Annotated in this window: 62 protein-coding genes and 1 tRNA gene (2 of these 63 only partly in view); 28 read left to right on the top strand and 35 right to left on the bottom strand. The window is 46.5% G+C overall.

Annotation, left to right across the window (positions count from 1 at the left end):
* On the top strand, positions 1-398 hold the 3' portion of the coding sequence (locus tag MTBPR1_RS03355; protein WP_240492851.1) for a GcrA family cell cycle regulator. 28 nt of this gene lie to the left of the window's left edge; only the last 398 of its 426 coding nucleotides appear in the window; the start codon falls outside the window, past its left edge; it ends in the stop codon at positions 396-398.
* A 54-nt stretch (positions 399-452) separates the two neighbouring features.
* On the opposite strand, the gene MTBPR1_RS03360 is transcribed toward MTBPR1_RS03355, so the two are convergent.
* Entirely contained in the window at positions 453-1,319 is an 867-nt protein-coding gene (locus MTBPR1_RS03360; protein WP_069186145.1) for a DMT family transporter, read from the bottom strand.
* Positions 1,320-1,359: 40 nt separating this feature from the next.
* Between MTBPR1_RS03360 and MTBPR1_RS03365 the strand changes: the two genes are divergently transcribed.
* Together MTBPR1_RS03365 and MTBPR1_RS03370 are read left to right on the top strand one after the other, a co-directional pair.
* Positions 1,360-2,199 carry an NUDIX hydrolase gene (locus tag MTBPR1_RS03365; protein WP_069186146.1) on the top strand — a complete coding sequence of 280 codons (840 nt, stop codon included), beginning with the start codon at positions 1,360-1,362 and terminating at the stop codon, positions 2,197-2,199.
* Positions 2,196-2,726 (top strand): hypothetical protein, encoded by a 531-nt coding sequence (locus MTBPR1_RS03370; RefSeq protein WP_069186147.1) that lies wholly within the window; start codon positions 2,196-2,198, stop codon positions 2,724-2,726. Before MTBPR1_RS03365 ends, MTBPR1_RS03370 begins: the two co-directional genes overlap by 4 nt.
* 12 nt (positions 2,727-2,738) lie before the next feature.
* On the opposite strand, the gene gluQRS is transcribed toward MTBPR1_RS03370, so the two are convergent.
* The gene (gluQRS, locus tag MTBPR1_RS03375) at positions 2,739-3,563 is read right to left on the bottom strand and encodes a tRNA glutamyl-Q(34) synthetase GluQRS (RefSeq protein WP_205631205.1); all 825 of its coding nucleotides are present in this window, start codon (positions 3,561-3,563) and stop codon (positions 2,739-2,741) included.
* Between the two features lie 82 nt (positions 3,564-3,645).
* Here gluQRS and MTBPR1_RS17720 point away from each other — a divergent pair, with 82 nt between their 5' ends.
* A complete protein-coding gene (locus MTBPR1_RS17720) occupies positions 3,646-4,209 on the top strand; it encodes an HNH endonuclease (RefSeq protein ID WP_083222875.1) in 564 nt (187 codons plus the stop codon).
* A 13-nt stretch (positions 4,210-4,222) separates the two neighbouring features.
* Here MTBPR1_RS17720 and MTBPR1_RS03385 read toward each other — a convergent pair whose 3' ends face one another.
* Both MTBPR1_RS03385 and MTBPR1_RS03390 read right to left on the bottom strand, forming a co-directional pair.
* Positions 4,223-4,735, bottom strand: a complete 513-nt coding sequence (locus tag MTBPR1_RS03385) for a response regulator (RefSeq protein ID WP_069186149.1) — start codon at positions 4,733-4,735, stop codon at positions 4,223-4,225.
* A gap of 71 nt (positions 4,736-4,806) precedes the next feature.
* The gene (locus MTBPR1_RS03390; protein ID WP_069186150.1) at positions 4,807-5,346 is read right to left on the bottom strand and encodes a hypothetical protein; all 540 of its coding nucleotides are present in this window, start codon (positions 5,344-5,346) and stop codon (positions 4,807-4,809) included.
* A 447-nt stretch (positions 5,347-5,793) separates the two neighbouring features.
* Between MTBPR1_RS03390 and MTBPR1_RS03400 the strand changes: the two genes are divergently transcribed.
* From MTBPR1_RS03400 to MTBPR1_RS03415, 4 genes are all read left to right on the top strand, one after another.
* On the top strand, positions 5,794-6,330 hold the full coding sequence (locus MTBPR1_RS03400) for a hypothetical protein (RefSeq protein WP_069186152.1): 537 nt from the start codon (positions 5,794-5,796) through the stop codon (positions 6,328-6,330).
* 152 nt (positions 6,331-6,482) lie between these two features.
* Positions 6,483-7,097: a 30S ribosomal protein S4 gene (rpsD, locus tag MTBPR1_RS03405; RefSeq protein WP_069186153.1), complete on the top strand. Its 615-nt coding sequence runs from the start codon at positions 6,483-6,485 to the stop codon at positions 7,095-7,097.
* A 622-nt stretch (positions 7,098-7,719) separates the two neighbouring features.
* Positions 7,720-8,511, top strand: a complete 792-nt coding sequence (locus MTBPR1_RS03410) for a substrate-binding periplasmic protein (protein WP_069186154.1) — start codon at positions 7,720-7,722, stop codon at positions 8,509-8,511.
* A gap of 99 nt (positions 8,512-8,610) precedes the next feature.
* Entirely contained in the window at positions 8,611-9,867 is a 1,257-nt protein-coding gene (locus MTBPR1_RS03415; protein ID WP_083222862.1) for an HD domain-containing phosphohydrolase, read from the top strand.
* A gap of 78 nt (positions 9,868-9,945) precedes the next feature.
* Here the strand turns inward: MTBPR1_RS03415 and grxD are convergent, their stop codons facing one another.
* From grxD to MTBPR1_RS03480, 13 genes are all read right to left on the bottom strand, one after another.
* Complete coding sequence (grxD, locus tag MTBPR1_RS03420) at positions 9,946-10,281, bottom strand: Grx4 family monothiol glutaredoxin (RefSeq protein WP_069186156.1); 336 nt, start codon at positions 10,279-10,281, stop codon at positions 9,946-9,948.
* A 60-nt stretch (positions 10,282-10,341) separates the two neighbouring features.
* Positions 10,342-11,250, bottom strand: coding sequence for an EamA family transporter RarD (gene rarD, locus MTBPR1_RS03425; RefSeq protein WP_069186157.1), 909 nt, complete (start codon positions 11,248-11,250; stop codon positions 10,342-10,344).
* Positions 11,251-11,262: 12 nt separating this feature from the next.
* On the bottom strand, positions 11,263-11,496 hold the full coding sequence (locus tag MTBPR1_RS03430) for a BolA family protein (protein WP_069186276.1): 234 nt from the start codon (positions 11,494-11,496) through the stop codon (positions 11,263-11,265).
* A gap of 62 nt (positions 11,497-11,558) precedes the next feature.
* Positions 11,559-12,344 (bottom strand): hypothetical protein, encoded by a 786-nt coding sequence (locus MTBPR1_RS03435; RefSeq protein ID WP_083222863.1) that lies wholly within the window; start codon positions 12,342-12,344, stop codon positions 11,559-11,561.
* 130 nt (positions 12,345-12,474) lie between these two features.
* The gene (gene ptsN, locus MTBPR1_RS03440) at positions 12,475-12,942 is read right to left on the bottom strand and encodes a PTS IIA-like nitrogen regulatory protein PtsN (RefSeq protein ID WP_069186158.1); all 468 of its coding nucleotides are present in this window, start codon (positions 12,940-12,942) and stop codon (positions 12,475-12,477) included.
* A 46-nt stretch (positions 12,943-12,988) separates the two neighbouring features.
* Positions 12,989-13,579, bottom strand: a complete 591-nt coding sequence (gene hpf / locus MTBPR1_RS03445) for a ribosome hibernation-promoting factor, HPF/YfiA family (RefSeq protein ID WP_240492852.1) — start codon at positions 13,577-13,579, stop codon at positions 12,989-12,991.
* A 198-nt stretch (positions 13,580-13,777) separates the two neighbouring features.
* Complete coding sequence (gene rpoN / locus MTBPR1_RS03450; RefSeq protein ID WP_069186160.1) at positions 13,778-15,301, bottom strand: RNA polymerase factor sigma-54; 1,524 nt, start codon at positions 15,299-15,301, stop codon at positions 13,778-13,780.
* Between the two features lie 15 nt (positions 15,302-15,316).
* Entirely contained in the window at positions 15,317-16,093 is a 777-nt protein-coding gene (gene lptB, locus MTBPR1_RS03455; protein WP_069186161.1) for an LPS export ABC transporter ATP-binding protein, read from the bottom strand.
* 48 nt (positions 16,094-16,141) lie between these two features.
* Positions 16,142-16,963: an LptA/OstA family protein gene (locus MTBPR1_RS03460; RefSeq protein ID WP_069186162.1), complete on the bottom strand. Its 822-nt coding sequence runs from the start codon at positions 16,961-16,963 to the stop codon at positions 16,142-16,144.
* Positions 16,963-17,658 carry an LPS export ABC transporter periplasmic protein LptC gene (lptC, locus tag MTBPR1_RS03465; RefSeq protein ID WP_083222864.1) on the bottom strand — a complete coding sequence of 232 codons (696 nt, stop codon included), beginning with the start codon at positions 17,656-17,658 and terminating at the stop codon, positions 16,963-16,965. The genes MTBPR1_RS03460 and lptC overlap by 1 nt, the downstream gene beginning before the upstream one ends.
* Positions 17,659-17,676: 18 nt before the next feature.
* Positions 17,677-18,669: a KpsF/GutQ family sugar-phosphate isomerase gene (locus MTBPR1_RS03470; protein ID WP_069186163.1), complete on the bottom strand. Its 993-nt coding sequence runs from the start codon at positions 18,667-18,669 to the stop codon at positions 17,677-17,679.
* A gap of 104 nt (positions 18,670-18,773) precedes the next feature.
* Positions 18,774-19,385: a ribonuclease D gene (locus MTBPR1_RS03475; RefSeq protein WP_069186164.1), complete on the bottom strand. Its 612-nt coding sequence runs from the start codon at positions 19,383-19,385 to the stop codon at positions 18,774-18,776.
* 147 nt (positions 19,386-19,532) lie between these two features.
* Positions 19,533-19,619: transfer RNA gene (locus MTBPR1_RS03480), tRNA-Leu, on the bottom strand.
* A 205-nt stretch (positions 19,620-19,824) separates the two neighbouring features.
* Between MTBPR1_RS03480 and MTBPR1_RS03485 the strand changes: the two genes are divergently transcribed.
* Entirely contained in the window at positions 19,825-20,838 is a 1,014-nt protein-coding gene (locus MTBPR1_RS03485) for a complex I NDUFA9 subunit family protein (RefSeq protein ID WP_069186165.1), read from the top strand.
* 84 nt (positions 20,839-20,922) lie between these two features.
* On the opposite strand, the gene MTBPR1_RS03490 is transcribed toward MTBPR1_RS03485, so the two are convergent.
* The 3 genes from MTBPR1_RS03490 to MTBPR1_RS03500 all read right to left on the bottom strand — a co-directional run bounded on the left by MTBPR1_RS03490 (position 20,923) and on the right by MTBPR1_RS03500 (position 23,306).
* Positions 20,923-21,393 (bottom strand): PaaI family thioesterase, encoded by a 471-nt coding sequence (locus MTBPR1_RS03490; protein WP_069186166.1) that lies wholly within the window; start codon positions 21,391-21,393, stop codon positions 20,923-20,925.
* A gap of 97 nt (positions 21,394-21,490) precedes the next feature.
* Entirely contained in the window at positions 21,491-21,847 is a 357-nt protein-coding gene (locus tag MTBPR1_RS03495) for a MarR family transcriptional regulator (RefSeq protein ID WP_069186167.1), read from the bottom strand.
* A 73-nt stretch (positions 21,848-21,920) separates the two neighbouring features.
* Positions 21,921-23,306 (bottom strand): leucyl aminopeptidase family protein, encoded by a 1,386-nt coding sequence (locus MTBPR1_RS03500; RefSeq protein WP_069186168.1) that lies wholly within the window; start codon positions 23,304-23,306, stop codon positions 21,921-21,923.
* A 153-nt stretch (positions 23,307-23,459) separates the two neighbouring features.
* On the opposite strand from MTBPR1_RS03500, the gene MTBPR1_RS03505 reads away from it, so the two are divergent.
* Both MTBPR1_RS03505 and MTBPR1_RS03510 read left to right on the top strand, forming a co-directional pair.
* Positions 23,460-24,863 (top strand): sensor domain-containing diguanylate cyclase, encoded by a 1,404-nt coding sequence (locus MTBPR1_RS03505; protein WP_069186169.1) that lies wholly within the window; start codon positions 23,460-23,462, stop codon positions 24,861-24,863.
* Positions 24,864-24,866: 3 nt separating this feature from the next.
* Positions 24,867-25,520, top strand: coding sequence for a glutathione S-transferase family protein (locus tag MTBPR1_RS03510; protein ID WP_069186170.1), 654 nt, complete (start codon positions 24,867-24,869; stop codon positions 25,518-25,520).
* Here the strand turns inward: MTBPR1_RS03510 and MTBPR1_RS03515 are convergent.
* Positions 25,517-26,494, bottom strand: coding sequence for an alpha/beta fold hydrolase (locus tag MTBPR1_RS03515; RefSeq protein WP_069186171.1), 978 nt, complete (start codon positions 26,492-26,494; stop codon positions 25,517-25,519). The two genes, MTBPR1_RS03510 and MTBPR1_RS03515, sit on opposite strands and share 4 nt — an antisense overlap.
* Positions 26,478-27,479: an ABC transporter ATP-binding protein gene (locus MTBPR1_RS03520; protein ID WP_240492853.1), complete on the bottom strand. Its 1,002-nt coding sequence runs from the start codon at positions 27,477-27,479 to the stop codon at positions 26,478-26,480. The genes MTBPR1_RS03515 and MTBPR1_RS03520 overlap by 17 nt, the downstream gene beginning before the upstream one ends.
* Before the next feature lie 80 nt (positions 27,480-27,559).
* Here MTBPR1_RS03520 and MTBPR1_RS03525 point away from each other — a divergent pair, with 80 nt between their 5' ends.
* From MTBPR1_RS03525 to MTBPR1_RS03545, 5 genes are all read left to right on the top strand, one after another.
* Positions 27,560-27,742, top strand: a complete 183-nt coding sequence (locus tag MTBPR1_RS03525; protein ID WP_069186172.1) for a zinc-finger domain-containing protein — start codon at positions 27,560-27,562, stop codon at positions 27,740-27,742.
* A 348-nt stretch (positions 27,743-28,090) separates the two neighbouring features.
* Positions 28,091-28,705 (top strand): substrate-binding periplasmic protein, encoded by a 615-nt coding sequence (locus MTBPR1_RS03530; RefSeq protein ID WP_069186173.1) that lies wholly within the window; start codon positions 28,091-28,093, stop codon positions 28,703-28,705.
* A gap of 322 nt (positions 28,706-29,027) precedes the next feature.
* The gene (gene polA, locus MTBPR1_RS03535) at positions 29,028-31,865 is read left to right on the top strand and encodes a DNA polymerase I (protein WP_069186174.1); all 2,838 of its coding nucleotides are present in this window, start codon (positions 29,028-29,030) and stop codon (positions 31,863-31,865) included.
* 18 nt (positions 31,866-31,883) lie between these two features.
* A complete protein-coding gene (locus MTBPR1_RS03540) occupies positions 31,884-32,183 on the top strand; it encodes a hypothetical protein (RefSeq protein WP_069186175.1) in 300 nt (99 codons plus the stop codon).
* A 107-nt stretch (positions 32,184-32,290) separates the two neighbouring features.
* Complete coding sequence (locus MTBPR1_RS03545) at positions 32,291-32,686, top strand: hypothetical protein (RefSeq protein ID WP_069186176.1); 396 nt, start codon at positions 32,291-32,293, stop codon at positions 32,684-32,686.
* Here the strand turns inward: MTBPR1_RS03545 and MTBPR1_RS03550 are convergent.
* From MTBPR1_RS03550 to MTBPR1_RS03560, 3 genes are read right to left on the bottom strand one after another with little or no spacing between them, the layout of a single operon-like run.
* Positions 32,670-33,029 carry a DUF423 domain-containing protein gene (locus MTBPR1_RS03550; protein WP_069186177.1) on the bottom strand — a complete coding sequence of 120 codons (360 nt, stop codon included), beginning with the start codon at positions 33,027-33,029 and terminating at the stop codon, positions 32,670-32,672. The two genes, MTBPR1_RS03545 and MTBPR1_RS03550, sit on opposite strands and share 17 nt — an antisense overlap.
* Before the next feature lies 1 nt (position 33,030).
* Positions 33,031-33,273, bottom strand: a complete 243-nt coding sequence (locus MTBPR1_RS03555) for a DUF1178 family protein (RefSeq protein WP_069186178.1) — start codon at positions 33,271-33,273, stop codon at positions 33,031-33,033.
* A gap of 11 nt (positions 33,274-33,284) precedes the next feature.
* A complete protein-coding gene (locus MTBPR1_RS03560; protein ID WP_069186179.1) occupies positions 33,285-33,488 on the bottom strand; it encodes a SlyX family protein in 204 nt (67 codons plus the stop codon).
* A gap of 96 nt (positions 33,489-33,584) precedes the next feature.
* Here MTBPR1_RS03560 and msrP point away from each other — a divergent pair, with 96 nt between their 5' ends.
* Entirely contained in the window at positions 33,585-34,532 is a 948-nt protein-coding gene (gene msrP / locus MTBPR1_RS03565; RefSeq protein WP_069186180.1) for a protein-methionine-sulfoxide reductase catalytic subunit MsrP, read from the top strand.
* A complete protein-coding gene (locus MTBPR1_RS03570) occupies positions 34,532-35,137 on the top strand; it encodes a protein-methionine-sulfoxide reductase heme-binding subunit MsrQ (protein WP_069186181.1) in 606 nt (201 codons plus the stop codon). The genes msrP and MTBPR1_RS03570 overlap by 1 nt, the downstream gene beginning before the upstream one ends.
* Here the strand turns inward: MTBPR1_RS03570 and MTBPR1_RS03575 are convergent.
* From MTBPR1_RS03575 to MTBPR1_RS03600, 6 genes are all read right to left on the bottom strand, one after another.
* Positions 35,124-35,867, bottom strand: a complete 744-nt coding sequence (locus tag MTBPR1_RS03575; RefSeq protein WP_069186182.1) for a substrate-binding periplasmic protein — start codon at positions 35,865-35,867, stop codon at positions 35,124-35,126. The two genes, MTBPR1_RS03570 and MTBPR1_RS03575, sit on opposite strands and share 14 nt — an antisense overlap.
* Before the next feature lie 162 nt (positions 35,868-36,029).
* Positions 36,030-37,871 (bottom strand): methyl-accepting chemotaxis protein, encoded by a 1,842-nt coding sequence (locus MTBPR1_RS03580; RefSeq protein WP_069186183.1) that lies wholly within the window; start codon positions 37,869-37,871, stop codon positions 36,030-36,032.
* Positions 37,872-37,883: 12 nt separating this feature from the next.
* Positions 37,884-38,753, bottom strand: coding sequence for a hypothetical protein (locus MTBPR1_RS03585; RefSeq protein WP_069186184.1), 870 nt, complete (start codon positions 38,751-38,753; stop codon positions 37,884-37,886).
* Between the two features lie 399 nt (positions 38,754-39,152).
* Positions 39,153-40,043: a prephenate/arogenate dehydrogenase family protein gene (locus MTBPR1_RS03590; protein ID WP_069186185.1), complete on the bottom strand. Its 891-nt coding sequence runs from the start codon at positions 40,041-40,043 to the stop codon at positions 39,153-39,155.
* A gap of 1 nt (position 40,044) precedes the next feature.
* Positions 40,045-41,136 carry a histidinol-phosphate transaminase gene (gene hisC, locus MTBPR1_RS03595; RefSeq protein ID WP_069186186.1) on the bottom strand — a complete coding sequence of 364 codons (1,092 nt, stop codon included), beginning with the start codon at positions 41,134-41,136 and terminating at the stop codon, positions 40,045-40,047.
* A 26-nt stretch (positions 41,137-41,162) separates the two neighbouring features.
* Positions 41,163-42,023 (bottom strand): chorismate mutase, encoded by an 861-nt coding sequence (locus tag MTBPR1_RS03600; RefSeq protein WP_069186187.1) that lies wholly within the window; start codon positions 42,021-42,023, stop codon positions 41,163-41,165.
* 197 nt (positions 42,024-42,220) lie between these two features.
* Between MTBPR1_RS03600 and metX the strand changes: the two genes are divergently transcribed.
* Together metX and metW are read left to right on the top strand one after the other, a co-directional pair.
* Positions 42,221-43,396, top strand: coding sequence for a homoserine O-acetyltransferase MetX (gene metX, locus MTBPR1_RS03605; RefSeq protein WP_069186188.1), 1,176 nt, complete (start codon positions 42,221-42,223; stop codon positions 43,394-43,396).
* Entirely contained in the window at positions 43,389-44,006 is a 618-nt protein-coding gene (gene metW / locus MTBPR1_RS03610; protein WP_069186189.1) for a methionine biosynthesis protein MetW, read from the top strand. Before metX ends, metW begins: the two co-directional genes overlap by 8 nt.
* On the opposite strand, the gene MTBPR1_RS03615 is transcribed toward metW, so the two are convergent.
* Together MTBPR1_RS03615 and MTBPR1_RS03620 are read right to left on the bottom strand one after the other, a co-directional pair.
* Positions 44,003-44,773: a type 2 periplasmic-binding domain-containing protein gene (locus MTBPR1_RS03615; RefSeq protein WP_069186190.1), complete on the bottom strand. Its 771-nt coding sequence runs from the start codon at positions 44,771-44,773 to the stop codon at positions 44,003-44,005. The genes metW and MTBPR1_RS03615 overlap by 4 nt on opposite strands.
* A gap of 51 nt (positions 44,774-44,824) precedes the next feature.
* The gene (locus MTBPR1_RS03620) at positions 44,825-45,583 is read right to left on the bottom strand and encodes a class I SAM-dependent methyltransferase (RefSeq protein WP_069186191.1); all 759 of its coding nucleotides are present in this window, start codon (positions 45,581-45,583) and stop codon (positions 44,825-44,827) included.
* 99 nt (positions 45,584-45,682) lie between these two features.
* On the opposite strand from MTBPR1_RS03620, the gene gloB reads away from it, so the two are divergent.
* From gloB to MTBPR1_RS03645, 5 genes are all read left to right on the top strand, one after another.
* The gene (gene gloB, locus MTBPR1_RS03625; RefSeq protein ID WP_069186192.1) at positions 45,683-46,453 is read left to right on the top strand and encodes a hydroxyacylglutathione hydrolase; all 771 of its coding nucleotides are present in this window, start codon (positions 45,683-45,685) and stop codon (positions 46,451-46,453) included.
* A gap of 15 nt (positions 46,454-46,468) precedes the next feature.
* Positions 46,469-47,074: a glutathione S-transferase C-terminal domain-containing protein gene (locus MTBPR1_RS03630; RefSeq protein WP_069186193.1), complete on the top strand. Its 606-nt coding sequence runs from the start codon at positions 46,469-46,471 to the stop codon at positions 47,072-47,074.
* Between the two features lie 32 nt (positions 47,075-47,106).
* Positions 47,107-47,487: a cupin domain-containing protein gene (locus MTBPR1_RS03635; RefSeq protein WP_240492854.1), complete on the top strand. Its 381-nt coding sequence runs from the start codon at positions 47,107-47,109 to the stop codon at positions 47,485-47,487.
* 111 nt (positions 47,488-47,598) lie between these two features.
* The gene (locus MTBPR1_RS18345; protein WP_276204530.1) at positions 47,599-47,733 is read left to right on the top strand and encodes a hypothetical protein; all 135 of its coding nucleotides are present in this window, start codon (positions 47,599-47,601) and stop codon (positions 47,731-47,733) included.
* A gap of 6 nt (positions 47,734-47,739) precedes the next feature.
* Entirely contained in the window at positions 47,740-50,460 is a 2,721-nt protein-coding gene (locus MTBPR1_RS03645; RefSeq protein ID WP_069186196.1) for a sensor histidine kinase, read from the top strand.
* A 57-nt stretch (positions 50,461-50,517) separates the two neighbouring features.
* Here the strand turns inward: MTBPR1_RS03645 and MTBPR1_RS03650 are convergent, their stop codons facing one another.
* Complete coding sequence (locus tag MTBPR1_RS03650; protein WP_069186197.1) at positions 50,518-51,789, bottom strand: FAD-dependent oxidoreductase; 1,272 nt, start codon at positions 51,787-51,789, stop codon at positions 50,518-50,520.
* Positions 51,786-52,757, bottom strand: a complete 972-nt coding sequence (gene paaX, locus MTBPR1_RS03655; protein ID WP_069186198.1) for a phenylacetic acid degradation operon negative regulatory protein PaaX — start codon at positions 52,755-52,757, stop codon at positions 51,786-51,788. Before paaX ends, MTBPR1_RS03650 begins: the two co-directional genes overlap by 4 nt.
* Positions 52,758-53,124: 367 nt before the next feature.
* Between paaX and MTBPR1_RS03660 the strand changes: the two genes are divergently transcribed.
* The 3 genes from MTBPR1_RS03660 to MTBPR1_RS03670 form a co-directional block, all read left to right on the top strand.
* The gene (locus tag MTBPR1_RS03660; protein WP_069186199.1) at positions 53,125-53,952 is read left to right on the top strand and encodes a Phenylacetic acid catabolic protein; all 828 of its coding nucleotides are present in this window, start codon (positions 53,125-53,127) and stop codon (positions 53,950-53,952) included.
* Positions 53,953-53,990: 38 nt separating this feature from the next.
* Positions 53,991-54,392: a hypothetical protein gene (locus MTBPR1_RS03665; protein WP_083222867.1), complete on the top strand. Its 402-nt coding sequence runs from the start codon at positions 53,991-53,993 to the stop codon at positions 54,390-54,392.
* A 306-nt stretch (positions 54,393-54,698) separates the two neighbouring features.
* Positions 54,699-55,607, top strand: partial view of an ABC transporter substrate-binding protein gene (locus MTBPR1_RS03670; RefSeq protein WP_069186200.1) — the 5' portion only. The gene runs 261 nt beyond the window's last position; the window shows 909 of its 1,170 coding nt (coding positions 1-909); the start codon lies at positions 54,699-54,701; the stop codon falls past the right edge of the window.

Here is a 55,607-nt window from a genome sequence, read left to right on the forward strand (position 1 = left end):
GAATTGAGATTTTAACTCAGCTCTGGAGTGAAGGTATTGCAACAAGTGAAATTGGTCGTCGCCTAGACGTCACGAAAAACGCTGTTGTGGGTAAAGTTCACCGTCTTGGTTTGCCAAAACGCCAATCTCCAATTCAGCGCAAACCCGCCAAGAAAAAGAAGGCTCCTGAGCCAGAAGTGATCACAATGGACAAATTGCGCCCGGGCATGTGTGCCTGGCCCATTGGTGATCCGGGCATGCCGGGTTTTCATTTCTGTGGGGGGAAATCTACAGAAGGTAAGCCTTATTGCGAACCCCATTGTGAACAGGCTTATGTGCGTAACGTTAAAGAAGACAAAAATGCCAAGAAAGCGGCCGCTGCGGCAGCCGCTGCAAAAGCAAAGGCAAAAGCAAAATAACGCCTTTTCGCATGTTGAATTTGAAAACGCTTTGGTTTTTTCCAAGGCGTTTTTTTATGCCTGTCTGTTGGCCTTTAAACTGGCAAAGGCATGTAAGGCCAGTGTGGTGATAACGATTGTGCCGCCAATGAGAGCGTTGATTGAGGGCACTTCTTGCAAGACCAGCCAGACCCAGATGGGGCCGATAATGGTTTCCAGTAACATAAGGAGGCTGACTTCGGGCGAAGGGATACGTTTGGCCCCAAGACCGAGTAACACAAAGGCAATGGCATTAAGCCCGCCCATGGTGATGAGGGTCACGGTGGCTTGCATGTTGATCATCAGGCTCGGCGCAAAATAAAGCGCAGGAATGGCGATGATCAAGCCGCCCCATGCAAAAATAGTGGGGACGCTGATTTGTTTTTCACTACGGATCACGGTCATATTTGCCGCTGTTACAAACGCGCAGGCCAAGGCAAAAAGTTTACCCGATAGACCTGCGCCATCAAGATCATCCATAAAGACAATGAGGATGCCGATGATGGCACAGCCCATGGCAACCCATGTGCGCAAGGCAATGCGCTCTTTTAAAAAGACCATACTGAGCAGGGCGGCAAAAAGTGACATGGTGCTTAAAATCACCAAGGTATTGGCAACCGTTGTATGGGTGATGGACAACACAAAGGTTAAGGTACCGATGGCGGATAAAATAATTGCCAGCCATTCTTTAAAGGTAGTTGGGGTTAAGATGCCAAGGGCCTTGGATTTATGCATCACGATTTGTGATGAGATCAGCCCGATTGCAATGAAAAGCCCACGCCAGAAAACGGTGGTCCAGTCATCTGTACCCACAAGGCGCACAAGCAAACCATCCGGTGTTAAGGCCAATGCCCCTAAAGAGGCAAAGATCAGCCCTTGAATATGGTCGGGTCGTTGTTGCATGGTAGTGGCCTTGAAACTGTTTTATTAAAGGGGCACTTCGATGGGCTTCATAGATCATATTCATGCCTGTAACAATCACGATCTGGAAAAGTTTGTGGGTTTTTATGGGCAAGATGACACGCAGATCGGCTGGGTGCGCAAAGACCATCTGGTCCATCTTGATGGTTTTAGCGATGTTTTGAAGCTGAAGGGCAGTGGGGCCTATCTAATAGAGCAGGGTGATTTGACCTCTGCTCTGGCCCGTGTGAGCCGAGCCCTTTATGACAAAGGTCTATTGGAACATTGGCGCGATGAACCTTATGAAGTGAAGCAAGGTTTTGCTGATGACCCGTTGTTTTTGATGGAACGCTGTGCTACGCCTTTTTTCGGTATTCGCGCTTTTGGAGTACATATCAACGGGTTTGTCAAAAGCAAAGACACGATCAAGATGTGGATCGCCAAACGCGCGGGTGATCGCGCTATATGCCCGGGCATGTGGGATAATATGGTTGCAGGTGGTCAGCCTGCAGGATTATCCCTTAAAGATAATATCATCAAAGAATGCGCAGAAGAGGCCAATATCCCTTTTGAGCTGGCAGACAAAGCCCAGCCTGTCGGCACCATCAGTTACATGATGGAAACCGATGGCGGGATCAAGCCGGATGTGATGTTCTGTTATGACCTTGAGGTGCCAGAAGATTTTGTACCTGAAAATACAGACGGTGAAGTGGAAAGCTTCACCTTAATGGATGTGCAAGAGGTGGCTGAGATTGTGAGAAATACATTTGATTTCAAATTCAATTGTAATCTCGTGATTATCGATTTCCTCATCCGCCACGGCATCCTTTGTCCTGATGATTGTGCTGATTATGAAGAACTAGTGAGAGGCTTGCGCCGATGAAATGGATATTGGTCTTGATGTGCAGCTTGTTCTCATTTTCCGCACAAGCAAGTTATGAAGTGATCCCGTTAAACTATGGTTTCAATGAAGTCGATCTGGATGGTGATGGGAAAAAGGAAACCGTTATTAAAACATGGCGAGAGAACTTTAATGCGCACAGATATAGCTCCTATCTGTTTATCGGGGAGGAGCTTGTTGAAACAGGGAAGGGTAAAACTCGTCAGCCTAATATCATAACCTATATATCACCAGAACAGCATCTTCATCGTGACATGATGAGGTCATCAAGAAATGCTGATTGCATCACCATGGATTATGTTCTCGTCAAAGGAAGGCGGGGTATTGAACTCGTTCGTGTATGGATACCGTTTGGCAGTAAGAAAGCACAGTTCCATTACTTTAAACTAAAACGCAATGAGGAAGGCATTCCCGGTGACCCGCATCGTTATTGGGCGGCCTATAAAAACAAAACGTCGTTATATGAACATTGCGATGTCCATAAAGCCTTAAAACATGAAGGCCTTTAGTTAAAACCAGTTTTACCTCAGCCGCTCTAAAACATCCTCAACGCAAGCACCGCTTTCACGCAGGGAGCGAAGGGTGAGGGATTTGTCTCGTTTGGCAAAACGTTTGCCATCTTCACCAACCATCAAACCATGATGGTGATACTCTGGGACATCAAGTTTGAGTAAGTCCTGTAAAAGGCGATGGATGTGGGTTGCATGAAACAGGTCTTGCCCGCGGGTGATGAGATTGATGCCTTGTATATGGTCATCCACGCACACAGAAATATGATAGCTGGTCGGGGTGTCTTTGCGTGCCAGCACAACATCACCAAAAACCTCAGGTGTGGCCTGTTGTTCGCCTTTGTCGTGATCAAACCATGTGAGCGGGCCTGCATGAGTGATGGCTTTGTCCATATCAAGGCGCAGGGCAAAGCTTTTGCCTTGGGCAATCAGATTACTGCGGTGTTGGACGGAGAGATTTTTACAAGTGCCGGGGTATAGCACGCCGTCTGGGCCATGGGGGGCATGACCGGCGCGTTCAATTTCAGCCTGAATTTCTTTTCGGGTACAAAAACAGGGATAAAGCAGTCCCATATCGTCCAGCTTGTTGAGGGCTTGGGCATAGTCTTTCATATGTTCAGACTGTACGCGCACGGGTGTTTCCCAGCTTAGGCCAAGCCAGGCGAGGTCTTCATAGATTGCCTCAATATAGTCCGGGCGACAGCGCCCCTGATCGATATCTTCGATGCGAAGTAAAAAACGCTCGCCTTTTTCAGCGCAGAAAAGGGCGCTAAAGGCATGACCAAGGTGGAGGTAACCTGTCGGGCTTGGGGCAAATCTGGTGATAATCAACGACATGAGAACTTTTTATCACAGATGTAACTTCTTTGTCATAGGGCTTTGCTAGTGTATGATAAATAAAGATATGAGGTTAAGCGCGATGCAAGTTGCACAGGCATATTATCCGGCTCTGGTCCTCAATGCTGACTTTCGTCCATTGAGCTACTTCCCTCTGTCCCTCTGGTCATGGCAAGAAGCGATTAGAAACGTCTTTATCGGGCGGGTTCGTGTTGTCTCGCAATATGATACGGTTGTGCATTCCCCATCTTGTGAGATGAGGTTACCCAGCGTTCTTGTGCTTAAAGAATATGCCAAACCTCCACCCGGTGTTGCCTTTACACGGTTTAACTTGTTTTTGCGCGATATGTTTTCCTGCCAATATTGCGGCATACAGCTGCCCGCCCATGATCTTACCTTTGATCATGTACGGCCAAGGTGTCGTGGCGGGCGAACCCATTGGGAAAATATCGTCACGGCGTGCCGTCCCTGTAACGCGCAAAAAGGACAACTCAGTATTGCTGAGGCGCAAATGGAGCTGATGACACGACCCTATCAACCCAGTGCTTATGAGCTTCGCGAGCATGGGCGTTTTTTTCCGCCAAACCATCTTCATGAAAGCTGGCGTGATTTCCTTTATTGGGACTCTGAGCTCGACGAGTTCTAGAGACGTTTCCCCCCTAGTGATGACGCATCTCATCTTCATGGTGGCGCCGTTCAGGCAGCATGATCTCTTTTTTACGCCTTCGTTCAGGCCCTTTAAAGGCACGGCAATCGGTAAAGGGGCGCGGGTGTGTAACCATGGAACAAATCCGACGATAAAGAGTATATCCGGTGTCGGGTTTTGCTAAAAATTCAGTAACACCTGCATCGCGCGCGGCCTTAACGGTTGGGATATCAGAAGCCCCTGTGCACATTAAGATGTTTGAATGTTGATAACGCTCAAAGGATGCATTGCGGATTGATTTCACCAAATCAAGGGTCTCGCAGTTTTTTAATTTATATTCGGTGATGATCAGATTGGGCTGTTTTAATTTTAAAAACTCCATGACCTCATCATCATTGAAGGCATAGTAAAATTCTCTCACACCAAAAGTACTAAGAATGGTCTGAATGAGGTTAGCTGCAAAGCGATCCCTTTCAACCACAAGAACAGAAAGGTTTTTCAGTCCCAAGCTTTCTAAAGTAGGCATTTTGAATATCCCTCCCCTGAGATTTAAATTATGTTCCCTTAAAAGACTGAGTGCGAACTGAAGTTTCAAAGCTAATGGTGTTTGTTATTTAAAAGTCCATTGAGTTTTTCTTGCGATACAATATTTGGGTCTTGTTTTGGAGTTGGTGGGACAAAGCTTTCTGCTTTACCTTGAATAACATCGGTGAGGTTTTTAAGAAGTCCTTTACCTTGAGGGCCACCTGAGCCCGTCACTTTATTTGTCGTTATAAAATCAAGCGCAGAGATAAAGGCATGGAGTGTTTTGACTTGAGACGTATTAACCGTCCCCTGTTTTTCACAGTTTTGAATAAATTTCTCACAATGATTACCGACCAAGCTGATCAAAGGATAGTTAAAGCTCGTTCCCAAAACCCGCATGTCATAGATGGGCTCAAGAAGTTGGGATAATTCCTCACAAGATGGGTCTTCTACTTGTTTTGTCAGTTTATCCAGCTTTTGCAGGAACTGCTCTATAGAATGGGTACATACTTTTAAAAAAACATCCGAATGGGCATGAACGTTTTTATCAGCTTGTTCAATTACGGTTGTATCAACACGATCAGGACCGGAATATTCCACAATATCGCGCAAGGGCGGGTCTTCAGTCGGGCTGAACGTTTTAATCGGCTCTAACTTGCCTTTACGCGCAGCTTTGATCCCACCTTCAAGGACCCCGCCTCGGTGGTGTAAAGCTGTAACTCCTTTAGAGGGTCTAAAGAACTTTTAGAAGTGTTTCTTGTGCAGACATCTGACCAGAAAGCCGATGCTTGTTGCTTGTTCCAAAACCCCTCAAAAGACGTAATACCAGAGCGTTTTATAGTTGCCACAATATACATGGTTTCCCCCATATTTTTTAATGGAGATATAGACTCGGCATAATTGGTATTACCAATATTTTAACAATCCATACGAGATGATGCAATGCGTAGAATTACATATGTCTAAATGTATGTATCTGTTTGTATTGGTTTGTTTGGAAAATTTTGATTTAACAACCGCCTCTTCGTTTGGAGAGGCTTTTTTTATGGAGTAAAGAGAATGGAGCCATTTACTATTTTTATGATGGTGGCAAATGCGGCAAGAACAATGATAGCTGCACGTCAACAACAAAAGGCCGCACAAAAAGCCGCTCAGCAGGCGGCGGACCAGCATTCAAAAGAACAATGGGAGGCCTATGAAAAGGCGGAAAAAGAGAGAAAAGACCGCTTGAAGAAGGGGCTTGCGAAAAAACGCGCACGCATGGGGGCTTCTGGCTTTTCTTCAGCGGATGGATCAGCCTGTGCAATTATTCAAGGTATGCGCACTGATGCTGCTGAGGATACATATGAAGATTTTTCCCAGAAAAAGGAATCGGTCGATAATAAAATCTCAAGTTTGCACAGTAATTTGCTGGAGCAATCCGATCAGACAAAACGGGCAATGTTTAGACAGGCGGCTTCAACAGCCGGGACTTTAGCTGGTGGATTTTTTGATAAAGAAGAAGTCGTTGATGAGAATGGTAATAAAGTAAAGAAAAAGGGAAATTACAGTGATGAGGGACGCCAAATTGGTGAACTGATTGGCGGGTTCGTTTAAGGCGTTTTGAGAGGTGTAGAATCCCTTTGACAAAGGCGCGTAAACCTATATATTGCGCGCCTTATCACTTCCCGGGAACGTTGATTGAAAGATCACGCCGCTTGCGGCCTACCGGGACAAGAAAAAATTGTTTTTAAACAAGGATTTAACCTATGTCTAAGCGTATTAGCGCAAAGTATAAAATCGACCGTCGCCTCGGTGTAAACCTCTGGGGCCGCGCCAAATCTCCAATCAACCGTCGCGATTCCCGTCCGGGTCAGCACGGTCAGCGTCGCCGCAAAGTTTCTGACTTCGGTTTGCAGCTCATGGGTAAGCAGAAGCTGAAAGGCTACTATGCGAACATCTCTGAGAAACAGTTCCGTCGTTACTACAAAGAAGCTGTTCGTCGCGTTGGTGATACAGGCGAAAACCTGATCGGTCTGTTGGAAACACGCCTTGATGCTGTTGTTTACCGCATGAAATTCGTTCCAACTATGTTTGCTGCACGTCAGTTCGTAAGCCACGGCCACGTACTGGTGAACGGTAAGAAAGTAACAATTGCTTCTTACCTTGTTAAAGAAGGCGACACAGTTGAAGTTCGCGCCAAGTCTCGCGAAATCCCAATGGTTTTGGAAGCTGTTTCTTCTGGCGAACGTGATGTTCCTGAATATCACGATGTAGACCACAAGAAAATGGTTGGTAAGTTTGTACGTGTACCAAAATTGGAAGACGTTCCTTACCCGGTTCAAATGGAACCAAACCTGGTAATCGAATATTACTCACGTTAACTAGTACAACCAATCCCCTGCGTTATGCAGGGCATTGGGCTAGATTTAAAAAAGTCGTCGCAATCAAGTTGCGGCGGCTTTTTTGTTGCCTGCGGCGCTGAGATGAAAATTTAGGAAACAGTGATTTATACGGTTTTGAAACTGTACTGAAAAAATGCAGAAAACTAGCTTGTGAATTTATGGCTTAATCTTAATTAGCGTGCGGCAGGCTTGTGAAGAGAGCCTGAGAAACGCTGAAACAGATTGAGCGCGGGCATGGTGCTTATAATGAGTTAGATATATTTATATAATACTAATGCACACTTAGATAATCATATTGATTACGATATAATTAATGGATAAAAGCACATATGGTGCTGATAGTGTTATGAACGTTCGAAAGTTGTTTATTTGCAATTAGTTATTATTCTCATATGTACAACTCTCGTTAATTTTTACGAGACGAAATCGAACGAAGAAGCCGCTCAGTCATCAGGGCGGCTTTTTTTATGGATAAAGCCTGTGTGTTTTCTACGAGGGCTTACATTTGGGTAATTGTACTTATGCTGTCATACGGATATCATTTAAAAGTGGTTTCGTATAAAAACGCGTTTGTTTGAAAAAAATTAAAAAGGAATAAGCAGTGAGATTTTTTGGGCTTTTTCTATTTTCATTATTCCTTTGTAACAGTGTATTTTCACAAGAAAAGCCAAGTGTAATCCATATCGCATTTGAAGATGTCGCTAACCCACCAAGGATTATGAACTCTATTCGGAATTCACATTCAAAATTACCTGGTTTAACGCTTGAACTATTGAGTTTAATTGAGAAAAAATTAAACGTTGAGTTCGAGTTTACGCGAACACCTTGGGCGCGGTGTAAGGTTTTGCTGAAGTCCAACATTGCGGATGGGATTTTTCACGCAAGCTACAAAAAAGAACGAGAAAAATTTGGTGTATATCCAAAGCTAAATGGAAGAATTGATGCATCTCGTTCAGTTTTTTTCCGTAACTATGCGGTTTATGTTCGCAGCGACAGTGAAGCTTATATTGAAGATGGTCAGCTTAAAAACGTAGATGGCACGGTGTCTGCAAAAATTGGATATTCAGTTATTTCTGACTTAGAAAAAAACGGCTTGGAAGTTGATAGTGTAAAGAAAATTTCCAATGGTTTAGATATGGTCAGTGTTGGAAGGGTTTCAGCTTTTGTGGACTTGGAAGAAATGACCGATGCATATATTGCGCAAAATAATAGCAAATACCCAAATTTGAAAAAAATGAAAATTCCATATAGAACAAAAGCTTATTATTTGATTTTCTCTAAAGAGTTTTATGCAAAAAATAAAAAACTGACTGAGCAAATATGGGATGCCTTGGCAGAGATTTCGAGTTCAGCTGAATTTATTAAAATTCGGCATAAATATCTTTTGATGTAGATTTGGTTTGCTAAATAGCAATCAGAACTTGTTAAATACTTGTTAGTAAATCTATTCTAAACTCAGCGGGTAATTCGTTAATTTAGAAAAGATATAAAAATGACGGCTCTTAGAGAGTTCAACGGAATAGATATCGATCTTGGGCGTGCCGCGCATACGGTGACGAAGGCGTTAGACTATGTTGGGATTGATGATAAGAGCCATGGGCGTCGTGTGGGGCTGATCTGTCATCGTATCTCACATTATCTCGGCTGGGATCGTGATCGCCGTCATTTTATTCTTTTAGCGGGTATGCTGCATGATTGTGGTGTGTCTTCTACCGCCATTCACCAGAAGCTACTGGACGAAATGGAATGGGACGGGGCAGAAGAACATTGTGTGCGAGGTGATTTTTTCTTAAAAAGCTTCCCGCCATTTTCCCCTTATGCCGAAGCCATTCGCTATCATCATACCCGTTGGGAAGAGTTTCCAGATACAGTTGCTCAGGATGTGCGCGAACATGCCAATCTTGTTTTTTTGGCAGACCGCCTTGATGTGGCCTATGCGATCTTTACCTTGGATAAGCCCGGGCATGAGACCTTGCTCCATCGTGATGATATTTTGGGGCAGTTAGAGCCTTTTATCGGTACACTCTTCAGTAAAGAGATTTTTGAAGCCGCCAAGAAAGCCATTGTGAAAGATAGTTTTTGGTTAGAGCTTCAAGATGAGTTTCTCGATGATGCCATCTTTGAAACCTTGTCGTTTAGTGATCATCGCATCTCTCTTCTCTTTGAAGAGATTGAAGCCTTGGGGGAGTTGATCTCTCAAATCGTCGATGCGAAAAGTCCTTTTACCCATTATCATAGTTTGCGGGTTGCTGATCTTGCCTATTCAATTTCCGGCTATGTGGGCTATGGTGAAAAAGAACGCCGCACCTTGCGCATTGCAGGATTGCTCCATGATGTGGGTAAATTGCGCACACCTGATGAGATTTTAGAAAAACCATCGGGCCTGTCTCCCACTGAGCTTGCCCAGATGCGCCGCCATCCCATGGATAGTAAGCGCGTACTTAATGCGATTTTCCCCGATACACCCATCGGTAAATGGGCCTCTGAGCATCATGAAAAGCTCAATGGTTCGGGTTACCCTTATGGCTGGAGTGCGGAGATGATTGATGAGCCAACACGCATTTTGGCAATTGCAGATATTTTTCAGGCCCTTTGTCAAAAGCGTCCCTATCGTGACCGTCTAAAGGTCAATGAAGTCTTGGAAATTATGGATAAGATGGTTGAGGCCAATGAGCTAGACCGTGATATCTATCAGTTCCTTACGACCAATAAGGATGAGCTTTATCAAACCGCCATTCGAGAAGGCTAAGTGTCTTAGTCTGTAGACATAAAAAAAGCCTCCTGTTTTTCGAAGCAGGAGGCTTTTCTTTTTTTGTTTCAGCTTGTTTTAAGCGGCTGTTTCAATGCCTTTATCTTTAAGCAATTGAGCCAGTTCGCCATTATCAAACATTTCACGAATGATATCGCAGCCACCAACAAACTCGCCTTTAACATAAAGCTGTGGGATCGTTGGCCAGTTAGAAAACTGTTTGATGCCTTCGCGAATTTCAGGGTCTGTTAGAACATCAACGCCTTTGAACTTCACGCCAATATGTGTGAGGACCTGCACAACAGCAGCAGAGAAACCACATTGCGGGAACATCGGTGACCCCTTCATGAAAAGAAGTACGGAATTGTCAGCAATATCTTGCTCGATACGTTCAAAAACAGGGTTGTCGTTCATAACTTTAGAATCCTTCTTGAGTGTGTTTGTGTACGGATATGGCTGGCTTTAGGGCGTTTGTCAAGGTAGGGCTGCTTTCTTGGCCCGACTTTGTTGCCAAATACTCATGCTATAAAGAAGAACGCCTGCCCAAATGAAACCGAAAGTAACCAGCTTATCCAGCTCAAACGGTTCAAGGAAAATGAAGATCGCAAGCAAGAACTGACAGGTCGGATTGATATATTGCAAAATACCCACCGTGGAATAGCGCAATTGACGCGCCCCAAAGGCAAATAAGATGAGAGGAACAGCCGTTACAGGCCCAGCAAGCATGAGGAGGCCCTGCATATCAATATTTGCCGTGGTGAAATAAAGCGCGTTCTGGCTGAACAGGAACCCCATATAGAAAAGGGCAATAGGGGTCATAATGAGTGTTTCTAGAAAAAGCCCGACGACTGACTCAGCAGGGGACTTTTTTCGCAACATCCCATAAAAGCCAAAAGAAAGCGCAAGGCTAACAGCAATCCATGGGAGCTTCCCATAGGCAAGGATTTGATAGAGCACTCCGAGCAAGGCAAGCCCGATGGCGAGGCCTTGCATCTTGGAAAAACGTTCTGCAAAAAAGACAGCACCGAGCAAGACCGCAACGAGTGGCATGATGAAATAGCCCATGCTGCCTTCAAGAGCTTGTCCTGAAATAACCGCATAGATATAGACACCCCAGTTAATGGAGATGAGCATGGCACTGAGTGCAAACAAAAAGAGCCTTTTGCGGTTTGCCAAAATTTCTGCCACATGGGGCCATTTTTTGGTGAGCGTGATAATGAGCGCTAAGAAAGCCACGGACCAGACGATGCGGTGGCACAAAACCTCAAGGGCGGAGACCTCAGAAAGGGCTTTAAAATAAAGTCCAAAGGCACCCCAAAGAACATAGGCTGCCAATGCTGAGATGGCAGCCCAGTGCAATTTTTGTGAAGCAGGTGCGCTCATGCGCAGAACTGCTTATTCAGGTGTACTTGTTTGTAGGGCAAGTGCATGGAGATCGCCGCCCATTTTACCTTGAAGGGCTGCATAAACCATCTGGTGCTGTTGCACACGGTTTTTGCCTTCAAAAGATGGAGAGACGACATAAGCAGCATAATGGTCCCCATCACCGCGCAGGTCTTCAATGCGGATCTCGGCATCAGGTAGGGCTTCACGGATCATGCTTTCAATTTCATGTGCTTCCATAGCCATGGTTTTCTCTCCCATTTATTGTTTTCTTCCCCTTAAGGATATAAGGCTGAAGGGGCGAAGCGTCAATGCTTTAGGGGCGGGGCCTTATAATTGATGCCAAGGGGTGGTTCATCTAGACCATATTTTGCAAAAAGGCTTTTGAGAATATGTTTATCCTTAAGCTTTTTAAGTAATGCATCAAACTCAATTTTGGTTATCTTGGCGTTCGGCATAACAATAAATTGGCGATTATAAGTGTGATCGGCTTTAGGTAGGATATTGAGCCTTCGATAGAGCGTGGGGTCTTTAACAGAAACCCAATTTAGATAGGCCTCACTGGAAATAGCTTTATGAACCCGGCCTTTTGCTAAAATATTAATGGCGCTGGATTCGGAATTAACCAGCGTCACATTGGGCATTTGGGCAAGTTTATCTATATCAAACTGTGCAAAGGCGTAATGAAACCCCCGTACAGCCCCAATAGAATTTACATGATCGTGCTGGTTCTCTTCTTTGAGCTCAACAAATAGGTCTTTGCCATCTGTTAAGGTCAAGCTTCCTTGCCCGCCGCGCTCAAGCCAACCCCATTTCACATCGTTAAAAGCGATGAGATCAATCTGCTTTTTATCGTAAGTTGCCAGTAGGCGTTTTGCCGGAAAGAGGTGGGCGGTGAACTTATAAGTTCTTTGATCTTCATTTAAAGCGCCGAGCAGATCATAGACCAACCCTTTTTGGCTGTTATGGTCCAGAACAAAAGGCGGCTGCACAGAGGTGAGCCCCACATTAATTGGCTGTTGTGCCACCGCTTTAAAGGCAAAGAGGCACATGCAGAGCAATATAGCCCATGAGAGACGAGAGCGCAGTTTCATATCTTTCACCTTCTTTAAGAGGAGATTGAATATCACTATATTAGAATGTAACATTTTTTTTCAAGAGGCACTCACAAAAAAACCGCCTTTATGAAAAAGACGGCTTTTTTATTTATTCTCTAGCGGCTTTTCAAGCGGCCTGATGGCTTTCGCCTTGTTCTGTCAGGACCGAATATAGCGCCTCTGGCGTATCTGATCCGCGCAGTTTTTCACAGGCCGTATCATCACGCAAAAGGCGCGAAACACGGGCCAAGGCTTTTAAGTGATCTGCACCAGCACCTTCAGGGGCCAGCAACACAAAGATCAGGTCAACCGGGTCATCATCAATAGAATCAAAATCAACGGGCTTTTCAATGCGCGCAAACAGGCCGTACAGCCCATCCAGCTCATTGAGCTTTCCATGCGGGATCGCAATACCATTCCCAACACCAGTGGTGCCAAGACGTTCACGTTCCAATAATACATCGAAGATCGCACGTTCATTCAAGCCGGTCACTTCACTTGCGTGGCGTGCCAGTTCTTGCAAAGCTTGCTTCTTGCTTGTCGCACGCAAACTCGCAACAACACGTTCCGGTGTTAGAATATCTGAGATTTCCATTGCTGTATAATTTCCGGTTCTTAAAAAACGATGGCCTGCGTCTTACTTATGCGCCTGTCGGATCAATCCAACCGATATTGCCGTCATCACGACGGTATACCACATTTACGTTGCCATTTGCACTATTTCTGAAAACCAGAACAGGCAAATCAGCTAAATCCATGCGCATAACCGCATCGGCAACAGCCAGTTTATGAATTTTTTTGTCCACTTCTGCCACAATTGCTGGGCCTGCAGCTTCTTCAACGGGCTCATCATGACCGTCAAAAACGGTATAAGGCACAGTTTCAACAGCTGCACGGTCCTGTTCACGATGGTGATCACGCAGACGGCGCTTGTGACGGCGCAATTGCTTGGAGATACGTTCAATGCTTTCGTCCACAGCTGCATAGGCATCGCCCGCTGTACCACGGCCTTGAACGTGAATTTCTTTTCCAACGTGTACGGTGATATCGGATTTAAAAAGGTGTTTATCTTTGGAGACGGTCGCTGTGCCTTCAACGGCTTTATCAAAATACTTTTCAGTATTTGTTTTCAGCGTGTCTTCGATGTGAGTACGCAGGCTATCGCCAACGTCCATTTGTTTACCTTGTACCGCAATTCTCATAATAGAAGTTCCTGCTTGGGTTATAGCCATTTATAATCCGGCCCTTCAAGCGTCTTTCATTTTCTCAAACGTTACACGTTTCCACAAAAGCGTTATCGTTTTTGCGCGAAGGCCGGGAACTTAGTGGCAGTGTTCCTATATGTCAATAGTATTAATATATGCCAATCACTTTCCCTTCATTTTGATGTTCGTCATGAATATGTGGGAAAAGATGATTGAGATTTCAATTTACTTTCCGAGTAAAGCCTTTTTCTCCCGCCTCCTTTGTACGGATGAAGCTATGCCTAAGGCTTCACGGTATTTTGCCACGGTTCGACGTGCAATGTCGATACCTTCATTTTTCAAATGTTGCACCAATTTGTCATCAGACAGGATTTTTTTCGGGTCTTCATCGTCAATTAAGCGCTTAATCTTGAATTTGACCGATTCTGCTGAATGGGCATCTCCGCCTTCAGAACTGTTGATGGCTGAGGTAAAAAAGTATTTCAGCTCATAAATCCCGCGTGGTGTGGCGATATATTTGTTGGACGTGACCCGAGAGACCGTACTTTCATGCATCTCTACCGCATCGGCGATATCACGCAGCACGATGGGTTTGAGATATTCCACGCCTTTTTTAAAGAACATATCTTGTTGGCGCACAATCTCGGTCGAGACTTTCAAAATAGTGGTGGCGCGTTGATGGAGTGATTTCACCAGCCAGTTGGCAGTTTGAAAACACTCTGAAATGTAATGTTTGGACTCTTTATCAAGGCCAAGCTGGCTGACCTCAGCATAATAGGAATTATTAACCAGAACTTTCGGCAGGTTTTCACTGTTAAGCTCTACCAGCCATTTTCCTTTAAGCCCCTGTTTCATCATTATGTCAGGGGTGACAGCTTGGATTTCACTAGTGTCAAAAGCAAGAGCAGGGCGCGGATCAAGGGCTTGGATTTCTGCGATCATGTCGCTTAAATCTTCTTCATCAATGCCGCAAAGCTTTAAAAGGGCCGGAAAATCCCGTTTGCCCAGCAAGTCCAGATTATCAACCAGTGCTTCCATGGCAGGATCAAAACGGTCTTTTTCTTTAAGCTGTAGGGCAAGACATTCAGATAGGCTGCGGGCAAAAATACCGACGGGGTCAAGGCGTTGAAGTTTGGTGAGAACGTCTTCTAAGAGGCTTTTTTCACAAGAAAGGCTCTCAGCCATTTCTTCTAAATCAGCGGTGAAATAGCCACTTTCATCAAGAAACTCAACCATATGAGCGGCAATGATGCGCTGGGTTTGCTCAGAAAGATCCAGATTGATCTGTTCAATTAAATGGTCGCGCAGGGAAAGATCGGCGGTGATGTTTTGTGCCCAATCAAAGCTTTCCCCATCAGCCGTGCCACCGCCTTTACTATAACTTGTGGTGTCAAGCCCACCTGAGCCCGCCAGTGTTTGATCACCCGGTGTATCGCTGCTCCATTGATTGTCCACATCGGCATCGATGGAGTCGTTGTTGCTGCTTTCTTGACTGTTGAGATTGATATCTTCAAGGCCGGGGGCATCGCTGGCATTTTCTTTTGCATTACCTTCAGGCTCGACTGTTTCCTGAATAGGGGCGTTTTCGCTTTCATCGCGTTGAAGCAGGGGGTTGCGCTCGAGCTCTTCTTCAACAAAGGTGCCGAGCTCAAGGTTAGACATTTGCAACAGCTTAATGGCCTGTTGCAACTGGGGTGTCATCACCAGTGTCTGGGATTGTTTGAGGTCTAACCTGACGCTTAATGCCATTGTTTCAACTCAAACCTAAAGAGTAAAGCGTTCGCCAAGATAAACGCGGCGTACATCTTCATTGCCCACAATATCGCGCGGTGTGCCTTCCATGAGCACAGCGCCATCATGGATGATATAGGCGCGATCAATGATATCGAGTGTTTCACGCACATTATGGTCCGTAATCAAAACGCCAAGACCACGGTCTTTTAGATGTTTTACCAGTTCACGAATATCACCCACCGCAATCGGGTCAATCCCGGCAAAAGGCTCATCCAGCAAAATGAAATGGGGTTGAGAGGCAAGTGCGCGGGCAATTTCTACGCGGCGACGCTCCCCACCTGAAAGCGCCAATGCTGGTGCGCGGCGCAAATGCGTGATTGAAAATTCAGCCAAGAGGGATTCAAGGCGAGCTTCGCGGCGATTGCGTTTGGGTTCAACCACTTCCAAAACCGCACGAATGTTCTGCTCAACCGTCATACCACGGAAAATTGAGGCTTCTTGGGGGAGGTAGCCAATCCCCATGCGCGCACGGCGATACATGGGGAGTTCTGTAATATCATGTCCATCAAGGGTGATATTGCCATAGTCAGGTGCGATCAATCCGGTAATCATATAAAAGCAGGTGGTTTTACCCGCCCCGTTTGGCCCTAACAGGCCGACAACTTCACCGCGCTGGATTTTCAGGCTTGCACCACGCACAACGGGGCGTTTTTTAAAACGTTTGCCCAGCCCATCTGCAATAAGGCCCTGATTATCGGTAACAACACGGGGTTGTTTTGATCCCGGAGTATTTGTTTCTTCTGACATATGGATGCGCCTAATGTGGCGTCCTTATTTTGTTTTTGCGTGGCACTATTATTGCATAGTTTTCACGGTTGGCAAGACTAACCCGCGCACGCGGTTGTCATTTGTGCCTGCACAGGCCTTTAAACGGCTGATATTGGTCTTTAAATTCACGGTTGCAGAACAACCATTAAGCAAATTTCCACCGCGTTTGATCTTTACCGCCCCTGTTAAAGTAGCGACTCCGCTATTTACATTATAGATGCCTTTATCAGCGGTGATATGTTCGGTCTTACTTACAATGATCACATTGCCAAAGGCGTTTACGCGGTGAATTTGGCTGTTGCCTTGTTTGTCTTTGCGAAAAAGGGCGGCAATGACATCGGCCTTGATCTTGCGACCTTCACGCACCGCTGTGGCATTGCCACGCGCAACGGCTTGGGCACGTTCTTCCCAATATTCCAAGGTGTCATCGGCGCTGATGGTATCTTGCGGGGTGACCAGTTTGGGGCGCGTGCCGGAAATCACCATGATGGCGCGCTTTAGGTCATAGACCGCTTTGTCACCTGTTGCCGTTTCTGTTGCAGAAACGATTTTAACAGCCCCTAGGGCTTCAAGGCGGTGAATATTTGTATTGCTACCTTCCGGCTGACCTTCATCTTCCAGGTAATAAGCGCGAAGCTCATCAGCATTTAGGGTAACGCCTGCGCGTTTGGCAACCGCATTACCTTGGGCGATGATCAATTGTGAATTTTGCTGCCACTCAATGCCGTTATCAGCATAAATCTCTAGCGGTGCATTGGGTGAGCCACTGGCAAGATTGATATCTTGAGCATGGGCAACCGACAAGGCACAGGAAGATGCGATTAACAGGGCGAGGGCTTTTTTGATCATTATTTTTGACTAATCCGGTTCAAGAAGAGCTTGGCAGTTGTCTTGCCCGTGAAGATGATGGTTTTTCCCTTATCAATCAAGCGAAAACCTTCTGACTCGATGCGCCCAAAGGGCCCTTGTCCTTTTACAGGGTTATGACCTTCAGCCGATCCATTAGATAGGTCCACACCAGCCGTTGCCGTATGCATTTCATAACCTGAATCATGAAACAGGTTTACCGCACCATCTAGTTCAAGATATTGGGTCGGGCGGTCATAAAGTCCGGTTTCTGAGGTTAGCACCAGCCATGTGCCGTCATTAAGGGTAATGTCGGCCTTGGGCAGTTCCAGCAAAATGCTTTGGGTCTCATCATCAATGCGCTTGGCAATATCAGCAGTCACGGAAAAAGGCTGATTATCGTTATCGGTGCCAATATAGCGCGCATTAATCATGGACGGGTCTTTCGCCTCAGAAAGCTCAATATTGGAAAAGCCGATGGAGAAACGTTTTGAATCTGCGCGCAAATGCGGCCAGATGATGATCATAATAATAAGCACAACAGCGATCAGCGGCAAAAACAGCTTCATCATTTGCACAAAGCGGCTATAGGCCCGGCTGGCTTTTGAACGTGTTGTCAAAGAAATGGCGTGGGTATCGCGATAACTCCTGCGCGAAGCAGGTGTTTGAGGGCGGTCAGTGCGTGATGCCAAAGCCATTAAATCTCAACCCGTTACCTAAACGATGCCTGCGCGCAAGCAATCGTGAATATGAAGGACGCCGTGAACCATCGTTTCATCATTTAGCACGAAAAGGCTCGTAATGGCTTTTTCATTCATGATGGCGAGGCCTTCAACCGCTAGTGCGTTTGCACCAATTGTCTTTGCGCCCGTGGTCATGATATCGCCTGCACGCTTTTGAATCAAATCATCTGTCATATGGCGGCGCAAATCACCATCCGTGATAATGCCAAGGAGGACTTTCTTTTCATCCACAACAGCCACGCAGCCAAAATGTTTTGCCGTCATTTCTAAAAGCGTATCACTCATCAATGTGTCTTTAGAAACAAGCGGTATAGCCTCGCCACTATGCATGAGGTCTTTCACCTTCATCAACTGGTTGCCAAGGCTGCCACCGGGGTGGAACTGTTGGAAATCATCAGCAGAAAAACCACGGCGTTCCAACAAGGCAACTGTTAGACAGTCCCCCATAGCCAAGGTCATGGTGGTTGATGTGGTGGGTGCAAGGCCTAATGAGCAGGCTTCTTGGGCCGCAGGTAGAACAAGGGAAACCGTTGCGGCTTCTGCCAAAGTGCTGTTACTGCGCGATGAAATGGAAATCATCGGGATGGAAAAACGGCTGCTATAGGCAATAAAGTCTGAAAGTTCAGCCGTTTCACCGGAATTGGAAAGGGCTAAAATAGCATCAGCCTGTGTGACCATGCCTAAATCCCCGTGGCTGGCCTCACCGGGATGAACGAAAAAGGCAGGTGCCCCAGTGGAGGCTAAACTTGCGGCAATTTTACGCCCGATATGACCGCTTTTGCCCATGCCAGTGACGACAATGCGCCCTTTAACATGTGCAAGCACATCAATGGCTTTGGCAAATTCATCATCCAATGAGTCAGCAAGCGCATTTAATCCCTCGGCCTCCAGCTTCAAAACGCGTTTGGCGGAGTCCAGATCAAGGGCTGCAGGGCGTGGTTTTGCAATGCGGGTATGTAGGGCCATGATTTAAGCGGTCTCTTTTCTCAAAGTAAGTTGCCCCAGATATAGGCGGGAAGGCGGCTTTTCGTCAATAAGTCTGCACGGCTATGTTTGTGCAAGGCATGAGCTTAATGAGAAAAGATATCCATTTCCGGCCAACCCTCAAGGTCAAGGCGTGCCCGAGTCGGTAAAAAGTCAAAGCAGGCTTGAGCCATTTCTCTGCGCCCTTCACGCACAAGCATATCATCCAGTGTTTCTTGAAGCTGGTGCAGGTAAAGCACATCTGAGGCGGCATATTTTACTTGTTCAGGCGTGAGCTCTTTTGAGCCCCAGTCTGAAGATTGTTGCTGTTTGGAAAGATCAATGCCGAGCAATTCCTGACAAAGGGCCTTGAGGCCATGTTTGTCGGTGTATGTGCGCACGAGCTTAGATGCGATCTTTGTGCAATAAACAGGTGTGCAGGTAATGCCAAGGTATTTTTCAATTACCGCAACGTCAAAACGCGCATAGTGAAAGAGCTTTTCCACATTTTGGTCAGCCAGAAGTTTTTTCAGGTTGGGGGCATCATAAACAGGCTCATTAAAGTGAACCAGATGGGCTGTGCCATCCCCACTGGAAAGCTGAACGACACATAAACGGTCACGATGGGGGTTAAGACCCATGGTCTCGCTATCAATGGCAACGGATTTGCCAAAATCGATATTTGCAGGAAGGTCACCGTAATGTACTTCGATCGTCACAGCTTGTACTCACTTTATCACTGATATGGTTTTGCACCACTCTACAGAAATTTGCCATTCATGAGAAGGATAGAGTGTGGATATTTTGCCCTTTAGGCATAAAAAAAGCGCCGAAAGCGGCGCTATTTTTTAACCACTCTAAAAGAATGGTGCCCAAGAGAAGAGTCGAACTTCCACGGCCTTGCGGCCACAGGTACCTGAAACCTGCGCGTCTACCAATTCCGCCACCTGGGCATCTTTCAGTGTGGCAAATCCCTCAACGGGATGGCGGTTTTTAGGGGGATGGCATCTTATTGTCAATATAAAATCTGAAACTTTTTTCTCAAACGAATGAATTCGATTAAGAGGAAGGTTGTCGTGCTGATGGAAGGGGTATATAACCGCTAATAAGGAATAAGTTTCTTACATTGGTTATAGACCAGCATTGAGGAGATAGGTGATGGGGCGCCGTATTGCGACAGTTTTTGGTGGGTCAGGTTTTCTGGGTCGTCATATTGTAAAACGTCTGGCTGAACAGGGCTACACTGTTCGTGCAGCTGTGCGTGATGTTGAAGCCGGCATGTGCTTAAAGCCATTTGGCAACCCGGGCCAGATTATCTTGCAAGCCTGTAATGTGCGAAATGCCGATATGGTCGCGCGCTCTGTTGAAGGGGCTGATGTGGTGTTTAACCTTGTTGGGCTTTTGTCCCAGTTTGGCAAGCAGACCTTTGATGCGGTTCATGCTGAAGGCGCCCATAATATTGCAAAGGCCTGTGCAGAGGCGGGGGCGGATAACCTCATTCATGTCTCAGCTCTTGGTGCTAATGAAGAAAGCGAATCACAATATGCGCGCACAAAAGGCGCTGGTGAAAAAGCGGTGCTGAATGTTTATCCAACAGCAACGATTTTGCGCCCAAGTGTTGTGTTTGGTCCAGAAGATAACTTCTTTAACAAATTTGCTGGCATCATGCGCTTTACGCCTGCACTGCCCGTGATTGGCGCGCCTTTGATCCCAGATGTGAAGTTCGACGGTGACCTGGACATCAATCTTTACGGCGATGGCGGGGCAAAGCTTCAGCCTGTTTATGTGGGCGATGTGGCCCAAGCAGCGGTAAATGCCATTGATAATGCAGATGCCAAAGGCAAGACATATGAGCTTGGCGGCCCTGAAGTGATGACATTTATGGGCATCATGAAGCGCCTGTTGAAACATACACAACGCAACCGCATTCTGGCCCCTGTGGCCTATCCGATTGCAAAAATCCTCGGCGGTATTCTCGGCTTCTTGCCAAAACCATTGCTGACAGGTGACCAAGTGGTCATGCTGGAAACCGATAATGTGGTTTCTGAAGGCGCACTGACCCTGCAAGACCTTGGTGTTGAAGCAACCTTGGCTGATGTGATCTTGCCGACATATCTATGTCGCTTTAAAGAACTGAAAAACCAGTCGCGCCACATTGAGCGCCGCATCTAAGTTCTTTTAAAGCCCAACAACAAAATAAAGGCCTCGCAGGTTTTATCCGGCGGGGCCTTTTGTTTTTTTGTCGTGAAGGGCGCTTTATGAGGGCATCATGCTTGCGGGCATTTTTACACAAACGATAGAGCCTTTTGCACAAGCTTTGCCTTTTGCGAAAACGGTAATTTCAACAATCACTTTCTTTTCTTTAATTTCCTTGATTTTACCGCGCAGTTCCAGCGTTTCTCCCATGGGGGTTGGGGCAAGGAAATCTACATTGAGGTTGGCTGTAACAAAACGCAAGGCAGGTTCGCTCCCCATGTCACGACCATTGGCCTTATAAGCCGCAGCTGCGGCTGAACCTGTGCCATGGCAATCAATGAGAGAAGCAATGAGCCCGCCATAGACATAACCGGGTAGGGCGGTATGTTCTGGGCGCGGTTCAAAATGGGCGACGGTTTCTTTACCCTCCCAGAAGCTTTTGATCTGAAGGCCATGGTCATTGTTTTTACCACAGCCATAACAATGGCCCAGCTCATCGGGGTATAGGTCTTGAAAGGCAAGCGTCGTCATGGGGATTCTCCATATTCATAAATCTGTTGACAGACTTATAGCGGACAATCGCGCCTTAAAATATCAGATAATTGTAATATAATGTAAAGCCGAAGCGTTACTTCTTTTCGCCAAGATCAACGGCACTTTGCACGATGATTTCACCGAACTCACGCAGATAGACCGAGCCTTTAACTGTGCGTTGAACCAGCACGCTGCGACGATCGCTATCATCAACTTTGCGGCGCAACAGTTCCATCTGGCCCAGACGGTCAAGCGCACGGGTAATTGCAGGCTTGGAAACATTCATGCTTTCAGCCAGCCCCCGCACGGTATGTGGGGGTGGTGTAAGATAAACAGTAAGCAATAAAGCCATTTGGCGTGCAGACAGGTCTGGCCCGTCACGACGCACGCTTTCAACAATTGCTTTTCGCCAGAGGTCCAGTGCCTGGACCGGTTCGAGTTCTACACCCATGTTTCTCGCCATTTCGTTACGGTTTCGAACATATTTACGTAAGCTAGTCTATAAGGGCAACACTTAATATTTATTAAAGACGTTTTTTTATCATGGCAAAGGCAGCGCGCAGGGCCATAGCCTCGCCACCTTCGGGGCGCCCAGCCTTGCTTGAGGTGTTCCATCCCATCACATCAAGATGGGCCCAAGGGGTTGAATTTAAAACAAATTCTTCAAGGAAAAGGGCTGCGGTAATGGCCCCGCCATAAGGGGCTGCGGACTCATTTGAAATGTCACCTGTCTTGCCATCAATCATTTTGCGATATGGTTTCCATAAAGGTAGACGCCACATGTTATCACCTTGTGATTGACCTGCCATGAGTAAATCATTGGCCAAATCGTCGTTATTTGAAAATAGGGCAGGTAATTCGGTGCCCAAGGCAACGCGTGCTGCCCCTGTAAGGGTGGCGAAATCAATGATAAAGTCAGGCTTCTCCTCACTTGCCAGCGTTAAGGCATCAGCCAGAACCACACGACCTTCTGCATCAGTATGACCGATCTCAATGGTTTTACCTTGGCGCGAATCGACCACATCAAGTGGGCGCATGGCTTTATCAGAAACCGCATTTTCAACAGCTGGGATAAGTACGCGCAGGCGAACAGGCAGTTTTGCCGCCATAATCGCCTTGGCAAGACCAAGCACATGGGCCGCTCCACCCATATCTTTTTTCATCAGCTTCATAAATTGCGCTGGTTTGATATCCAGACCACCGGTGTCAAAACAAACGCCTTTGCCCACAAGGGTGATTTTGGGGTGTTTATCACTGCCCCATGTGAGGTCAATCAGGCGGGGGCGGCGATCACTTGCGGCCCCCTTACCCACCGCATAAATAGCAGGCAGGTTTTCATCCATAAGCCCATCATCAATGATGAGCTCACATGCGGCTTCATGCTCATCAGCAAGGTCTTCAGCGGCTTGGGCAAGCTCAACAGGCCCCATGTCAGCCGCGGGAAGGTTGATTAAATCACGGGTGAGCTCAATTCCTTCAGCCAAGGCTTGAACGGTTTGTTTATCGGCTGTTTTAGGCAGGACAAGGCTGGCAAATTCTTTGGTGGCTTCTTTATACCAATCAAAACTGTATGTGCCCAAGGCCCAGCCCAGCACGGCTGCATTGGCCTCATCTGCCTTATGGCGGCCTTTGATTTTATAGAGGGCTTTGGGCAGTTTTGCAGGCAGCGCGGCAAAGTCCCACATCATATTGTCTTGGCTAATGCTAACAAGGATTTGCTCGATTTTGCCTTTTTTACCGGGAAGAGCGATGCTTGCCCCGCCAACAGGCTTGAAATCATTGGATTTAATCCAGTTTTGGGTGTCCTTGTCCTGCTTTTCCAACCATTTGTCAAAGGTGTCACATGCCACGCTGATCAAGGTGATCGGTTTGTCTTTTGGGTGTTCAACAATGTAATCAAAAGCAGGCATGGATGAGGTCCTTTTATCTGGAAGACAGGTGATGGGGGCATAATGAAGATATTGAGACAGGGCAGCAACAAGTTTAGATGGAAATATTAATTAGTTTATAAGCATTCTATGATACAGTGCTGAAAAAAAGATGGCAGGAATAGGTCTTAGAATATGGATGCCAAAAAATATAAGCAGTTGTTGGAATTTCAGCGCAGCGTTTCAGGCAAGCCTGAGCGTGAAATTATCCAGCAAGGGATTGAGCTGGCTGTGGTGCTCACTGATAGTGAGATCGGTTATATCCACTTTATGAATGATGATCAGGAAACCATTGAGCTGGTGACATGGTCTAAAAAAACGCTGGAATATTGCGAGATGGCCTTTGCACGCCATTATCCGGTGTCAGAGGCTGGTATTTGGGCCGATACTTTTAGAAACCGCGAAGCTGTCATTCATAACGACTATCAAAATATGCCCGATCGAAAAGGTTATCCTGAAGGCCATGCCCATTTGGTGCGCCATGTGGGGGTGCCTGTGATTGCAGGCGATATGGTGTGCATCTTGATGGGGGTGGGCAATAAGGTAGATGAATACGGTGAAGAAGATGTGATTGCCGTGCAGGCGGTTGGGGACATGATCTGGCAGCTGGTTGAGCTGCGCAAAAAACATGTTGAGCTGGAAAACCTGCAAAAGAAAATGCATCACGCCCAGAAAATAGCCCGGATTGCCAGTTGGGTGTGGGACCGTGATGATGATGTGATTGAATGTGAAGACAGCCTTTTTAACATCCTTGGCCTGCCCTTAGAGAGCAAAAAGCCCAAGACCATGAGTGAGCTTATGCGCCTTGTTTGCCCCGGTAAACATTGGGACCAGCATATGGAAACGGTTCATAAGACCCCGTTTGGCAAGCAGTTTACCTGTGAAGTTCTTCATGATGATCATAATGTCAAAAAACGCCTGCTTTTGATGGGCGATGTGCAAGACCGTGAACGCGGTGCGGGCGAGCTTGTTTATGGGATTGTGCAGGATATGTCGCCTGCTGATAAAATGGCGCTGGATTATTGGGATGCGCGCCATGATGTGCTGACAAAACTGGGTAATCGTAAATATCTCCATGAAATTATCGGGCGCACAGAAACGCGCAAACGTTATCAAGACCGGATTGCCATTCATTATATTGATCTGGATTATTTTAAACCGGTAAATGATCAGCTGGGTCATAAGGTTGGGGATCGGGTTTTACAGATTACGGCAGAACGTATGCAGGCTGCGGTACGTTATAGTGACCATGTGGTGCGTATTGGTGGGGATGAATTTGTTGTGGTGCAGACAAATGCACAGACAAAAGACCATATTGAAAGCGTGGCTCAAAAACTGATTGAAACCATCTCTCACCCCATTGCCCATGAGGAGGAGATTATCCAAATTGGGGCCAGTATCGGCATTGAATGGAGCGAGGGCTGGCACTGGAATGGCGATGAAATCTTAAAACGCGCAGATAAAGCCTTATATGTAAGTAAGGAAGAGGGGCGCGGGTGTTATCGCTTCTTTGATCGCTCACTATTAACAGAGGAATAAGCCATGTCTGATATGAAGATTATTCTGGGGAATCGCAATTATTCTTCTTGGAGCTTGCGCCCTTGGTTGGTGATGAAGCATTTGGGGCTGGATTTTGATGAAATCGTTGTGCCCCTGTTTGAGGGGGACTTTAAAGAGGAACTGCTCAAACATTCGCCTTCGGGCAAAGTGCCGGTTTTAAAGTTTAAAGATCAAGAGATTTGGGATTCGCTGGCAATCTGTGAATATCTCAATGAAGAAAACCCTGATGCGGGACTTTGGCCCGTTGAAACAGAGGCTCGTGCGATTGCGCGCTCGGTCTCTTATGAAATGCATTCGGGCTTTTTTAATATCCGCAACGACATGCCGATGAATATTCGGCGTACCATTGATGGGTTTAGCCCCAGCAGCCTGTGTCAGGAAGACATTAACCGCATTATTGAGATTTGGACAAGTTGCCGCCAACGCTTCGGGCAAAGTGGCCCGTTTCTTTTTGGTCAGTTTTCCATTGCCGATGCTATGTTCGCACCAGTCGTAAGCCGCTTTAACAGCTATCGCATTCCCATTAAAGGGGTGGCAGCTGATTATATGCATGCCATTTTGACGCTTTCTTCCATGGAAGAATGGACCGAGTCCGCCTGTGGGGAAGAATGGGTAATTGAGGCGGTTGAGCTTTAATCACTCTGGGCGAGGCGCTCAAAAGCATTGATGTCTGCCTGTGAGGGTAGGGCCTTGTTGCGCGCCTTTATCCAACTGACAATATCTTTCCACACGATAGGGGCGTTGATATCTCTAGGCAGCCAGTGCCAGCCCTCAGGGTAATACGCCAGCTTTGGAGTGTGCTGCATAAGTCCCAGCATGGCCTTGGTGGCGTTTTTGGGGATGACCTCATCCTTTGCACCATAAAGAACCAAGGTTGGGGTTTGAATATGGGGGGCGCTTTCAAGGGCGGCTTCCATGGCTTGGCTGACCCCAAAGATGGCATCAACGCGGGTGCCTCTAATCACCAATGGGTCACGTGACCAGTTTTTCCAGTTTTCAAGATGATCCGTTGGTTGCACGATGCCGCCACCGCTGAGCTTAAGCCAAGGCAGGGTATGGCTGATCAAATAAAGCCCTGCCTTTTGATACCAAGGCCAGATGCGCATGCCCCATACAGCAGGGGCCGATAAAATAATACCTTCAACGGGAAGTGGTTTCACGCTCGCCAATGTATTCATGACAATGGCCCCGCCCATGCTTTCGCCAAGGACGAAGAGGGGAAGGTCTTCATTTCGGGCATGGATGAGGTGAATGATCTTGGCAAGATCGTTTTTTAGGGTTTGGGTCCCTGCCCACATACCACGATGGGGGGCTTGTCCAAAACCGCGCTGGTCATAGGTAATCAGCTCAATCCCATTTTGGGTAAAATGTTCCGGCGCATCTGGATTTAGGAAATTGCCATAATCATTAAAACCATGCACACCCAGTAAAATGGCTTTTTTCTCACCCTTTGCAGGCCAGATGCGCAAAGGCAGCTTTGCCTCATCGTGCATGAGGAAATGATCTTTTGTAATATCAGCAACAGCATGTGGCGCGCCGGCACCTTCCATATGCGGGGTGCAGGCAGCCAGTAAGAAAACAACCAGCAGGCTTTTAAGCGATTTTTGCATTATCTTCACGGGTGAGTTGTAAGAACAGGTCTTCAAGATCGCTTTCTTTGGTGGTCAGGTCTGAGACTGTGAGCTTTGCCTGTGAAACCAGATCAAGGATTTTAGCAATTTCCACTTTTGACGGGCTATATTGAAAGCTCAACTGGTTATTGTGATGAAGTGCAACCTTATAGCCATGCCCACGCAGAATATCAGGGACCTCGCTTAAAGTTTCACTGACGGTGACGCTCAGCTCTTTGGCATCCATTTTTGAAAGCAGGGTCTGTGTCTCATCACAAGCCACAAGGCGACCATGGTTGATGATGGCGACTTTATCACAAAGCTCTTCGGCTTCTTCTAGATAGTGGGTGGTCAGCAACACGGTAGTGCCTTGGCGGTTAAGCTCGCGCACATAATCCCAAAGCTGCATGCGAAGTTCAATATCAACACCGGCTGTGGGTTCATCCAAAACCAAAATAGGCGGGGAATGGACCATGGCCTTTGCCACCAGCAAACGTCTGCGCATCCCCCCTGAAAGGGTGCGGGCATAGGAAGAGGCTTTATCTGCCAAACCAACGGCGTCAAGGATCTCATCGGTGCGGCGTTGGTTTTTCGGAACGCCATAAAGGCCCGCTTGAACCTCCATTAATTCACGTGGGGTGAAAAAAGGATCAAGGTTAAGCTCTTGGGGGACAATGCCGATAGAACGCCGTGCAGCGCGCATTTGATCTTCAATATCATAATCCCAAATGCGGGCCTCACCTGAGGTTTTAACCACCAGCCCGGCAAGGATATTGATGAATGTGGATTTACCCGCGCCGTTTGGCCCAAGCAGGGCAAAGAAGGAGCCTTGCGGGATGGTCAGGCTTACATCATTAAGCGCATGTTTTTCCGGCTGCCCGTACGCACTTTTATAGGTCTTGGAGAGATTTTTGACCTCAATTGCCGCTTTGGGCGTTGAATTTGAGGTGTCTTTAGGTTCATTTTGCGCTATAGAAGCTGTCACGAGATTTGCTCCGGTTGTAATCTTATATGGCAATCGGTATCATTGAGTTTAGTTAATGACAATGTTTTTAGGGGGCATTTATGAAGCCTGAAGAAATCATCGAGGTAGAAACCGCATCTGTTGCTTGTGATGGCGACGGCGGTGCAGCGGGCCATCCACGTGTATTCCTGACCATTCAACAGGAACATTCTAACGAGGTTGTTTGCCCATATTGCTCCAGACATTATGTACTGAAAGAAGGCGTTCAATTGCACGGGCATTAAGAACGATCTTTCTGAGAAGTGATTTAGATGCAAAAGGATTCTCGTCAAGGGCGAGGGTCCTTTTTTATTTATTTGACTGTATGATAACTATCATATTAAGAGTGCGATCTATTTATGTTATATATCATATTATAAATAAGCCTAATGGATTGATGGTATTGTTCTTCCCAACTAGAGATTACTTTTAATTTTATCAAAATTTATCTATGATCCGGGCCGCTTTGGGGAAAGTAGATAAGTACAATGTTGAAAAAACTATTTTTTATATGCCTGATATTTATAGGAAGCTTGCCTGCACAGGCCGGAGTCTTTGAATTAAGCGCGCGACAAAATTCTTTAATCGATTTAATGGGTGCTGAGATTCTTAAAGAGGCTTATGGCCGTTTGGGTCATACAATTATGGTGAAACAACGTCCCGGATCGCGTGCTATTAAAGAAAGTAATTCAGGCTTAAATGACGGTGTGGTCATGCGCCTTGAAAAGGTCATGATAAAAAATGAAAACCTCTTGAAGGTTGATGTGCCGCTGTGGAAGTTTCAGGTCGCCGTTTTTTCCCCATCACCTGTATTGAGTGTGAAAAACTGGGATGATATTAACAAGAAACGTGCTGCAACCTATCTTGGTTATAAATATATCGAGAGCAAGCTTGTGGGTAAGAAGCATGATTTGGTGCCCTCCTTTGAAATCGGCATGCGTATGCTCAGCAAGAAGCGTTTTGATTATCTTATTTATGGCAAGCTTGATGGTTTGGAAGCTGCCAGTAAGGTAAAGCCCCGTAATATTTACTGCACGAGCCCCATTGAAGAATATGATGAATTTCATATGGTTCATAAAAGCCATGCCGCGTTAGTGCCAAAATTGAATGAAGTGTTGCGCAAAATGGAAAAGAGCAAAGAGATTGAGAAAATCCAGATGCGTGTTCTTGAAGAACATATCGGTGAATATTCAAAACTCTGTGATTAAGACCTAGGGTCAGGACCTATTAATTTATTGAGTTTGGCAGAGATGAATTTGAAGAAGGATTAGGTATAGTCCCCGCAGAAGTATTTGTACTTTAAGGGGGGTATAACGACAGCTTTCTTCAAATTCATCCTGTCCCTTCGGGATTTATTAAAAATGCCACAAATGCAGCGTCAAAGACTTTTGAAAGTACAAGTACTTCCTGCAAGCCATTTCCTTGCCTTGTGGTATTTTTAATAAACCAAACACATTAAATTAATAGGTCCTGACCCTAAAATATAATCTTCCTTCTTGAACGTTGGTTCGGCTTCGCTATAGTCTCTTTATGACTGATACAACGACACAAACAGCCAAGCCCGAACATGTTTATTTGATTGACGGTTCCAGCTTCATCTTCCGTGCATATTTCGCCAATATGCGCAACCCTATGACCCGATCTGATGGCACGCCCGTTGGGGCTGTTTATGGTTTTTGCTCCATGCTGATGAAGCTGTTGAGCGATACGGATGCAGATCATGTGGCTGTTGTGTTTGATACCGCGCGCAAGACCTTTCGAAATGATGTCTATCCTGAATATAAGGCGCACCGCCCGCCGCCGCCTGATGATTTGATCCCCCAGTTTGACCTTGTGCGTGAAGCGGTTGAAGCGTTTAATGTGGCACGCGTTGAAATGGCAGGCTATGAGGCCGATGACCTGATTGCAACCTATGCCAAGCAGGCTTCAAAAATGGGCTCAGATGTCACCATCGTGTCCATTGATAAAGATTTGATGCAGCTGGTGGATGACCATATCTGCATGTATGACACCATGAAAAACCGCATTATCAAACATGATGAAGTGGTTGAAAAATTCGGTGTTGGCCCAGAACGTGTCATTGATGTGCAGGCTTTGGCAGGTGATAGCTCAGATAATGTGCCCGGTGTTGAAGGTATTGGCCCCAAAACAGCGGCATTGTTGATCAATGAGTATGGCGATCTGGAAACTTTGCTGGAGCGCGCTTCTGAAATTAAACAGAATAAACGCCGGGAGCGTTTAATCGAACAGGCCGAAATGGCACGTGTTTCAAAAGAATTGGTGACGCTGTGTCAGGATGTGCCAATTGATGTACCGCTTTCTGATTTTGCCAATCAGCAGTTTGATGCTGAAAAGCTGATCAATTTCTTTGAAGAGCAGGGCTTTAAATCTCTGATCACGCGGGTTGCTTCAAAATTTGGTGTCGATGTCGCCCAAGATGAGGGGGGGGCGACTGAGCGCAAAGATGGTGAGGTCGCACTACCTTCTATGGCAGAGCTTTGCCCAAAAGAAACAAAATATGAGCTTGTTCAAGATGAAGCCACATTGGCACGCTGGATTGAAGCCGCACGTCTCAAAGGCACTGTTGCGGTTGATACGGAAACCGATAGTCTTGATGCGTTAAGTGCCACATTGGTTGGGGTGTCTTTATCTTATGAAGTGGGCAAGGCTTGTTATATTCCCTTGCGCCATAAATCAGCCCAAGCGGCGCAAACTTCTCTTTTTGGTGATGATGAGGGGCCAAGTGATGCGCCAGTGCAGGTCAGCTTTGATAAAGCAACCAGCTTGATTAAAAGCCTGCTTGAAGATGAAACCGTCTTAAAAGTCGGACAGAATATTAAATACGATATGCTCGTGCTGGCAAATCCTGAGAATGGGGGCATGAAGGTTACGCCCATTGATGACACCATGGTACTTTCATACATCAATGAAGGTTCCCAACATGGTCATGGTATGGATGAACTTTCCGAGCTTCATTTCGGTCATAAACCCATCCCGTTTAAAGAAGTCTGTGGTACGGGTAAAAAACAGATTACCTTTGATTTGGTGGAACTGGAAAAAGCGCGCGATTATGCCGCAGAAGATGCTGATATCACCTTGCGCCTGCATCAATTGTTAAAGCCTCAGTTGGTTGGCAATAAAAACACCACCCTTTATGAAACTATGGAACGCCCGTTGATTTCAGTACTGGCTTTGATTGAAGGCAATGGCATTAAGGTGGACGTGCAGGAATTGCGCGCCATTAGTGATGAATTTGCCTTGCGTTTGGCTGAACTTGAAAAAGAAATTCATGCCCTGGCAGGGAAAGAATTTAACATCGGCTCGCCCAAGCAGTTGGGTGAAGTGATGTTTGATGACCTTGAACTTCCCGGTGGGAAAAAAGGTAAAACAGGGGCTTATCAAACAGGTGTCGGCGTTCTAGAAAAGCTCGTTGATGCGGGGCATGAACTGCCCGTAAAGGTTATGGAATGGCGCCAGCTTTCCAAGCTGAAAAGCACATATGCCGATGCGTTGATCTCACAAGTAAATGCCAAGACAGGGCGTGTTCATACCTCTTTCCAGCAAGCTGTGACCTCAACAGGGCGTTTAAGCTCATCTGATCCAAACTTGCAAAATATTCCCATCCGCACACAAGAGGGCCGTCGTATCCGCCGGGCTTTTGTGGCTGATGAGGGTAAAGTGTTGATGGCGGCGGATTATTCACAGATCGAGTTGCGCCTGCTTGCCCATGTGGCAGAAATTGACTCCTTAAAAGAGGCTTTCCTCAAAGGCATTGATATTCACGCCTTAACCGCATCTCAAGTCTTTGGTGTGCCTGTTGAAGGCATGGACCCCATGGTTCGGCGCAATGCCAAGGCGATTAACTTCGGGATCATTTATGGGCAATCCCAATATGGCTTGGCAAAACAGCTGGGCATTTCCAATGGGGAAGCCAAGGACTATATCGAAGCCTATTTTGAACAATATCCGGGCATTCGCACCTTTATGGAAGAGGCTAAGGATGAAGCCCGCGATAAGGGCTATGTCACCACGTTTATGGGGCGCAAATGTTTCATCCCCGGCATTAATGACAAAAATGGCGCGCGCCGTGCTTATGGGGAGCGTGCTGCTATTAACGCACCGATCCAAGGCGGGGCGGCTGATATCATTAAACGCGCCATGGTTGGCTTGCCTGAGGCTTTAAATAAGGCGGGGCTATCCTCACTGGTTTTATTACAGGTTCATGATGAACTTGTTTTAGAGGTGCTTCCTGATGAAGTTGAAAAAACAAAGGAAGTCCTTAAAGAAGTGATGGAGGGCGCAGCCCAATTGAGCGTACCACTAGTCGTGGATATTGGGGTCGGTAATAATTGGGAAGAAGCGCATTAAAAAGGTGTTTTGAAAATCATGGCAAATGAACTTAGAAAAATCGTTTTTAATTTAACTGAAATTCAGGCGGCCCTTTATATTTTTAAAGAAAAGGTCGGGGTTGATTTGCCATCTGCTGCCTTGAGTGAAGTTAAAGAAGAAGCGGGTGGGCGGCTGATTTTCACTTTTCAAAATGGCAAAACCTTAGCCATGCGTGATCGCGATATGGTCACAGCCTTGCTTGTTTTTTGCCAACAGAAGAACATTATGGTGCCTAAAAAAGGAAAAAAAGTTTTACGGGTTGAAGCTAAGGTATTGACAATGCTTATTAAAATATAATTTTCATAAAATTTTATAAAAAACTACGTAATCTCACCTATTTTAGGGATGAAACTATTTAATTTTCGGCTATTCTTGAACCCATGGTTAAGTATTGGTGAGTGAAAATGCCTGTTGAAGTTAGACGTATTGAGTTCAGCGAAATTGAATTGCGCAAAGCTCTGATGTTTTATCAGGCCCGCAAAGAAGGCGAGGCCAATGTCAGTGGCATCAAGGTCATGGGCGGGGATGAGTTTAATATTGTAGCCAAAGTCTCAACCGCAGCCAATGATGAGGTCTCGCGCAAAGTCTTTGATCATGCAACGACCATTGCAGTCATGGTGCTTTATTCAAAAAAGGCGGGGATTCCGCTGCCCCGAAAAGCACGCAAAATGATCACCCCGACAGAATTTGGCGGTGTTGCGATGACTGTTCGATATGAACATAATGTCTTTGATATGGATTTATCAGGGATCGAGCCTGTTTCAAAGGCACCGACTGTTGCGTCTAGCGGTCACGCATAAAACCATATAAGGCAAGGCAAAGCCAACCTAAAATAAAGCTGGTGCCGCCAATGGGGGCGGACATGGGGAAAAGGCTCATTTCCCAAAAGCCCTTCATATAAAGCGTGCCACAGAATAAGGCCACGCCTGCTGTAAAACAACATCCCGCAATGGTAATGATGCGGGATTTTTCTTTAGCTAAAATTGCGATGCCGACCAAGGCCAAAGCATGCCAGATTTCATACTGGACGGCTTTATCAATGAGGATGATTGAAGCGCTATCAAGGTCTGCATGGGCTGAAATCGCACCTGCAATAACCGTTTGTGCCCCCATAAGGCCAGCAAGGATGAGCCAGATGCGCATCCTAGTTCTGCATTGCCGGACAGCCCATATTACTACATCCACCAGCAGCGCCACAGCTTGGGGCGGGTGGGGTAGCAGCTGCATTGGCGACATTAGGGGCCATAATGGTTTTTGCCACATCGCTTGAACCACATTCAGGGCAGCTATGTTCGCCATTTTCAGACATTTCATCAAATTTGGAAGAGCTGGCAAACCAGTCTTCAAAAACATGACCTTGTGAACATTGCAAAGTGTATTTAATCACGATGTATATCCTTAATAATGTGGGGGAAGGTAAGGCGCGTCATCAATCTCGCTGGGCGTTAAAGCTTTCATGCGATTTTTGAGCGATAATAACTCTTTTGTGAGACTATCAATTGATTGCCATTGTTCAAATACGGTCGCATTGAGCTCATCAATCGTTGTTTCTTGATGGCTCAGTCGTATTTCCAATTCTGTGATGCGTTCTTCAGTAGACATCTGTGCTCACGAAAATGTTATTAAATGTTGGGCGCATGAAATCCTTTACCATATTACATTAGATAACAGGTAACCTTTTATGTAGAGTCTTTGACCATGTTGATAAAAAATACAATTGCAAGCGACCCGAAATCTTTCGAAATCACTCCGAAATCTGTGTATCTGGACCGTAGGCGTTTTTTACAAATGTCTGTGGGCGTTGCAGGTGCGGCACTTATGCCATGGTCAATGCGCGCGCAAGCCGCCATGCCCAATAAAATTGACGGGATCATCAAAAGCCCTTTTAGTACGGATGAGCCTATTAATAAATATGATGAAGTGACCGGCTATAATAATTTTTACGAGTTCGGCACTGGTAAAACGGACCCAATTGATAATTCAGCCGAATTTAAAGCACGGCCTTGGGCTATTCAAGTTGATGGGCTTTGTGATAAACCCGGCACACTTGATATTGAAGAGCTGATGAAATTCCAGCAGGAAGAACGCATTTATCGCATGCGCTGTGTGGAAGCATGGTCCATGGTCATCCCGTGGGTTGGGGTGGAACTTGGCAGTATCTTGAAAAAGTTTGAGCCTAACTCAAAAGCAAAATATGTGGAATTCACCACCCTTGTGGACGAAAAACAATTTCCGGCACAAAAATACCCCATCATTCCATGGCCCTATATTGAAGGTCTGCGTCTTGATGAAGCCATGCATCCTCTCACACTTCTGGCGACAGGTATTTTTGGGGAAGAGTTACCAACGCAAAATGGTGCACCTGTGCGTTTGGTCGTGCCATGGAAATATGGTTTTAAATCCATTAAATCCATCGTGCGCATTCGTTTTGTTGAAGAACAACCCACCTCAACATGGATGAAACAGGCACCTAATGAATATGGTTTTTACGCCAATGTGAACCCGCAAGTAGACCATCCACGCTGGACCCAATCAAAAGAGCGCCGCATTGGTGAGTTCTTCCGCCAGCCAACGGCTATGTTTAATGGCTACGGGGAAGAAGTCGCCAGCCTCTATAAAGACATGGATTTAAGGAAATCCTTTTAATGGGTGCAGTGCGTAAATGGCCCCTGAAACCGCTTGTCTTTATGGTCTGTCTCTTACCCATCCTATGGCTGGTCTATGGCGTTTTTACAAGCCAGCTTGGCGCAAACCCTATTGAGTATATCTTGCGCGACCTTGGGGATTGGACTTTGCGGTTTTTATTACTCGGGCTCGCGATTAGTCCGTTAAGGCGCATTACAGGTTGGAATGGGGTGATGCGTTATCGCCGCATGATTGGCCTGTTTGCTTTCTTTTATGCCTTTATGCATCTGGTTACTTATATTGGCGTTGATCATTTCTTTGATTGGGCAACCATCTGGAAAGATATTGTGAAACGCCCCTATATCACCATTGGTATGGGCGCCTTGTTCCTGCTTATTCCACTGGCGATCACCTCACCCAAAGCAATGGTGCGCAAAATTGGTGCAGGGAGATGGAAGAAGCTCCATAAGCTTGTTTATCCCATTGCCATCATGGGGGTCGTGCATTTCTTTTTACTGGTTAAAGCAGACTTGCGCGAACCGCTTCTCTATGGCGTGATCTTGAGTGTTTTATTAGGTGAGCGGATTTATCGCAATAAAGTAAAGGGTGTGCTTAGGGTGCGCTGAGATAGCTCTCTAATATCTTTTGATAGCGTCCGTTCTTTTGAATTTTGGCAATGGCTTTGTCTATTTGATGTGGGGTGAGGGAGGTTGAACTCTTTTTGCTCAGCGCGATATAGATAGGGTTAGAGGTAATGGGAATGCGGCTTGTTTTTATGTCTTTGGACAAGCCCAGCTCATGGAGCTTTTTCTTACCTGCATACTGTTCAGCAACCACATAATCCACACGCTCAGCCTTTAAAAGCTTCATTTGTTGATCAAGGCTATTCACAAAAATAGGGATTAAGCGACCATCGGTTTTTGCCGCATCAAAGTCTGCATTTAATTGTGTACCCACAATGAAAGCGACGCGGCTGTTGGAAATGGAAGCCACCGTTCCTTCAAACTCATCGCCTTTAAAGTGCGGTCTAAACAGCATCATATCCAGTGAGAAAAGTGGCGTTTGATGAAAGAGCAGGTTTTTTTCACGCTCTTCACTTTTAAAAACGGGCGTGATGGCATCGCTTCTGCCCTTAACGGCAAAATTTAACGCGCGCGCCCATGGGTACAGCCTGAAAGTCGCTTCATAAGATGTTTCAGCCAAGGCAGCATTGGTCAGGGCAACCACAATGCCTTTTTGCTCATCTTCCACCAGTGGCGGATATGAGATTGAAGAAACCCTGAGCTCAAGCGCGTTTGCGCTTTTGAGGCCACAAATAAGGCTGAAACAAAAAATAAGAATGAAATAGCGTTTCATTTTAGTCCTACCTTTACCTTTCTCTTATGTAGGTGTTCTATATTGATGATCAATGTTTCACGTTAATTTTCTTGTCTCAAGGAAACATTAAAAGGCCCACCAATAAAAACGGGAGAGACCAATAAAGGTCTCTCCCGTTTTTATTGAGTGTCTTTAACTTCCTTATCCGGCACGAACCTGATTTAAGAAGTCATCAACTTCGTGGCGCAAGGCCACAGATTGTGAGGAAAGGGCTTCAGCCGCACTTAAGACATCAGAGGCTGCCGTTCCGTTGCGCGCTGCACTTTGTGAAACCTCCTCCATATCGTTGGAAGCATCCTGTGTACTATGGGCTGCTTGCTCAACGTTAGAGGCGATTTCCTGCGTGGCCGCACCTTGTTCTTCAACGGCTGCGGCAATGGCAGAAGAGACCTCGTTCATATGATCGATCATGGTTGAAACTTCATCAATGGCACCAACCGCATTTTCTGTGGTGCCTTGAATAGCCGTGATCTGTTGGGCGATCTCATCGGTTGCTTTTGCCGTTTGGTTAGCAAGGTTTTTCACCTCACTTGCCACAACCGCAAAGCCCTTACCAGCCTCGCCTGCACGTGCGGCCTCAATAGTGGCGTTCAGTGCAAGAAGGTTGGTTTGTTCGGCAATGTCGGTAATCAGGTTAATAACCTCACCGATTTTAGCTGCGGCATCAGCCAACTCACGCATGGTGCCATTTGTGGTTTCAGCCTGTGTGGCTGCTTGGGCTGCCATGGTGGCAGATTCAGCAACCTGACGGGCAATCTCGTTAATGGAATTGCTGAGCTCTTCTGCAGCAGAGGCCACCGTATGCACGTTTGTGGTCGCATTGGTTGCGGCTTGTGTTGCATTACCTGCACGTTCTTGGTTGCGCGCAGCAATCTCACTCATGTCTTTGGCTGTTGATTGTAGCTGAGATGAAGAGCTTGCAACAGAGTTTACAACTTCGCCAACCTTACTTTCAAAGTCATCAGCCAACTCATTGCGTTGAGCTTTTTGTTCAGCAGCAGCACGTTCACGTTCATGTTCGCGCTCCTCACTCATGCGTTTGTTATCAATAAGATTTTGCTTAAACACATCAAGTGCATTGGCCATATCACCAATTTCGTCTTGCTGGTTATCCGGGATTTCAACATCCAGCTCACCTTTACTCAAACGTCCCATAGCATCAACCATATTGGTTAGGGGAGCCGAGATTTTGCGTGAGGCGAAACCCATTGTGACGAAAATCAGGACCACACAGACAGCACCAACGATGACGATGGTGAGGGTTTTTGTGGAATCAAGTTGGTCAAGCACAGACTCTTCAAACTCGTTGCGGGCTTGGGTTGCTTCGCGTTGAATTTCAAAAAGAAGCTCATCAAGAATATCAGCGCTATGGTCAAGCGTTTTTTGCAAAACAGCTTGGCGTGAAGCTTCTTCATAAATGAAGTTATTTGCAGCACTATCAGAACGGCGATTACCAAGGAACTTCAAGCTACGTTCATTTGACTCGCTATAAAGTTCAAACAGGCGGGGCAGGTTGTTGGCTGTACGCACCAGATAGCGCAGGCGTTTGGCTTCTTTTTCAGTTAGCTTGCCTTTTGTATCAATCATGGCTTGGCTGTTCAGGACCTTACCGAGCTCGGCAACATCTTGCTGGAGCTTGATGAAAACTTTTTCCATGCCTGTGCGTAACTCACGGGTTTTATGCACAGCTAATTGTTGGCGCTGGAGAATGCTTTTTTGATGAAAATTCGTTAAGCTTGCAAAATCATCGCGCACATTGATCAAGCTTTTGCGCACGCCTGAACTTGCATATTGCAGGTCATCTGCCGTTGTGGCTTTTTCTTCAAGTGTCGTTAGTGTGTCATGAAAAAGCACACCGTTTTTATAGCCAACACCAAGGTTTAAGCCTGCCATGAGCAGGACGGGTAAAATTCCGAGCATGGTGATTTTAAAGCCAAGCCCACGTTTTTTAGCCTGAGTGTTTTCTTGTGTTTCTGTATTCATCTCTGGCCTCCCTTACCACTGCATGGATTGAATTTGACGGTTAACAAGGCCTAATTGGTCAAACACGGTTGAAGGTGTTTGGCCTGCCGCCGGTTTGGGTAGGATCAACTCCTCTTTTGAGCCAACAGCAACCTTCATGGAAGAAAGCTCAGCGAGGCAAAAAAGAAGCAGTTGCTGTACATCACCGGGTTTAATGCCTTTTTTAATACGCTTAGGCATGATCACACCCTTTGGAATAGAATACTCTTTCTTTTTAGAAAGGGTCTGAATGCCTTTAAGGGCATAAAAAGCCAGTGTATAGGCATCAGCTGGTTTCTTGCCAATGGAAGGTGAAGGTGCATCAACAAGAACAGTTTTATTCACAGCCGCACTGATGAATTTGATTTCTTGTGAGACAGATAGCGCATTGTTATAGACTTGGTTAGGGACTGTACCCGGAATGCCGAGCTGAACGATCATAGCTTGGGCACGCAGTAGGTTGGCATAAACATCGGTTGGTGATTTACCCTCAACCAGTTTGGCGCTTTTCTTAAAAGGCGACAGTCCATAAGCTTTATCAAAATTCACAAGCTCTTCTAAAATTACTTTTGCGACATCCATAACATCGCCAGGTGTTACTTCTTTTACAGGAGGTGCTTTAAGCTCAACGGGTTTCATACCGTTAACGCGCTTGAGCATCTGAATTTTTGACCGGACATTTAAGGCCTGCTGGATCACATGGCGCGGCAGGCGCGGTGGTAAATCCAGATGGACTTTTGAGAGGTTTGGTATGGTCAGGTTTGCATCATGCATGCGTTTAAGCTGCAACAAGATATCTTCGGTAACCTGATAAACTTTACTCGGCGTAATTTTTTCAGCAAAGCTCGTATGACTAAGTGCCATGCTCATCCCTAAGACGAGTATGAAACTAAAAAATCTATGTACACTTATTAATTTGTGCATTCAAAATTCTCCGCTGTTATCAGGTGCCTTAATGGTGCAGAAAAAGGAACCCGGTTTTGTGCATTTTTAAAGAAATGTAATGCACTTTTATCTTTAGGATAGTATCCAAATGTAGATAGCTAACTCATTATAAAATAAGAATTAGTCTACGATATTTTAAGTGGGCGGGGATAGCAGCAAAGAAGATTTATGCGTTTTAAATGTAAAAAACTATAAATATGCTGCGTCGCATCTAGCCAATCAATGGTTATGTCGGCGGTGCACAATAACTATAGGTAGAAAGATTGGCTATAGTTTCTTGTTTTCAGTATTATGGCATTTTAGGTTTGTAAATAGGACTTAAGCCTGATTCGCTTCAATAATGTCGCGTCTGATTTCACGTGTACGGGTGAAGAGCTCTTCTAGCTTGTCCCCTTCGCCCCAGCGAATAGCGCGTTGCAAGAAGGTCAGGTCTTCACTAAAACGCTGAAGGATTTCTAAAACGGCTTCTTTGTTGTTCAAGAAAACATCACGCCACATGACGGGATCAGAGGCGGCAATACGGGTGAAGTCACGAAAACCAGAAGCGGAAAATTTAATAACTTCCTGTTTTAAATGATCACCAAGATCATCCGCTGTGCCCACGATTGTAAAAGCAATCAGGTGGGGCAGGTGAGAGGTAATGGCCAACACCATATCATGGTGCTGGGCGTCCATCACCTCGATGGTGGAACCTGCACGTTCCCACAAGGTGGAGACTTTTTTAACCGCTTCTTCATCTGTGCCCGCAGGTGGGGTCAAGATCAACCAGCGTTTATCAAACAATTCGGCAAAACCAGCTTCAGGGCCGGAATGTTCAGTCCCTGCAATGGGGTGGGCAGGGACAAAATGGATGCCATCTGGTAAATGTTGGGACACATCATGGATGATGGCCTGTTTAACCGATCCCACATCAGAAACAATGGCACCTTCTTTTAAGCCCGGTGCAAAGGCAGCCGCAGCATCCCCACACACACCGGGGGGAGTGCAGATGACAACAAGGTCGGCATCCTTGACCGCTTCAATAAAATCACCCGTGGCTGTATCACAAATGCCTAGCTCCAAAGCTTTATCGCGATGGGCTTTATTGATATCACACACGGTAATATGGCTTGCGGAATTGGTCTTTCTTGCACTGAGTGCCAGAGAAGAGCCGATCAGGCCAATGCCGATAAAGGCGATGCGATCAAAAAGGATGCCGTCTTTTGACATGTTACTTACTCATAAATTCTTTCAAAGCGTCCATAAATGCGCTCATTTCATCTTCTGCACCGATAGAAACACGCAAACAATCCCCCAGCCCATAAGCTGCCATTTGGCGCACGATAATACCTTGTGTGCGCAAAAATGCATCAGCTTGGCGTGAGGAATGACCTTCTTGATGGGGAAAGCGGATCAGCGCAAAATTAGCATAGCTTGTGGTACATTCAAGGCCAAGCTTGCGCACCTCGTCTTCAACCCAACGCAGCCATTTTGTGTTGTGCTTGCGTGTTTTGGCAACAAATAATTCATCATCAAGGGCCGCCTCACCTGCCGCCAAGGCAAGAGAAGTGACGTTAAATGGGTTGCGCGCACGGTTGAGCACATCGGTGATTTCTTCTGAGGCATAAGACCACCCCAGACGTACCCCGCCCAGACCATACATTTTTGAAAATGTGCGTGTCATGACGGTGTTTTGGGTGCGCTCTACCAGCTCAATACCCGCATCATAATCATCTTCAGTCATAAATTCAGCATAGGCTGCGTCAATCACCAGCAAGATATTATCGCGCAGACCTTGGCGCAGGCGGTTCATTTCCGATTTTGGAATATAGGTGCCTGTCGGGTTATTCGGGTTGGCAACAAAAACGATTCTTGTTTTTTCTGTTACGGCACTAAGAAGGGCTGTGACATCTGTTGTCAGGTCCGTTTCCATGGCGGTGACAGGGGTTGCGCCCGCGGCCTTGGCTGCGATTGGATACATCAAGAAACCATGGTCGGAATAAAGCACTTCATCGCCCGGTCCCGCATAGGCACGGCATAAGAGGCCGAGTAGTTCATCAGAACCTGCCCCACAGACGATACGTTCTGCATCAATGTTATATTTTGCAGCCAGTTTGTTGCGCAAGGCTGTTGCCCCACCATCAGGATAGCGGTGTTGGGTTTCTGACGTTTTCTTCATGGCTTCAACCGCACTTGGTGCAGGGCCAAACGGGCCTTCGTTTGATGCCAGCTTTATGATGCGTGAAACGCCCTTAATTGCTGATTCACCACCTTTATAGGGTGTGATGTCCATGATGCCCGGACGCGGTGTTAACAAACCCATTTTCAACTTCCCAACTACTATCTGTTTTATTTTAATTCATCAGAAGTGAACGGCACGGCGTAAGCCCCGAGCTTTTGCATGCCTGTCACAGTTGCTTCTGATTTTTCAATGAATGTTTGCATTTCAGCCATATCCTGTGTCAGCACCATATCGGCCTCAATTAAGAAAAGGCATTGATCCCGCATGCTCTCATCATACCAGGTGCCTTGGATATCAACATCAAGACCTACAGCCGCAAAATTGGCAAGAACGGTGCGCGGGCTGACTTCTTGATTAAATTCAAGGGCGGTGTAGTAACGCTCATTTTCCGTATGATCATCAGAGGGCAGGCCAATGATGAGGGCTTCTTCAAATGTGCCACGGACTTTTTCTGTTGAAGCAACAGGCAGGCGCGAGAGAATTTGCGGTGTGTTTTCACCACGCGAATAAATATGGCGCCACCATGGGTCCGTATCGACCATGGTTGGAACAGGTAAAACACCAATGGCTGCGTCGCCACTTTGAACCGCACCGATCACACCGCGAACAGAAGCGTGAGAGGTCATGGGGGTTTGTGAGCCATATTGATCACGCGCCAAATCCCAATAAGCTGCACCGGGCTGTGGCATGTATACAGCCATAGCCAAATGGCCCTGTAATTTCAGGTAAGCCGACATGACTTCGCGCCAAATACGCACCAAGGCCCCTTTGGGGAAAGTGCCATGGTGGCGGGCGATTAAGCGGCGCAAAACCTCGGCTTCACGGCCCGGGCGTAGTTTGATACCTTCTGCCCCTTTGGCAGCGCGCACATTATCAACAACTTGGGCACGTTCCATCAACAGGTCGTGGATGGTGTCGTCAATTCGGTCGATTTCTTTGCGCAAATCAGCAAGTTTTAATTCAGACATGAGTTTTATCGCTCATTTAAGTGGTTATGATTTCTCATAGGAATAATCCGAAAGGGGGCGAAAGGCAAAGGAAACATTGAGAAAAGGGCGCTTTGTTTGCGCAATTTTTATATATTAAATGTATGAAATAGGTTGACCCTGCATCTTTTCCAGCCTAGCTAACGGTTCGTAAAGGATATTTATGTCATAAAGCACTCATGAGTAACGAGACATCCATAAGCATCAATCCGTATGCGGATGATTTCCCAACACTAAAAGCAATTTTGGGTGTTGATGTTCCTTTGCGTCTGGATTGCGGGGTGGAACTCAGCTCTTTTCCATTGGCCTATCAGACCTATGGCACGCTTAATAAAGATAAAACCAACGCGGTTTTGGTCACCCATGCCCTAACCGGAGATCAGTTTGTTGCCGATGTAAATCCGGTCACAGGTAAGCCCGGTTGGTGGACAACCATGGTTGGACCGGGTAAGCCGATTGATACGGATAAATATTTTGTTATCTGCTCAAACGTTTTGGGCGGCTGTATGGGGACCATTGGCCCAGCAGCGATTAATCCTGAAACCAACCAGCCTTGGGGTGTTGATTTTCCGGTCATCACCATTGGCGATATGGTGCGCGCCCAAGCTTTATTATTAGACTATCTCGAGATTGAAACGCTCTTTAGTGTGATCGGTGGCTCCATGGGCGGAATGCAGGCCTTGGAATGGGCCGCAGCCTATCCTGAGCGCGTTTTCTCTTGCCTCCCCATTGCCACAGCAGCAACCCATAGTGCGCAAAATATCGCTTTTTACGAGGTCGGTCGCCAAGCCATTATGGCAGACCCGGATTGGTGTGCAGGGCGCTATCTGGCGGAAAATAAAAAACCACGCGCGGGCCTGTCAGTAGCACGTATGGCAGCCCATATCACTTATATGTCTGAAGGGGCTTTGACGCAAAAGTTCGGGCGTCGCCTGCAAGATCGTGAGAAAGTCACTTTTGGTTTTGAAGCTGATTTTCAAATCGAAAGTTACTTGCGCCATCAAGGCATCAGCTTTGTTGAGCGTTTTGATGCCAATTCGTATCTGTATGTCACACGCGCCATGGATTATTTTGATCTGGCTACAACCCATGGCAAAGGCAAGCTTGCGGAAGTCTTTAAAGAAACTGAAATCCGTTTTTGCGTGGTGTCTTTTTCATCGGATTGGCATTATCTACCTGAAGAAAGCCGAGTGATTGTGCGCGGCCTAACCGGGGCAGCGGCGAATGTATCCTATGTGGATGTGGTCTCTGATAAAGGTCATGATGCGTTTTTATTAAAAGAACCTGAGTTTGAATCTGTACTTTATGGTTTTTTAAACGGTGCGGCCTTAAGGCGGGGATTGATCAATGAATAGCATCAAGTCCATTCGTGTTGATTTACAGGTCATTGCCGATTTGATTGAGCCACAAACCCGTGTGCTTGATGTGGGTTGTGCAGACGGGCAGCTTTTAGATTATCTGGTTAATGAAAAACAGGTGCAGGGCCGCGGCCTTGAAATCAGCCCACAAGGGGTGAACCTTTGTGTGAGCAAAGGCTTATCTGTTGTACAAGGTGATGCGGAAGAAGACTTAGGCTATTATCCCGATAATGCCTTTGATTTTGTGATCTTAAGCCAGACCTTGCAAGCCACCCATCACCCTGACCAGATCGTGAAAGACCTGTTGCGCCTTGGTAAACGCGCGATTGTGTCTTTCCCTAATTTTGGTCATTGGCGGGTGCGTAGTTATCTGTTTTTTAATGGCAGCATGCCGGTCAATGATACCTTGCCTTATCAATGGTATAACTCACCCAATATGCATTTTTGCACCATTAAGGATTTCATCATGATGTGTGATGAAATGGGTGTCACTATTGAGCGTTCTATCGCCTTGGATGCAGACGGTAAAGCCCATCGTATCCGCACAAACCTGTTCTTTGCCAACCTGTTGGGCGAGCAGGCTGTTTTCCTTCTTCGAAAAGATTAAGACGCAGGCCTGTCAAGCGGGCTTTGGAAATAGGCTTTGTCGGTTAGCCCGTGTTTAAACAACACATCACGCTTGATTTTTGAATAGGTCCCATCCTCCTTTACATCTGAAATGCCTTTTGCAAGCTTTTCAATCAGGTGAGCTTTGGAGGAATGGAGATACATATACATGGGCTTAACGGCAAAAGCAGGCTTGACGGGATAAAGTCTTAAGCCTTCTTTATGGGCGATATAGGTGCCCTTATCCAAAGTATGCATGGCGACATCAATGCGATTGCGCGCCGCCATTTTAAATAGGGATAATCCACTTAGGCCGGGTTGATGCATACGGTCTTCGCCAAAAGCTTTTGAATAAATCGTCCAGCCTCTGGGGTAAGAGACTTGCAACTTTCCTGTATCAGACCAGTCTTTTATTTTAAGGTCTGGTTGGGAGCTAAAGCCGACAAACTGGTCTATCAGAACAGTTTCGGGAACCCGAATGAGATTTGGGTAATATTTCTCCAGCCCTTCAATGCGGTGTAACTCTCCGTCACTTTCTCCATTATTTGAAGAAATCAGACTGCGTTTGGCAGGATGGGAATTGAAACGGACCTTAATGCCAACCCGCTTGCCGGCTTCTTGAATAATTTTTTTCAAGTAACCGGGGTGCTCCCCCGTTCCTGAAACAGGCGGGATGGCTGGCGAGGAGATATAGAGGGTTTCACCATATGCAGGATGAACGGCATAGGCAAAAACGCATGCGCATAGGGCAAGTACTGTAATTCTCATGGCTTTATAGTCTTTTTATTTCAACCCTGAGAGTATATTAGAAAAGTATTTTTAAAGCGAGGATTTATTTTTTCGATTATGCACATGCCAGCTTTCCCGGCTGGGCAGGGCCACCATGCGACGGCGTTTCACCTTGGCAGGTGCGCCTGGATTTCCCGCATAAATCTGTTTGGTGGCTTCCACAAGGCAAACCCCGGCAAAACCGGGAAAGAGACGATGACCGACTTTTTCCCATGCAAGGGCGGACCCTAACATCATGCGCGAGCGTGATGGCGGTACATAAAGGGCGCGTTCACCATGTAAAGGGGTGAACATGGTATCGCGCAATAAGGTATTAAGCTGGCGTGGAGAATAGGGGCGACCCATGCCAAAGGGGGTGCGCTCCATTCGTGCCCAGACACCACTGCGATTGGGCACAACAATCATGACTTTGCCGCTACCGCTTAAGACCCGCCAGACTTCACGCAATAAATTACGCAATTGTTCTGAACATTCAACCGCATGAACGATGAGCACGCGATCAACGCTTAAATCTTCAAGGGGGAGTTCCGCCTCATCCACCAAAGTGGTGAGAGAGCGGCTTTCACTGGGCCAATGCAGCACGCCTTGGCTGGAGGGCATAAAGGCGAGTGTGCGTTCCGCATCGCTTTTAAACAGGCCAAGATAAGGCGTGGTATACCCAAGGCCGAGGATTTTCATCCCCTTGCAATCAGGCCAAAGCTCGCGGATGCGCCGCCGGATCATTCGGCGTGCCACACCCCCAAGGGGAGATTGGTAAAAATCTCTTAAATCAACAACATCCATCCACATAGCTTAAAAGTGTACCCTTAAAAAATCAGACTGTCATTGTTGTTTCGTTTCAAAGACATGATATAGTTTTTAAAAGATGATTAATATAAGGGATGAAAAATGGCTGCACTTCAAATTGAACAGGTTCCTGTCCTGTCTGATAATTATGTCTATTTGATTTATGATCCCGACACCAAGGCTTGTGCCTGTGTGGACCCGGCTGAAAGCGCGCCAGTTAAGCGCCGCCTTGATGAGCTTGGTTGGCGCTTGACCCATATTTTCAATACCCACCATCATAATGACCATATTGGTGGTAACCTCCCCCTAAAGCAGGCTTATGAGTGCGAGATTATCGGCTGTGCTAATGATGCAGCACGCATTAGCGGGATTGATGTTCAGGTGAGTGAGGGCGATCGCTTTAATTTTGGCAGCTCGACTTGCAAAGTGTTTGAGGTGCCGGGCCATACAAGCGGGCATATCGCTTTTTGGTTTGAAGAAGATCAGGCGCTTTTTTGTGGGGATACACTCTTTGCGCTGGGCTGTGGGCGTTTGTTTGAAGGCACGCCCTCGCAAATGTGGGATAGCCTTTCAAAATTCAAAGCTCTGCCCAATGAAACACGGGTTTATTGCGCCCATGAATATACCCAAGCCAACGCAGAATTTGCCTTAACCATTGAGCCTGATAATCAGGCGCTGGTTTCACGCATGGCTGAGATTAAAGAGTTGCGCGCCCAAGGCAAACCGACGGTGCCCTCAACAATAGGGCTTGAAAAAGCGACTAATCCGTTTTTGCGCCCAGAAGAAACAGGCGTGCAAAAAACATTGAATATGGTGGGTGAGGATACGGTGGCTGTTTTTGCCGAAGTTCGTCATCGCAAAGATAATTTTTAAAGGGAAGGAAATATCATGAAATTAAGCTATTCAGGCACCTCTCCATTTGTGCGCAAAGTGATGGTCTCTGCCATTGAATTAGGTGTTATTGACCGCATTGAGCTGGAAGAAACTTTCGTATGGTCGCCCGAAACCGATATCGGCCTTGTCAATCCTTTGGGTAAAATTCCGGCCCTGACCTTAAATGACGGGCATGTGCTTTATGACTCGCCCGTTATTTGTGAATATCTTGATGAGCTGATCCCCGGTGTGGTGCTGTTTCCAGCGCCGGGTAAAGCGCGTTGGAAGGCGTTGCATTTTCAGGCACTTGGTGATGGCATTACCGATGCGGGTGTGTTGCGCTTATTGGAGGGACGTCGTGAAGAGGGTGAAAAATCCCAAGGCTGGATTGATCGCCAAAGCAATGTGATGAAACGCGGCCTTGATGCGCTGGAAAAAGAAGCTGAGGTTTTAGCTGGTGGCCCGTTGACCATTGGGCAAATTACGGTGGGCTGTTGTTTAAGCTGGGTGAATTTCCGTTTTCCAGATGATCAGATTTTTGAAGGTCGTCCAAACCTATCTGCATGGTATGAGAAGTTCAGCGCTCGTGCCTCCATGATTGAAACGGCCCCTAAAGAATGACGGCTGATGAGATAATAAAAAAGCTTGAGCTGATGCCACATCCTGAAGGGGGCTATTATCGCGAGACGTTTCGCGATGATGAGGGCGCGCGGGGAAGCTGCACAGCGATTTATTATCTGTTGAAAGCCGGGGAGAAATCCCATTGGCATAGGGTCGATGGGATAGAGATTTGGCACTGGTATGGGGGCGCACCATTAGAGCTTCATATCAGTCTTGATGAAAAAAAGGTCGACACTTTAACCTTGGGTAACGATATCTTTAAAGGGGAACAGCCTCAAGGGGTCGTACCAAAAGATGCATGGCAAGCCGCAAACTCCTGTGGGGAATGGACATTGGTGGGTTGTACTGTTTCACCAGCTTTTCAATTTGAAGGGTTTGAAATGGCCCTTCCTGATTGGCAACCAAAGGGATAGACGATGCAAAGACCGGGTATCACAAGGGAAAGGCTAGTCGGACTATGTTTGTTCGGCGTTCTTTTGTTTAGCCCGTCGATCATTTCTATTTTTGATCGGGGTGGGGAAACCATGTGGTTTGGGATCCCTGTTTTGCTGGTTTATTTATTTGGTGCATGGTTCGGCCTTATTGTGCTTGCCGCCCTGATGGTTATTCGCAGGCAGATGGATGCGCCAGACCCCATTGATTTAGATGAGGAGGGGTAGACAGTTATGTTGTCCAATGCTTCCATCTTTATTGCCTCAGCCATTTATTTGGGACTGCTTTTTGCTATCGCCTATTGGGGGGATCGCCGGGCAGAACAGGGGCGAAGCCTGCTTAAAAATCCAACGATTTATGCTCTTTCCATTGCGGTATATTGTACCTCTTGGACCTTTTATGGTTCTGTTGGGCGGGCAGCTTCCAGCGGGATTGGGTTTTTGCCAATTTATCTTGGCCCGACCTTAACCTTTTTACTGGGTTGGTTTGTGATCGGCAAAATCATGCGCATCAGCCGCAAGCATCGTATTACCTCCATTGCTGATTTTGTCTCCTCACGTTATGGTAAAAGCCATGTGTTGGGCGGGCTTGTGACCATCATCGCGGTGGTCGGGATTATGCCTTATATCTCCTTACAGTTAAAAGCGGTCTGGACCAGTTATAATGTGATGGTTGGTGTGGCTGAAAGCGCGCCAAGTGCGATATGGGATGATAAGGCTCTCTATGTGGCCTTGTTGATGGCGGCTTTTACCATTGTGTTTGGTACGCGCCATATTGATGCGACGGAGCAGCATGAAGGTATGGTCACCGCTATTGCCTTTGAATCCATTATTAAGCTTTTGGCTTTTCTCGCGGTGGGGATTTTTGTCAGCTATTCCATGTTTGACGGGGTGTCAGATATTTATGCGCGCGCAGCCGCCCATCAAGATCTTTCAAGTTTATTGACCATGTCCAAGGCTGAAGGCAACTGGCTGACCCTTGGGATATTGGCGATGGTTGCCATTATCTTCTTGCCCCGCCAGTTTCAGGTGATTGTGGTGGAAAATACCGATGAGCGCCATTTGTCTCATGCGGTTTGGATGTTCCCGCTTTATCTTTTGCTCATTAACCTGTTTGTCTTGCCCATTGCGTTGGGTGGCTTGCTTTATTTTAGTGATGGCGGGGTGGATGCCGATACGTTTGTGCTCGCTTTGCCCTTGGCAGAAGGTCATCCGTGGTTAGCCTTGTTTGTCTTTATCGGGGGGCTTTCTGCGGCAACAGGCATGGTGATTGTGGCTGCGATCGCACTTTCCACCATGATTTGTAACGATCTGGTGATGCCGATTTTATTGCGTTTTTTCAAAACCAAACTGGAAGAACGCACAGAGATGACGAGCTTGCTCCTATTTATCAGGCGCATGGCGATCATCATTATCTTGCTGTTGGGATATCTCTATTACCGCATTATTGGTGAATCTTATGCGCTGGTGACCATTGGACTTGTGTCTTTTACAGCCGCCGCCCAGTTTGCGCCTGTGATCCTAGGCGGGATTTATTGGAAAGGCGGCACGCAACGCGGTGCGGTTGCCGGACTGATCGCGGGCTTTATGGTCTGGGGCTATACATTGGTGTTGCCGTCTTTTGCCCTTTCTGATTGGTTGCCGATTTCTTTTGTTAATCAAGGCCCCTTTGGGATTGACCTGTTGAAGCCTTATCAGCTCTTTGGGCTGGGCGGCATGGATAATATCTCCCATGCGCTATTTTGGTCCATGATTGCTAATATCGGCAGTTATATTCTGTTCTCGCTGTTTGATCGTCCCAGTGCGATTGAGCGTATTCAGGCCACCTTGTTTGTGGAAGTGGACCGTCAAGCTGCCTTGGCTCAGTCGGTCGGTTTTTGGGGCGCACAAGTTTCTGTGAGTGAACTGCGTAATCTCTCGTCACGTTATATTGGGCGCGATGCTACCTATAAAGCCTTTAGTGAACATGCGGTGCGCCGTGATATTGATGAAAATAATTGGGATCAGGCAGCACCCTATACGGTGCGTTTTTGTGAGCGCCTGCTTGCAGGTGCCATCGGGTCAGCCTCAGCCCGTGTCTTGGTGGCATCCGTTGTAAAAGGTAAAGGCGCAAGCCTTGATGAGATGTTGGAAGTGCTTGATGAAGCCTCCCACGTGATTGAATATTCCCACCAGTTGGAGCTAAAATCTGAAGCCTTGGAAACAGCAACCACTGAATTGCAGGAAGCTAATGAGCGTTTGCGCGAGCTTGACCGTCTTAAAGATGAGTTTCTCTCTCATGTGGCCCATGAGCTACGCACCCCGCTGACCTCCATTCGTGGGTTTACCGAGATTTTGCATGACAATCCAGATATCGAGATTGAGCAACGCCAGAACTTCCTTGGGGTGATGGTGGAGGAATGCCAACGTTTAACCCGATTGATTAACCAAGTGCTTGATCTCGCCCGTATCGAATCGGGGCGTGAGACATGGGATATTGGTGAAGTGGAAATGCGCGATGTGATTAAGCATGGTGTGGAGACATTGAGCCAAGAATGTGAGAAGGACAATGTGGAGCTGAATGTACGGGTGCCGAAATATCTCTCGCTCGTGTTTGGAGATAAAGACAAGCTCACCCAGATTGTTATTAACTTAGTCTCGAACGCCCAAAAAATTTACAAGGGTGAGGGCGGCAAGATTGATATCAACCTTGTGGATATGGGCGACCATGTACGTGTGGAAGTCAAAGATTATGGCCCGGGCTTGCATGAAGATGAATTACAGCGCGTGTTTGAAAAATTCTATCAGGCCAAACAGGTTGGGACAGGCAACCCCACAGGCTCTGGCCTTGGCCTTGCTATTTGTCAGCGCATTATTGATCATCTGGGCGGCAAAATCTGGGTGGAAAGTATTCATGGTAAAGGCGCGAGCTTCTTCTTTACCGTGCCGTTTTCTGATCGCGCTATGAAGACGTGATGAGAGTGCTTTAAAAAAAGGGATAAGAGGTCCCCGCTTTTGCGAGGACGACCAATCTTAAAAGCTGACCTGTTTTTCACGCACACGGCCTGGGCGCGCGGCAGCTTCCTCACTGGCTTCGATTTTTTTCCAATTGTCAAAATCAACCGTGGTGACATTGCGCTCATTGAGTAGGGCATCTAGGCCTGCGGAGCCTTGCTTGTTGCTTTCACCATCAAACTGTTCAATAGCGCGCTTTGCCATCTCCATGGATTCTTTGCGATTGGTTGGGATGGTGCCTTGGGGGCCGTGTTTGGCCCAGCCAGAAACATAAACGCCGTCTTCCACAACGCCTTCGTTATTTTTAACAATGGTGCCCGCCATGGGCAGACCTTCAAAAGGAGCGGTTTCATAGCCAATGGCAGAAATGACGGTGGAAACCTCAATATCAAAGGTCTCACCTGTTCCTTGAAGGCGTCCTTCAACAAGGGCTGTGCGTTCAAGTCGCAAGCCTTCAACCGAAGTCTCACCGAGAATTTCAACGGGTTTGGCCCAGAATTGCATGTTGAGTGTCTTGGTCTTATTCCCGCGTTCTTGATCCGCAAGAGCGCGCAGAATTTCCATATTTTTTTCTTTATTCTTTTGCGCTTTAGGATCATCTTCTTGCGGCTCAGCACTTAAGTCATCATTTAAAATGACAGGGTGGCACTGGGCAAGGTGACCAAGTTCATTTGCCTCTGACGGCGTAAAGGCGGCTTGGGCAGCACCGCGACGCCCGATCATGTAATAGGCGCTTAAGTCTTGGGCACCAATGGCCTCTTCTGCATGTTGGCACAGGTCTGAGCCTTCCATTTCCTCAGAAGATTTTGCCAATACGCGCACAATATCAATGGCCACATTACCGTTGCCGATAATTGCGACGCCTTGTGGGCCAAGCTTTGGGGAAAGCTCAACATAATCGGGATGACCGTTATACCAGTTTACAAAAGCGCTGGAGCCATAAACCCCTTTAAGTTCTTCACCTTTAATGCCCATTTTGCGATCAACCGAGGCACCGATGGCGAGAAAGACAATGTCATAAAGCTCTTTAAGCTCGCCATAAGAAATGTCTTTGCCAATTTCCACATTACCGAGAAAACGCACATTTTCATTATTCATGGTGCGCTCAAACTGGCGGGTGACATTTTTGGTGCCTTGATGGTCTGGCGCTACACCGGCGCGCACGAGGCCAAAGGGCGTGTGTAAACGCTCAATAATATCAATTTGGCACTCGGGTAGTTTTTTGGCAAAGGTATCGGCGGCGTAAAAGCCACTGGGGCCACTGCCGATGATCGCGATTTTTGCAGTCATAAGGTGAGACTCTCTGTTTCTAGTGAGCCCTCTTCTGTACCGACAAGCCCGCCAAAGCGATTATAAAAATACGGGCTGGCATCGGGCAGGGGGCCTTCTGCTGTTTCAAGTAAGGATTCAAGATGTTTTTCTGCACTGGGTGCACAAAGACGATAAAGATTTGCACATAGGGTTGCTGCGGTTGATCCCGGCCAGTCTGCATGAAGCAGCTCATCTGGCAACATAGGGTCGCGCAACATGATACGGCGATATTCATGGATAAGCAGGGTGCGCACCAAAAAACTGTTTTGTGGGTCAATCTCGCCTTCACTGCTGAGCGCATGATAAAAGGGGCGAAAGGCCTCAAGGAAATTATTGTAATCGTCTGCTAACTGCTCAAGGTCCCAACTGCCATGGACCATATTGCGATGCGGTGTATTGCCGCTTTGACGATCAGCACGCGCAGCCATGGTGACCACATCATCAGTCACATCCATATCCTGAATGATTTGACGCACCGCGCGAATATCGGCTGCGGGATGAGCAAACACATTGGGCGCAACAGTGCCAAAGCCAAGCCATTGAAATTCACGGCGCAAGGCATCCCGAATATCTTGAGACAGATTGGCCTTATTGACGATTACCATCAGCCATTCCCCGTTCCATGTGCGATGGGGGGAGGCATAAATACGACGATGCGCTGTTTCAAAACGCCGACGACCAATTTCTGTGAGCTTATAATAGCTGCGTCGCCCGATCTGGTTTGAGGCCAGCCATTCATCTTTAGATAGGCGAAAAACAGCCGTGCGCACCATACGCTCACTTAAACCAAGTGGTTCGACCAGATTAATCAAGCTACCAAGCCAGACAGAGCCACCATGAGGAAGAATGGCATCACCATAAACAGTTACCAATAAGGACTTCGCCCGCAATGTGGTTTTATCGCGTAACTCGAAAATAGCATCCTGAATTTTTTTGTTATTCGTCATGGTAATCCGAACCTGTATTTCTAAATAGAGAGGTAAAATGTCGCGCTATGTCATAGCACATTGCGCGTAAATTTTCAGTGCTTACTCTCTGTGCGATACAATAGTTACATATTTTAGCTATGTCACTTAAAAAAGTGTAACGCTTTATGAAATGTATCATTTGATATTAATTTTGTAAAAAAAAGCAAAACTAAAAATTCTAATGTTTTAATAGGTTAAGGTGATTTTTCTAGAGAAGATATAAAAAGGGTTTGACAGAATTTAATATGATACATTATTCTCAGAAAAGAATCATTTAGTGTGTCATATAACGAGAAAGATGCCGCTAGATGGTATGGGAAGAAGATTTAAACAGTTGGAGGAAACTATGGCTAAATGGAAAACGTACGATAAAGGCGATGAAATGCCGGAAGAGTACAAGAAGCTCTTATTAAATTTGATGAGTTTCCAAGGCGATTCTGAATATGCAGGCGCACAGCGCGTTGCAGAAAACATGCGCTTTGCTCCACGCCCTGAAGAAGCATATCGCCTTTCTAAAAAGGTGATGGAAGAAATGGGTCACGGGTATTACATCTGGAACTTGATGTCTGACCTTGGTGTTGATGTGAACGCACGTTTGCGTGAGCTGGTCACAAACCCAAATAACCCAGATGGTGAAAAAGTAACGATCATTAACGGTTTTCGTAAGGAAAACTGGTCTAAGCTTTTTGAGTGCTGGGAAGATGTTGCCTTGTTCTCAACTGTTGTAACACCTGCGGCTGTGGCTTTCCTTGGTCAATATCGTGAGTGTTCTTACCTGCCATGGGCACGTGTGAATGTGCGCATCCATAAAGAAGAATATGGTCATCTTGCATTTGGTGTGTGGGCTTCTAAGCGTTGTATCGAATTTGGTGGGGAAGAGACCCGTCAGTTCATGCAAAAGCGCGTTGAGAAATTCATGAAAGTTGGCCTTGGTTTTTATGGCCGTCCTTCTAAAGAAGGCGATAAGCAGTCTGCGATGTTTGATAAGTACTACGAGTACGGCATCAAAGTTAAAAAACCTGAAGAACTTCAAGAAGAATACCTTGAGCTTTTGGAATCACGTTTGAAAGAAGTTGGTCTTGAAATGCCACAAGGTGTTGAAGCTGATTATGACATGCGTGTTGGTTATGAAGCTGCTGATTTGGACGAACAAGTGTCTAAAGCGGCAAGCTAATATCTAGGTCCTGACCCTAAAACAAGGAGGCGTTTATCATGATCCCGGAACTACCAAACAAACTGTTTTCAACTGGTCGCAGTGTTCTTTCAAAATTTGGTTATGTCCATTTTGAAGGCGAAGAAAGTCGTGATGACTGGGCTGAAATGTGGGAGCACCTCAAAGGTGATTTCCCTCTTGAGCAAGCACAGGTGCCAAGCTTTGATGGGTTGGAACCAACTGTTCGCGAAGCAGCACGTGACTATATGAAAGTGCGTTTGTTGGCAGATCATTATCTGGATGAATGTGAACGTCTCCACGTTAATATTTTTAAAGGCAGTATTGAAACCGATCTGGTGGAAAAATACTCCCTCGCACGTGATCGTTACGAACATAGTGTGGAAGATTTTGGTGAAGCACGCGTTAAAGTACAGGGGCTCCTGTCTAAAAACGCGGCTTGATCAAGAACGGACTGGGCATCTTTCTTTGGGGGTGGGAAAGCTTTTTTAAAGAAGGATGTCGTCTTTAATCGTCAAGTTAAAAGGGTTCTAAATTTTTCTTGACGATTAGTTTTATTTGAAATAGTTTCAATCGAAACTAATAAAAAGAGGGTGTGGTTATAAAAAATAATCAAAGCCCTGGTTGACGAAGTCGCCAGTTGCATGCGCATAATTAATTCGCGTTATAAGATAACGTGCAAAAAAGCACAAGCTGGCAGATAAAATTACAACAAACGAAATATTGTCTATTTGGGAGGCAAAGAGATTATGACTTCACGTCACAATAAGATTAAAACTACAATCGCTGCATTGGGTATGGTTACCAGTGCACTTGCTTTGAATGCAACAGACGCAAATGCGGCTGACCCGATCAAAATCGGTACGTTCTTGGCTGTTACGGGGCCTGCATCTTTCTTGGGTGACCCTGAACTGAAAACGCTTGAGCTTTATGTTGAAGAATTGAACAAAAGCGGTGGCGTATTAGGCCGTCAAGTTGAACTGGTGCATTACGATACGGGTGCTGCGCCACCTAAAGCGATCGTTGCGGCAAAACGCCTGATCAACCAAGATAAAGTAGATATCATTGTTGGTGGTTCTGCTTCTGGTGAAACAATGGCTGTTATTCCGATTGTTGAAAAAGCCGGCATGCCCTTCATTTCTTTGGCGGGTTCTGTAAAGATTGTTGAGCCTGTGAAAAAGTGGGTTTTCAAAACGCCTCATACTGACAAAATGGCTTGTGGTAAAATCTTTGAAGATTTGAACAGCCGTGGCTTAAACACAATCGCCATGATCTCCGGTACAGGCGGTTTTGGTAAGTCCATGAACGGCCAATGTGCGAAATTGGCACCTGCTTACAAAATTAAAATTGCAACGTCTGAAACATATGGTCCAAAAGATACCGATATGACAGCGCAATTGACGAAAATTAAAGGTGTTTCCGGTGTTCAGGCCGTTGTAAATGCCGGTTTTGGTCAAGGCCCTGCAATTGTGACAAAAAATTACCGTCAGCTTGGTATGAATGCACCGCTATATCAGTCTCATGGTGTTGCCTCTAAGAGCTACATCGATCTGGCTGGTGATGCTGCTGAAGGTGTTCGTCTTCCTGCTGCTGCTTTGTTGGTTGCTGATGTGCTTCCTGCGTCTGATCCACAAAAAGCAGTGGTCCAAGAATATACC

The organism is Candidatus Terasakiella magnetica, assembly GCF_900093605.1.
In the GTDB taxonomy this organism is placed as follows: domain Bacteria; phylum Pseudomonadota; class Alphaproteobacteria; order Rhodospirillales; family Terasakiellaceae; genus Terasakiella; species Terasakiella magnetica.

Coding starts and splice junctions, on each gene's coding strand:
- MTBPR1_RS03530 (WP_069186173.1), top strand. CDS start 28,091: ATGGGTGCTGAGATTCTTAAAGAGGCTTATGGCCGTTTGGGTCATACA.
- MTBPR1_RS03550 (WP_069186177.1), bottom strand. CDS start 33,029: ATGCGCATCTGGCTCATCCTTGCTGGCCTTATGGGGGCACAAACGGTT.
- MTBPR1_RS17720 (WP_083222875.1), top strand. CDS start 3,646: ATGCAAGTTGCACAGGCATATTATCCGGCTCTGGTCCTCAATGCTGAC.
- MTBPR1_RS03560 (WP_069186179.1), bottom strand. CDS start 33,488: ATGTCTACTGAAGAACGCATCACAGAATTGGAAATACGACTGAGCCAT.
- paaX (WP_069186198.1), bottom strand. CDS start 52,757: ATGACGAATAACAAAAAAATTCAGGATGCTATTTTCGAGTTACGCGAT.
- MTBPR1_RS18345 (WP_276204530.1), top strand. CDS start 47,599: ATGTGGTTTGGGATCCCTGTTTTGCTGGTTTATTTATTTGGTGCATGG.
- MTBPR1_RS03525 (WP_069186172.1), top strand. CDS start 27,560: ATGAAGCCTGAAGAAATCATCGAGGTAGAAACCGCATCTGTTGCTTGT.
- MTBPR1_RS03620 (WP_069186191.1), bottom strand. CDS start 45,583: ATGTGGATGGATGTTGTTGATTTAAGAGATTTTTACCAATCTCCCCTT.
- MTBPR1_RS03660 (WP_069186199.1), top strand. CDS start 53,125: ATGGCTAAATGGAAAACGTACGATAAAGGCGATGAAATGCCGGAAGAG.
- MTBPR1_RS03570 (WP_069186181.1), top strand. CDS start 34,532: ATGGGTGCAGTGCGTAAATGGCCCCTGAAACCGCTTGTCTTTATGGTC.
- MTBPR1_RS03430 (WP_069186276.1), bottom strand. CDS start 11,496: ATGGCTATGGAAGCACATGAAATTGAAAGCATGATCCGTGAAGCCCTA.
- ptsN (WP_069186158.1), bottom strand. CDS start 12,942: ATGGAAATCTCAGATATTCTAACACCGGAACGTGTTGTTGCGAGTTTG.
- MTBPR1_RS03385 (WP_069186149.1), bottom strand. CDS start 4,735: ATGCCTACTTTAGAAAGCTTGGGACTGAAAAACCTTTCTGTTCTTGTG.
- gloB (WP_069186192.1), top strand. CDS start 45,683: ATGGCTGCACTTCAAATTGAACAGGTTCCTGTCCTGTCTGATAATTAT.
- lptB (WP_069186161.1), bottom strand. CDS start 16,093: ATGTCAGAAGAAACAAATACTCCGGGATCAAAACAACCCCGTGTTGTT.
- MTBPR1_RS03370 (WP_069186147.1), top strand. CDS start 2,196: ATGAAATGGATATTGGTCTTGATGTGCAGCTTGTTCTCATTTTCCGCA.
- grxD (WP_069186156.1), bottom strand. CDS start 10,281: ATGAACGACAACCCTGTTTTTGAACGTATCGAGCAAGATATTGCTGAC.
- MTBPR1_RS03485 (WP_069186165.1), top strand. CDS start 19,825: ATGGGGCGCCGTATTGCGACAGTTTTTGGTGGGTCAGGTTTTCTGGGT.
- MTBPR1_RS03615 (WP_069186190.1), bottom strand. CDS start 44,773: ATGAGAATTACAGTACTTGCCCTATGCGCATGCGTTTTTGCCTATGCC.
- MTBPR1_RS03630 (WP_069186193.1), top strand. CDS start 46,469: ATGAAATTAAGCTATTCAGGCACCTCTCCATTTGTGCGCAAAGTGATG.
- MTBPR1_RS03515 (WP_069186171.1), bottom strand. CDS start 26,494: ATGCAAAAATCGCTTAAAAGCCTGCTGGTTGTTTTCTTACTGGCTGCC.
- MTBPR1_RS03495 (WP_069186167.1), bottom strand. CDS start 21,847: ATGGGTGTAGAACTCGAACCGGTCCAGGCACTGGACCTCTGGCGAAAA.
- MTBPR1_RS03540 (WP_069186175.1), top strand. CDS start 31,884: ATGGCAAATGAACTTAGAAAAATCGTTTTTAATTTAACTGAAATTCAG.
- rpoN (WP_069186160.1), bottom strand. CDS start 15,301: ATGGCATTAAGCGTCAGGTTAGACCTCAAACAATCCCAGACACTGGTG.
- rpsD (WP_069186153.1), top strand. CDS start 6,483: ATGTCTAAGCGTATTAGCGCAAAGTATAAAATCGACCGTCGCCTCGGT.
- MTBPR1_RS03460 (WP_069186162.1), bottom strand. CDS start 16,963: ATGATCAAAAAAGCCCTCGCCCTGTTAATCGCATCTTCCTGTGCCTTG.
- metX (WP_069186188.1), top strand. CDS start 42,221: ATGAGTAACGAGACATCCATAAGCATCAATCCGTATGCGGATGATTTC.
- MTBPR1_RS03360 (WP_069186145.1), bottom strand. CDS start 1,319: ATGCAACAACGACCCGACCATATTCAAGGGCTGATCTTTGCCTCTTTA.
- MTBPR1_RS03650 (WP_069186197.1), bottom strand. CDS start 51,789: ATGACTGCAAAAATCGCGATCATCGGCAGTGGCCCCAGTGGCTTTTAC.
- MTBPR1_RS03665 (WP_083222867.1), top strand. CDS start 53,991: ATGATCCCGGAACTACCAAACAAACTGTTTTCAACTGGTCGCAGTGTT.
- metW (WP_069186189.1), top strand. CDS start 43,389: ATGAATAGCATCAAGTCCATTCGTGTTGATTTACAGGTCATTGCCGAT.
- gluQRS (WP_205631205.1), bottom strand. CDS start 3,563: ATGTCGTTGATTATCACCAGATTTGCCCCAAGCCCGACAGGTTACCTC.
- MTBPR1_RS03500 (WP_069186168.1), bottom strand. CDS start 23,306: ATGCCTGCTTTTGATTACATTGTTGAACACCCAAAAGACAAACCGATC.
- MTBPR1_RS03365 (WP_069186146.1), top strand. CDS start 1,360: ATGGGCTTCATAGATCATATTCATGCCTGTAACAATCACGATCTGGAA.
- MTBPR1_RS03470 (WP_069186163.1), bottom strand. CDS start 18,669: ATGGCCCTACATACCCGCATTGCAAAACCACGCCCTGCAGCCCTTGAT.
- MTBPR1_RS03635 (WP_240492854.1), top strand. CDS start 47,107: ATGCCACATCCTGAAGGGGGCTATTATCGCGAGACGTTTCGCGATGAT.
- MTBPR1_RS03585 (WP_069186184.1), bottom strand. CDS start 38,753: ATGGCACTTAGTCATACGAGCTTTGCTGAAAAAATTACGCCGAGTAAA.
- MTBPR1_RS03575 (WP_069186182.1), bottom strand. CDS start 35,867: ATGAAACGCTATTTCATTCTTATTTTTTGTTTCAGCCTTATTTGTGGC.
- MTBPR1_RS03415 (WP_083222862.1), top strand. CDS start 8,611: ATGACGGCTCTTAGAGAGTTCAACGGAATAGATATCGATCTTGGGCGT.
- MTBPR1_RS03510 (WP_069186170.1), top strand. CDS start 24,867: ATGTCTGATATGAAGATTATTCTGGGGAATCGCAATTATTCTTCTTGG.
- hpf (WP_240492852.1), bottom strand. CDS start 13,579: ATGGCTATAACCCAAGCAGGAACTTCTATTATGAGAATTGCGGTACAA.
- MTBPR1_RS03505 (WP_069186169.1), top strand. CDS start 23,460: ATGGATGCCAAAAAATATAAGCAGTTGTTGGAATTTCAGCGCAGCGTT.
- MTBPR1_RS03590 (WP_069186185.1), bottom strand. CDS start 40,043: ATGTCAAAAGACGGCATCCTTTTTGATCGCATCGCCTTTATCGGCATT.
- MTBPR1_RS03400 (WP_069186152.1), top strand. CDS start 5,794: ATGGAGCCATTTACTATTTTTATGATGGTGGCAAATGCGGCAAGAACA.
- MTBPR1_RS03600 (WP_069186187.1), bottom strand. CDS start 42,023: ATGTCTGAATTAAAACTTGCTGATTTGCGCAAAGAAATCGACCGAATT.
- polA (WP_069186174.1), top strand. CDS start 29,028: ATGACTGATACAACGACACAAACAGCCAAGCCCGAACATGTTTATTTG.
- MTBPR1_RS03580 (WP_069186183.1), bottom strand. CDS start 37,871: ATGAATACAGAAACACAAGAAAACACTCAGGCTAAAAAACGTGGGCTT.
- MTBPR1_RS03490 (WP_069186166.1), bottom strand. CDS start 21,393: ATGACGACGCTTGCCTTTCAAGACCTATACCCCGATGAGCTGGGCCAT.
- MTBPR1_RS03545 (WP_069186176.1), top strand. CDS start 32,291: ATGCCTGTTGAAGTTAGACGTATTGAGTTCAGCGAAATTGAATTGCGC.
- lptC (WP_083222864.1), bottom strand. CDS start 17,658: ATGGCTTTGGCATCACGCACTGACCGCCCTCAAACACCTGCTTCGCGC.
- MTBPR1_RS03645 (WP_069186196.1), top strand. CDS start 47,740: ATGTTGTCCAATGCTTCCATCTTTATTGCCTCAGCCATTTATTTGGGA.
- rarD (WP_069186157.1), bottom strand. CDS start 11,250: ATGAGCGCACCTGCTTCACAAAAATTGCACTGGGCTGCCATCTCAGCA.
- hisC (WP_069186186.1), bottom strand. CDS start 41,136: ATGGGTTTGTTAACACCGCGTCCGGGCATCATGGACATCACACCCTAT.
- msrP (WP_069186180.1), top strand. CDS start 33,585: ATGTTGATAAAAAATACAATTGCAAGCGACCCGAAATCTTTCGAAATC.
- MTBPR1_RS03435 (WP_083222863.1), bottom strand. CDS start 12,344: ATGAAACTGCGCTCTCGTCTCTCATGGGCTATATTGCTCTGCATGTGC.